Annotated in this window: 45 protein-coding genes, 1 tRNA gene and 2 pseudogenes (1 of these 48 only partly in view); 17 read left to right on the top strand and 31 right to left on the bottom strand. The window is 64.5% G+C overall.

The window, feature by feature from the left end; translation table 11 throughout:
• From GEV06_14860 to GEV06_14880, 5 genes and pseudogenes are all read right to left on the bottom strand, one after another.
• Positions 1-324: pseudogene (locus GEV06_14860) on the bottom strand (TIGR00268 family protein) (it extends 240 nt beyond the left edge of the window).
• Positions 314-1,183: a nickel pincer cofactor biosynthesis protein LarB gene (gene larB, locus GEV06_14865; protein MPZ19175.1), complete on the bottom strand. Its 870-nt coding sequence runs from the start codon at positions 1,181-1,183 to the stop codon at positions 314-316. The pseudogene GEV06_14860 and the gene larB overlap by 11 nt, the downstream one beginning before the upstream one ends.
• A gap of 102 nt (positions 1,184-1,285) precedes the next feature.
• Positions 1,286-2,479, bottom strand: a complete 1,194-nt coding sequence (gene larC / locus GEV06_14870) for a nickel pincer cofactor biosynthesis protein LarC (GenBank protein MPZ19176.1) — start codon at positions 2,477-2,479, stop codon at positions 1,286-1,288.
• A 38-nt stretch (positions 2,480-2,517) separates the two neighbouring features.
• Positions 2,518-3,180 carry a hypothetical protein gene (locus GEV06_14875; protein MPZ19177.1) on the bottom strand — a complete coding sequence of 221 codons (663 nt, stop codon included), beginning with the start codon at positions 3,178-3,180 and terminating at the stop codon, positions 2,518-2,520.
• 205 nt (positions 3,181-3,385) lie between these two features.
• Positions 3,386-4,072: an LppP/LprE family lipoprotein gene (locus GEV06_14880; GenBank protein MPZ19178.1), complete on the bottom strand. Its 687-nt coding sequence runs from the start codon at positions 4,070-4,072 to the stop codon at positions 3,386-3,388.
• A gap of 353 nt (positions 4,073-4,425) precedes the next feature.
• Between GEV06_14880 and GEV06_14885 the strand changes: the two are divergent.
• Positions 4,426-4,619, top strand: a pseudogene (locus GEV06_14885) (Na/Pi cotransporter family protein).
• Here GEV06_14885 and GEV06_14890 read toward each other — a convergent pair.
• Positions 4,595-5,689 (bottom strand): FAD-dependent oxidoreductase, encoded by a 1,095-nt coding sequence (locus GEV06_14890; GenBank protein ID MPZ19179.1) that lies wholly within the window; start codon positions 5,687-5,689, stop codon positions 4,595-4,597. The pseudogene GEV06_14885 and the gene GEV06_14890 sit on opposite strands and share 25 nt — an antisense overlap.
• A gap of 275 nt (positions 5,690-5,964) precedes the next feature.
• On the opposite strand from GEV06_14890, the gene GEV06_14895 reads away from it, so the two are divergent.
• Positions 5,965-6,417 carry a hypothetical protein gene (locus GEV06_14895; GenBank protein ID MPZ19180.1) on the top strand — a complete coding sequence of 151 codons (453 nt, stop codon included), beginning with the start codon at positions 5,965-5,967 and terminating at the stop codon, positions 6,415-6,417.
• A 233-nt stretch (positions 6,418-6,650) separates the two neighbouring features.
• Here GEV06_14895 and GEV06_14900 read toward each other — a convergent pair.
• Positions 6,651-6,727: transfer RNA gene (locus GEV06_14900), tRNA-Arg, on the bottom strand.
• Positions 6,728-6,948: 221 nt separating this feature from the next.
• Between GEV06_14900 and GEV06_14905 the strand changes: the two genes are divergently transcribed.
• Positions 6,949-9,504, top strand: a complete 2,556-nt coding sequence (locus GEV06_14905) for a hypothetical protein (protein MPZ19181.1) — start codon at positions 6,949-6,951, stop codon at positions 9,502-9,504.
• Here the strand turns inward: GEV06_14905 and GEV06_14910 are convergent.
• Both GEV06_14910 and ligD read right to left on the bottom strand, forming a co-directional pair.
• Complete coding sequence (locus GEV06_14910; GenBank protein MPZ19182.1) at positions 9,488-9,637, bottom strand: glycosyl transferase; 150 nt, start codon at positions 9,635-9,637, stop codon at positions 9,488-9,490. The genes GEV06_14905 and GEV06_14910 overlap by 17 nt on opposite strands.
• A 29-nt stretch (positions 9,638-9,666) precedes the next feature.
• Entirely contained in the window at positions 9,667-12,060 is a 2,394-nt protein-coding gene (gene ligD / locus GEV06_14915) for a DNA ligase D (GenBank protein ID MPZ19183.1), read from the bottom strand.
• Between ligD and GEV06_14920 the strand changes: the two genes are divergently transcribed.
• Both GEV06_14920 and GEV06_14925 read left to right on the top strand, forming a co-directional pair.
• Entirely contained in the window at positions 12,008-12,865 is an 858-nt protein-coding gene (locus GEV06_14920) for a Ku protein (GenBank protein ID MPZ19184.1), read from the top strand. The two genes, ligD and GEV06_14920, sit on opposite strands and share 53 nt — an antisense overlap.
• A gap of 96 nt (positions 12,866-12,961) precedes the next feature.
• A complete protein-coding gene (locus tag GEV06_14925) occupies positions 12,962-13,684 on the top strand; it encodes a TerC family protein (protein ID MPZ19185.1) in 723 nt (240 codons plus the stop codon).
• A gap of 30 nt (positions 13,685-13,714) precedes the next feature.
• Here the strand turns inward: GEV06_14925 and GEV06_14930 are convergent, their stop codons facing one another.
• Positions 13,715-14,653, bottom strand: coding sequence for a hypothetical protein (locus GEV06_14930; GenBank protein MPZ19186.1), 939 nt, complete (start codon positions 14,651-14,653; stop codon positions 13,715-13,717).
• 76 nt (positions 14,654-14,729) lie between these two features.
• On the opposite strand from GEV06_14930, the gene GEV06_14935 reads away from it, so the two are divergent.
• On the top strand, positions 14,730-16,253 hold the full coding sequence (locus GEV06_14935; protein ID MPZ19187.1) for a tetratricopeptide repeat protein: 1,524 nt from the start codon (positions 14,730-14,732) through the stop codon (positions 16,251-16,253).
• A 100-nt stretch (positions 16,254-16,353) separates the two neighbouring features.
• Here GEV06_14935 and GEV06_14940 read toward each other — a convergent pair whose 3' ends face one another.
• Positions 16,354-18,798, bottom strand: a complete 2,445-nt coding sequence (locus GEV06_14940; protein ID MPZ19188.1) for a DUF87 domain-containing protein — start codon at positions 18,796-18,798, stop codon at positions 16,354-16,356.
• Between the two features lie 46 nt (positions 18,799-18,844).
• On the opposite strand from GEV06_14940, the gene GEV06_14945 reads away from it, so the two are divergent.
• Positions 18,845-19,780: a metal-dependent hydrolase gene (locus tag GEV06_14945; GenBank protein MPZ19189.1), complete on the top strand. Its 936-nt coding sequence runs from the start codon at positions 18,845-18,847 to the stop codon at positions 19,778-19,780.
• Positions 19,781-19,825: 45 nt separating this feature from the next.
• Positions 19,826-21,757 (top strand): amidohydrolase family protein, encoded by a 1,932-nt coding sequence (locus GEV06_14950; protein MPZ19190.1) that lies wholly within the window; start codon positions 19,826-19,828, stop codon positions 21,755-21,757.
• A gap of 54 nt (positions 21,758-21,811) precedes the next feature.
• On the opposite strand, the gene GEV06_14955 is transcribed toward GEV06_14950, so the two are convergent.
• The 5 genes from GEV06_14955 to GEV06_14975 form a co-directional block, all read right to left on the bottom strand.
• Positions 21,812-23,281, bottom strand: coding sequence for a hypothetical protein (locus GEV06_14955; protein ID MPZ19191.1), 1,470 nt, complete (start codon positions 23,279-23,281; stop codon positions 21,812-21,814).
• A gap of 29 nt (positions 23,282-23,310) precedes the next feature.
• Positions 23,311-24,456 carry a tetratricopeptide repeat protein gene (locus GEV06_14960; GenBank protein MPZ19192.1) on the bottom strand — a complete coding sequence of 382 codons (1,146 nt, stop codon included), beginning with the start codon at positions 24,454-24,456 and terminating at the stop codon, positions 23,311-23,313.
• A 17-nt stretch (positions 24,457-24,473) separates the two neighbouring features.
• Positions 24,474-28,022, bottom strand: coding sequence for a hypothetical protein (locus GEV06_14965; GenBank protein ID MPZ19193.1), 3,549 nt, complete (start codon positions 28,020-28,022; stop codon positions 24,474-24,476).
• A 376-nt stretch (positions 28,023-28,398) separates the two neighbouring features.
• Complete coding sequence (locus tag GEV06_14970) at positions 28,399-29,637, bottom strand: 6-phosphofructokinase (protein ID MPZ19194.1); 1,239 nt, start codon at positions 29,635-29,637, stop codon at positions 28,399-28,401.
• Positions 29,638-29,747: 110 nt separating this feature from the next.
• Complete coding sequence (locus GEV06_14975; GenBank protein MPZ19195.1) at positions 29,748-31,016, bottom strand: 6-phosphofructokinase; 1,269 nt, start codon at positions 31,014-31,016, stop codon at positions 29,748-29,750.
• Here GEV06_14975 and GEV06_14980 point away from each other — a divergent pair.
• The gene (locus tag GEV06_14980; GenBank protein ID MPZ19196.1) at positions 30,925-32,685 is read left to right on the top strand and encodes a hypothetical protein; all 1,761 of its coding nucleotides are present in this window, start codon (positions 30,925-30,927) and stop codon (positions 32,683-32,685) included. The two genes, GEV06_14975 and GEV06_14980, sit on opposite strands and share 92 nt — an antisense overlap.
• A gap of 90 nt (positions 32,686-32,775) precedes the next feature.
• Here the strand turns inward: GEV06_14980 and GEV06_14985 are convergent, their stop codons facing one another.
• Positions 32,776-33,675, bottom strand: coding sequence for a serine hydrolase (locus tag GEV06_14985; protein ID MPZ19197.1), 900 nt, complete (start codon positions 33,673-33,675; stop codon positions 32,776-32,778).
• A gap of 86 nt (positions 33,676-33,761) precedes the next feature.
• Between GEV06_14985 and GEV06_14990 the strand changes: the two genes are divergently transcribed.
• Both GEV06_14990 and GEV06_14995 read left to right on the top strand, forming a co-directional pair.
• Positions 33,762-34,112 (top strand): PadR family transcriptional regulator, encoded by a 351-nt coding sequence (locus tag GEV06_14990; protein ID MPZ19198.1) that lies wholly within the window; start codon positions 33,762-33,764, stop codon positions 34,110-34,112.
• A 7-nt stretch (positions 34,113-34,119) separates the two neighbouring features.
• Entirely contained in the window at positions 34,120-35,835 is a 1,716-nt protein-coding gene (locus GEV06_14995) for an FtsX-like permease family protein (protein ID MPZ19199.1), read from the top strand.
• 37 nt (positions 35,836-35,872) lie between these two features.
• Here GEV06_14995 and GEV06_15000 read toward each other — a convergent pair whose 3' ends face one another.
• Positions 35,873-36,826, bottom strand: a complete 954-nt coding sequence (locus GEV06_15000; GenBank protein MPZ19200.1) for a transporter — start codon at positions 36,824-36,826, stop codon at positions 35,873-35,875.
• Between the two features lie 47 nt (positions 36,827-36,873).
• Positions 36,874-37,476 (bottom strand): hypothetical protein, encoded by a 603-nt coding sequence (locus GEV06_15005; GenBank protein MPZ19201.1) that lies wholly within the window; start codon positions 37,474-37,476, stop codon positions 36,874-36,876.
• Here GEV06_15005 and GEV06_15010 point away from each other — a divergent pair.
• Positions 37,356-39,044, top strand: coding sequence for an aminotransferase class I/II-fold pyridoxal phosphate-dependent enzyme (locus GEV06_15010; protein ID MPZ19202.1), 1,689 nt, complete (start codon positions 37,356-37,358; stop codon positions 39,042-39,044). The genes GEV06_15005 and GEV06_15010 overlap by 121 nt on opposite strands.
• A 19-nt stretch (positions 39,045-39,063) precedes the next feature.
• Here the strand turns inward: GEV06_15010 and GEV06_15015 are convergent, their stop codons facing one another.
• Both GEV06_15015 and GEV06_15020 read right to left on the bottom strand, forming a co-directional pair.
• The gene (locus GEV06_15015) at positions 39,064-39,513 is read right to left on the bottom strand and encodes a PIN domain-containing protein (protein ID MPZ19203.1); all 450 of its coding nucleotides are present in this window, start codon (positions 39,511-39,513) and stop codon (positions 39,064-39,066) included.
• A gap of 3 nt (positions 39,514-39,516) precedes the next feature.
• Positions 39,517-39,726, bottom strand: coding sequence for a type II toxin-antitoxin system VapB family antitoxin (locus tag GEV06_15020; GenBank protein ID MPZ19204.1), 210 nt, complete (start codon positions 39,724-39,726; stop codon positions 39,517-39,519).
• A gap of 291 nt (positions 39,727-40,017) precedes the next feature.
• Between GEV06_15020 and GEV06_15025 the strand changes: the two genes are divergently transcribed.
• Both GEV06_15025 and GEV06_15030 read left to right on the top strand, forming a co-directional pair.
• A complete protein-coding gene (locus tag GEV06_15025; protein ID MPZ19205.1) occupies positions 40,018-40,353 on the top strand; it encodes a type II toxin-antitoxin system prevent-host-death family antitoxin in 336 nt (111 codons plus the stop codon).
• The gene (locus tag GEV06_15030) at positions 40,350-40,829 is read left to right on the top strand and encodes a PIN domain-containing protein (GenBank protein MPZ19206.1); all 480 of its coding nucleotides are present in this window, start codon (positions 40,350-40,352) and stop codon (positions 40,827-40,829) included. The genes GEV06_15025 and GEV06_15030 overlap by 4 nt, the downstream gene beginning before the upstream one ends.
• 10 nt (positions 40,830-40,839) lie before the next feature.
• On the opposite strand, the gene GEV06_15035 is transcribed toward GEV06_15030, so the two are convergent.
• Positions 40,840-41,355: a hypothetical protein gene (locus tag GEV06_15035; GenBank protein MPZ19207.1), complete on the bottom strand. Its 516-nt coding sequence runs from the start codon at positions 41,353-41,355 to the stop codon at positions 40,840-40,842.
• A 200-nt stretch (positions 41,356-41,555) separates the two neighbouring features.
• Between GEV06_15035 and GEV06_15040 the strand changes: the two genes are divergently transcribed.
• Positions 41,556-42,596: a YihY family inner membrane protein gene (locus tag GEV06_15040; GenBank protein MPZ19208.1), complete on the top strand. Its 1,041-nt coding sequence runs from the start codon at positions 41,556-41,558 to the stop codon at positions 42,594-42,596.
• Positions 42,597-42,605: 9 nt separating this feature from the next.
• Here the strand turns inward: GEV06_15040 and GEV06_15045 are convergent, their stop codons facing one another.
• A complete protein-coding gene (locus GEV06_15045; GenBank protein ID MPZ19209.1) occupies positions 42,606-43,526 on the bottom strand; it encodes a glycosyltransferase in 921 nt (306 codons plus the stop codon).
• A gap of 197 nt (positions 43,527-43,723) precedes the next feature.
• Here GEV06_15045 and GEV06_15050 point away from each other — a divergent pair, with 197 nt between their 5' ends.
• Both GEV06_15050 and GEV06_15055 read left to right on the top strand, forming a co-directional pair.
• Positions 43,724-45,490 carry a right-handed parallel beta-helix repeat-containing protein gene (locus GEV06_15050; protein ID MPZ19210.1) on the top strand — a complete coding sequence of 589 codons (1,767 nt, stop codon included), beginning with the start codon at positions 43,724-43,726 and terminating at the stop codon, positions 45,488-45,490.
• A 14-nt stretch (positions 45,491-45,504) separates the two neighbouring features.
• On the top strand, positions 45,505-46,458 hold the full coding sequence (locus tag GEV06_15055) for a polysaccharide deacetylase family protein (GenBank protein ID MPZ19211.1): 954 nt from the start codon (positions 45,505-45,507) through the stop codon (positions 46,456-46,458).
• A gap of 28 nt (positions 46,459-46,486) precedes the next feature.
• On the opposite strand, the gene GEV06_15060 is transcribed toward GEV06_15055, so the two are convergent.
• The 8 genes from GEV06_15060 to GEV06_15095 form a co-directional block, all read right to left on the bottom strand.
• Positions 46,487-48,355: a glycosyltransferase gene (locus tag GEV06_15060; protein ID MPZ19212.1), complete on the bottom strand. Its 1,869-nt coding sequence runs from the start codon at positions 48,353-48,355 to the stop codon at positions 46,487-46,489.
• 448 nt (positions 48,356-48,803) lie between these two features.
• Positions 48,804-50,030 (bottom strand): glycosyltransferase, encoded by a 1,227-nt coding sequence (locus GEV06_15065; GenBank protein MPZ19213.1) that lies wholly within the window; start codon positions 50,028-50,030, stop codon positions 48,804-48,806.
• Positions 50,031-50,184: 154 nt separating this feature from the next.
• A complete protein-coding gene (locus tag GEV06_15070) occupies positions 50,185-51,390 on the bottom strand; it encodes a hypothetical protein (protein MPZ19214.1) in 1,206 nt (401 codons plus the stop codon).
• Positions 51,391-51,413: 23 nt separating this feature from the next.
• Positions 51,414-52,304, bottom strand: a complete 891-nt coding sequence (locus GEV06_15075) for a WecB/TagA/CpsF family glycosyltransferase (protein ID MPZ19215.1) — start codon at positions 52,302-52,304, stop codon at positions 51,414-51,416.
• Positions 52,291-53,301: an NAD-dependent epimerase/dehydratase family protein gene (locus GEV06_15080; GenBank protein ID MPZ19216.1), complete on the bottom strand. Its 1,011-nt coding sequence runs from the start codon at positions 53,299-53,301 to the stop codon at positions 52,291-52,293. Before GEV06_15080 ends, GEV06_15075 begins: the two co-directional genes overlap by 14 nt.
• 176 nt (positions 53,302-53,477) lie before the next feature.
• Positions 53,478-55,043, bottom strand: a complete 1,566-nt coding sequence (locus GEV06_15085; GenBank protein MPZ19217.1) for a hypothetical protein — start codon at positions 55,041-55,043, stop codon at positions 53,478-53,480.
• 214 nt (positions 55,044-55,257) lie between these two features.
• Positions 55,258-56,244 (bottom strand): nucleoside hydrolase, encoded by a 987-nt coding sequence (locus tag GEV06_15090; protein ID MPZ19218.1) that lies wholly within the window; start codon positions 56,242-56,244, stop codon positions 55,258-55,260.
• A 328-nt stretch (positions 56,245-56,572) separates the two neighbouring features.
• Complete coding sequence (locus GEV06_15095; GenBank protein ID MPZ19219.1) at positions 56,573-57,250, bottom strand: DUF222 domain-containing protein; 678 nt, start codon at positions 57,248-57,250, stop codon at positions 56,573-56,575.
• Between the last annotated feature and the right edge of the window lie 77 nt (positions 57,251-57,327).

Genomic DNA, 57,327 nt, shown 5'->3' on the forward strand with positions numbered 1-57,327 from the left:
CAGCTCGATGCGGCAATGATAGCAGCGGCGGGCGTCGTTTCGGACAAAGCTCGGATCGGCCATCTGCTCCGTGTTGACGATTTTGAGCGACACACCGAGCCGCTCGGCGATCTCGCAGGCGTCCGCGATCTCCGATGGCGGGTAGGCGGGCGAGGCGCCGATCACCGCCAGGGCTCTCGCGCCCAGCACCGCACGCGCGAGGTCCATGAGGAGGACGCTGTCAGCGCCACCGGAAAAAGCCACGACGACGGAGCCCAGCTCCCTGAGGATCTCAGTGAGACGTTCGAGCTTTCCTTCGGTGGCGAGAGGCAGCTCAGGATCCATCTCGGTCTCCACGATTCATCATCCCGGCCAAGCAGCCGGCGCCGAAGCCATTGTCGATGTTGACCACGGCGACTCCGGTGGCGCAGCTATTGAGCATCGTCAGCAGGGCCGCCAAGCCGCCAAAGCTCGCGCCGTAGCCGACGCTCGTGGGAACGGCAATCACCGGCACGGCCACCAGACCGCCAATCACGCTCGGCAGCGCGCCGTCCATGCCGGCAACGACCACGAGGACACGCGCACCGAGGAGCCGCGGCAGATGCTCGAAGAGACGATGCAGGCCGGCGACGCCCACATCCGTAATCCGGAGCACGTTGTTGCCCATGAGGCCAGCGGTAATCGCCGCTTCATCAGCCACGGGTAGATCGGCGGTTCCCGCGCTCACCACGACAATCCCCGTGCGGCCGGCCGGCGCGGCGCGTCGGTCGATCGTGATTGCCCGGGCGAGTGGATGGTAGACAGCGGCCGGTGTGGCCTCCTGAACCGACGGGAACGCCTCGGGCCCCACCCGCGTGATGAGGACGGTCTCCGATTGCTCGCTCAACCGGCTGGCGATCTGCGCAATCTGGTCCGTCGTCTTGCCCTGTCCCAACACGACCTCTGGAAAGCCCTGCCGCACGGAGCGGTGGTGGTCCAGCGTGGCGAAATCGAGGTCTTCGAACGGCAACAGGCGCAGCCGATCGAGCGCCTGCTCAACGGAGCACTGGCCGCTCTGCACCGCCCGGAGCAGCTCGACGAGGCGTTTGGAATCGATCGTTGCACCTCCTTGCGCGCCGACGTTTCTACATTTCCTTGCGCATAGCGAGGGGCCTTCAGAGTGTGAGAAATAATCGCCGTAGCGCAGGCCTTTAGGCCTGCCCATTCCGGCGCTTGCAGGCCTGAAGGGCCTGCGCTACGAGGAATTCTTCGCACCTCTTCCAGGCCCCTCGCTACGTCCGTGGAAGCAGCAATGTCGCGCTCGAGATCAAGCCGATGGCACGTCCGCCGCGGCGGCGTCGAACGCCGCAACGGCGGCCGTGCGCACGCGGGCGAGCGAGAGGTGCTGTTCGGCCGCAATCTGCCGGCAAGACTCGTACTCCGGAGCGAACCGCACCGAGCCATCCGGGAGCCGCGCGACCACACCGCGAATGGCCCCCCATTCCGTACTGACCTCGCTCGGCTGCCGCCGCAGTACGTGGCGGGTCAGCGCTTGCCGCCGCACACCGAGCGTCATCGTGTCGCGGAAGATTATCGCTTCCAGACGATCCGCATCGGCGGGCTTCGCCTGCACGGCCAACAACACGCCCGGACGCCCTTTCTTCATCTGAATCGGCGAGGCGCAAACATCGAGCGCGCCTGCTTCCCACAGCCGCTCGACGCAGTAGCCGATCGATTCGCCGTCCACGTCGTCGAGATTGGTCTCCAGCAGCACGATCGTATCGTGCTCGATCGGAGAGACGCCCGCGACCTCTTCGCCCACGAACAGTCGCAGGATGTTCGGGTGATCGAAGTCGCTCTGTCCCGGGCCGTAGCCGATCGACCGAATCGTCATCGCCGGCAGCGGACCGAACCGCTCTGCGAGCGTGGTGACGAGCGCCGCACCGGTGGGTGTTGTCAGCTCGCCTTCGACGCTGAAGCTCGAGAGCGGGACCCCGCGCAGGAGCTCGCCCGTCGCGGGCGCGGGAATGGAGCATCTGCCGTGGGCGATCGTCACAAACCCCGTGCCAGTGGGCACCGGCGCCGCGACGAGGCGCTCGATGCCGAGGAGGTCGTACGCAATCGCGGACCCGACGATATCGGCGATCGAGTCGACCGCGCCGACCTCGTGGAAGTGGACCTCCTTGATCGTCGTGCCGTGGACCTTGGCCTCCGCCTCGGCAAGTCGCGTGAAGACCGCGGTCGCCAGCTGAGACGCACGGGGTGTCAGGGCACCGCGCTCGATCATCTCCGTGATGTGATGCAGGTGGCGATGCACGTGCTCCGGAGCGTGCTCGACGGTGATCTGCGTTGCGCGGAAGCCTCGTTTCGTGACCGCCGACGCCACGAGCCGGCAGCTTGGCAGTCCGAGCGAGTCGATACCGGCTTGAACCGCTGCCAGATCCGCGCCGGCGTCAACCAGCGCGGCAAGGGTCATATCACCGCTCACGCCGCTCGCACAATCGAGGTAGGCGATGGACATCGTCTCGTCTCCAGCATAGGGGCGGTCGAGATCCGCGCTCAGACAATCAACCCGGTACGCAGCATCCAGACCAGGCCTAGCAGGCATGAGAAGCCGCCCAGAGCCGGCTGGACGAGGCGCAGTAGGTGCGCCTCGCGAACCCGCTGCAGCATTCCGCCCAGCACCATGCAGTAGGCTGCCATGGCGAGAATGACGCCGAGCCCGAACATGAACAAGGAGGCGGACAGTTCGAGCGCTGACCCGGCACCCGAGACGGGCACCAGTGCCAGCGCGGGAACGGCGCCCGCCAGTCCGTGAACCACGCCGGTGAGACCGACAACGCGTCTCCCGTAGCGGTTCCTTCGGTGGTCTGAGGTATGGAGGTGCGCATGGACCACGGTCCCCGTGGCACTGCCGTGACGGTGCGCGTTCCGCGAGAAGTAGTTCCTTCGCAAGGCCAGGAGGCCGACGTACACGAGAACGACACCGACGATGAGCTCCGCATAGGCGCTGAACCGATCAGGGACGGATCCCAGGAACGCGGCGAAGATCACTCCGGGAACCAGCACGCCCATCATATGGGCGATTCCCCATTCGAGGCTCACGCCGAGGGCGCCGCTCGGTCCGCGACGGTGGCTCAGGAACGTGCTCACCGCCGCCAGATGGTCGGGTCCGAATGCGTGCAGAATACCCAGGAACAACGCCGTGGTCGGAATCAGCATGAGTTCGGGTCGGGGACGTCTCCGGAATTGCGAAGCGGGCTGGCTCGGTCGGTCGCAAGCATCATATTCGAAGTGCGCCCCAATCCCCGGGTTCGACGGCATTCTCATCGGGCAGGGCGCATGGATCTATCCACGCAGGTCGCAAAATGTAGCACTCAGGTCGTGTCCGCTCGTGGTGCCCGTGCCGACCGGTGCCTGCAGGGACTCATGGCTGCGAGACCGGTGTGATCTCCTCAGGCGCGAGCACCGGGTGAGCTCCTTCGCGATCGATCCGGTACGACACGGATGTGCGACCCGACGGACAGCACAGCGGGTCGGTGTCTTTGTACCGGCTGAACTCCACGCTCAGGGTCTCGTCGCTGAAGAGCGAGACAGGTCCGGCGTCACCGTCCATGCGGGACGCCATCGGCTCTGGGGCGATCGTGCCGGCGAACTGGCCGCCGACGAAGATGAAGACCTGGTAGCCGAAAGGACGACACATGCCGTCGGCACCCGACATGCCGGAGACGAGCGTCACGTCGTTGTACGTCTGCCGCGATCCGAACAGCGACCATCCGGCCTGTGTGACCTGCGTATCTTCCGGCCCGTCGCCCTTCCTCAGTGAGTCCTTGCATTGCTCGTCGATTGTGGGCTCGTACTCGCCCTTGGTCGGCTTCGGAAGGGCGGCGCCTGGCCTGTTCCAGTTCCGGACCGGTCGGTCGAGCCAACTACCGGCCGAGGTCTCCGTCGCATCGACCGGCGGCTCGGTGGGCTCCTGCTGCTCGCGTGCAGGGGCTTCTGCATCACGTGCGTGCACCGCGGGAAGCTCGGACACGGTCGGAATCGGTGCCTGCTGCGCTTGCGCGGCGCCACCGAGCGACACCGAGAGCACGAGAGGAGCGATGTATTCCATTATCCGCATGTGATGTCCCATGGCAGTGCTCCTCAACAAATCGGATCAGTAACAGCTCACACGTTCTGAGGTATCTGCGCGGGAGTGTACCCGAAATGGCCCGCGGGCCGAGCAGGGGCTGGAAAACCACGGGGACGGCCTCGATCGCGGTGCCCTGAGGAATCCGCACGGCCACTGAGTTTCCCGGAAAGTCATCTGTTCGTCACGGGGGCGACATATCACGACGCTACCCTTCGACCTTCCCATCGTTGGGGGAGTGGAGCCAAGGAATGGTTCGGAGTGGAGCTGGGGCGACAGTCGCTCACGAAGGCGTGGCGAGCGAGAGCGAGGCTGGCAGCGGTAATGCGCTGAGCTGGCTGATGGTCTCGGGACTCGTGTACACGCTCATCAGCGCGGTCAGCGTCATAGGGACCGGCTTCAAGGTTGCCGCCGGCGAACAGGCAGAGCAACTGTTCTCGCCGTCCCTATGATCATGGGCTCCAATATCGGCACTACGGTCACCAACACTCTGGTGAGCCTCGGTCATGTGCGGGACCCGGAGGAATTCCCAGGAAATCCGATGACGTCGCCCGCTGCGCAAATATGTGGCACCGAGGTACGATACCGCTCGTCGACTTGCAGGCGTCCGCGCTGGTCGGCTTCCAGTCCGGCTGCCTCGAGTCTCAGGTCTGTGGTGGCCCCGAGCCGTCCGGTCGAGAACAGCACGACATCGGCCACGAGGTGCTTGCCGGATGCCAACCTCACGAGCCCCTGGCGCTCGGCACCGCCGGCAACCTCGATCTGCTCCACGGCGTCGCCGCAGCGAAAGACCACGTCGCTCTTGCGCATCTGGTGGATGAGCTCGTCGACGATCTCGTGATCGAGGAACTCGAGCGGTCGCGGCCGTTGGTCGATCACGGTGACGTGGACACCGAGCGCGGCGAACATCGAGGCGTATTCGATCCCGATCACACCGGCGCCCACAACCGCCATCGTGCGCGGGAGCTGATGGAGATTCAGCACAGTATCGGACGTGGTGATCGTCTGCCCATCCGCTTCGATATCGCGCGGCCTGCTCGGCACCGTGCCCACCGCAATGAGGATGTGGGCGGCTGTCAGTCGCCGACGGCCATTCCCCGCATCCACCACGAGCGTATGCGGATCTTCGAACGACGCCCGTCCGTACAGGAGGCGAATGTCATTGCGCGCCAGTACGTCGTGGACCATGCCAACTTCCCGCTGAATGACCCACGCGACATGACCGACCAGCTGCTGCATCGTGGGGCGCACACGTTCCCGGTACGACTTCTCGACACCTTCCAGGCCAGGGCGCGAGTAAACCCGGCGCACCGCTTCCCGAAAGGTCTTCGACGGTATGGTGCCGGTGTCGACGCAGACGCCGCCGGCAAGTCGCCGCTTCTCGAGGACCGCGACCCGTTTCCCGAGCTTCGCCGCTTGAATCGCCGCGCGCTGCCCTGCGGGCCCGCTGCCAATGCAGACGAGGTCGTATTCAATACGCTCTGTCACCGTGCTCGCTCCTACCGCTCCACCGTGTGCTCCGTTCGTATACCACAGCGGTGTGAACGCTCCGTGAACGCGGCACGCCGGCGGCCTGCGGAGGGAACGACGCTTCAGCATGCCCCTCGCTGGTCAGACGCGCGCAAGACCTTCCAGCGACCCCATGGGCCCTCCGCTCTGAAGGGCGAGCGACATGACGTTCACTCGCGGACAAGCTCTTCCGGGAGGAACAGGCTAGAATAGTCGAAGAAGTCACGCATGGATTGACATGGAACGAGTGGTACGCATGATCACGTTCGAAGAGCATGCCGTGGGGAAGCTGGACCTTGAGTACTGGTTGACGCGTCCTCCCATCGAACGTGTCGCCGCCGTTGAGGTGCTTCGTCGACAGCGTCATGGAACTGGCGTCCGACTTCAGCGAGTTCTGCGGGTCATTGAACGTGAATCGCGTTGAGTACCTCGTCGTGGGCGCCTACGCCATGGCGCTCCACGGCGTACCACGGTATACAGGCGATTTCGACGTCTACGTCAGGCCGACTTTCGCTAACGGCCTGCGTGTGATGGCAGCCATTCGCGAATTCGGCTTTCCCACCGATGCGCTGTCCGCAGAAGACGTGATCGATCCTCGCCGCGTCATTCAGATGGGCATGCCGCCACTCCAGATCCACATCATGAGCGAGATCAGCGGGCTCACCTGGGAACAAGCCTGGGCTGGCAGGGAAATCGGTCGCTTTGGAGAGCTCGATGTCGCCTTCCTCGGTCGAACCGAGCTCATCGAGAACAAGCGCGCTGCCGGGCGAACGAAAGATCTGGCCGATATCCAAGCGCTCACCCGTCAGGTCGACTGATATCAGAAGCGCCCGCCGCGACCGAGCCCATCTCAAATGCGTTGCCAACGGCGAAATAGACGAATGTGAGGATGTTGGGGGCAGAACCCCGAATTGCGGGCCGAAATATTGGCGCGCCCGGCCGCCTTCGCGGCCGTGCCGCTTCGGCGCCCAGGGAGGGATTCGGTCTGCGTGAGCGGAAGGCGAAGCAGACTCAACGAACGCGTCGGGCGAAGCCAGCTTGCGAAGCGAGATGGCGCGCCCGGAGGGATTCGAACCCCCGACCTGCGGCTTCGAAGGCCGACGCTCTATCCAACTGAGCTACGGGCGCGAACGAGCAACTACTAATCCTACCACGAGCGTAAGCCCGCGCCGTGGCGGCCAACACCTTCCTGTCCCCTCCATTCTGCAGCGCAGTTCGTTACGCGGTTGTCGCGCCGAGAGTAGTACCCTACGCCCGCAGCGCGTCGGTGGCTGCAATCATTTTAGAACCCTTGAGGCACGGAAACGGCCGCCTCGGCGCGGCGGCCCTACCTAGGACAAAGTGCGGAGATGCAGTTCCGTGGAACCGGCGCGTACTTCTTTCGGAACAAGCAGCTCAACGCCAACACGTGGGCGAACAATCGCAACGACGAGCCGCGTCCAGACGATGACCGCAAGAACACGTCGGTGAGCCTGGGTGGCCCGATTCGCCGCGACCAAACGTTCTTCTTCGGATCGTTCATGGACTTTCGCGACAACGATTCAGGTCAGCAGAACAGCACACGGTTTCCGACGGACGCAATGGCACGGGGCGACTTCTCCAGCGTACCGGTGCAACTGCTCGATCCGGATTCCGGGCAGCCGCTCGCGGGCAATCGGATTCCGAGCCGGCTGCTCGATCCGGTCGCGCTGCAACTGGTGGAGCTGATGCCGACGGTCGAGAGCTACGACGATCGGCTCTTCTGGAGCTTCGAGGGCCCGTCGCGAAACGACGAGCTGCTGGCCAAAATCGATCACCATCTCGGCGCTGCGCACACGCTGCAACTGACGTCCTTCACGACATGGGGGAGGCAGACGATACCAAATCCCGGCGGCCGCCCGTCAGCGACCACCAACATTCCCGCCTGGGGGCCGCAGCTCAACGAATCGCGACAATACACCTCCGCGTTGCGACACACGTGGATTCTGGGGCCGCGTCTGGTCATGGAGTCGCGTGTCAGCGTCGCCCGCCTGGATGCCGACCGCACCACCGAGAACATCGGCAGAAACCTTGCAGACTTTGGAGCCCAGAACTACCCGATCAGCCAAGATGGGGCGCGCCGATACCTTCCGCATATCACTATTGAAAACGGTCCGAATGGACGCAACGGCTTTCTGAGCCTCTTCAACCAAGGAAACTACCAGGCTGTGTCGAGCCTCTCGTGGAACACCGGCCGTCACAACCTGAAGTTCGGCGTGGAAGTGCAGCGACAGAACATCCGGCAATACGATGACACGGAGCGTATGTATTTCGAGTTCGACGGGCGGCACGCGGCGGGGCTCGACGCGCCACCGGAAAGCGATCAGTTCGCATTCGCGTTCGCGGACTTCATGATGGGGCAGACGACCCCGGCCGTGAGCTACTCGGCGTCGGGCATCCTCGACTACGACGTGGTCAACTGGAACATCTTCGGATATGTCCAGGACGAGTGGCGGCTCACGTCTCGTCTGACGCTGACGCCAGGCCTCCGGTACGAGATCTACCTGCAGCCGCACGAGCAAGATGACAAGCAGGTCGCCTTTCGGATGGGGCACGAGTCGAGCCGATTTCCCAACGCGCCCACGAATCTCGCCTTTGCCGGAGACGCCGGACTGGACGGTGGATTCTTCGAGCCAGACCGCAATAACTTTGCGCCGCGCCTCGGTCTCGCGTGGGACGTGCAAGGCGACGGCCGGACCGCCGTCCGGGCAGGCGTGGGTTGGTACTACTCCTATAACCCCAGTCAGTTCTTCATCTGGAGCGCCGAGAACAACCCGTGGCGGCCGGAAGTGTTCGGGAGTGGCGGCCGCCTGAGCGATCCGTGGCTCACCAGCCAGGAGCCGACGTACGCGTCACCACCCACGCCGCTGACGGGCGAGAACATCGCCAATTTCCCGTGGACACCTCCGTATACCGCCACCGGTTATGCGGAGGACTTCGAGACGCCGTACAGCCTTCAGTGGAACGTCTCGGTGGAACGACAGATGTTCGAAGGGGTGTCCGTCACGGCTGGATACGTCGGCAACCGCGGTCACAGGTTCACGCAGATCCTCCCGATCAACGTCGCCGAATACCGCGAAGGCGCCAACGACACAGCGGGGAACATCAACGAGCGCCGGCCCATCCCTGACTTTGCCAGCGTCATGGAGATCAGCTCCACGGCGCGCCTCTGGTACGACGCACTGCAGCTCAGCTCGACGTTGCGGGGCGGCGGCGTGACCGCGCGCGTGAGCTACGTGCTGGCGAAGGGCTACGACACGGCGGCTGCCGATCCAACGAGCCAGGGCAACCAACAGGCGGCCAACCCGCTGGACATCGCGGGGGAGCGCGGCGAGAACCAGCGGCGCCACACGTTTCGGGCCTTCTTCGCATGGGACCTGCCATTCTTCAGCAATCGCCACACGCTTGCATCCTCGCTGCTTGGCGGCTGGCAGATTTCCGGCAGCGTGCGCGCGCGGAGCGGCGCGCCGCGGAACGTCACGCTCGGGACCGATTGGAACTTCGATGGCGTGACGGGCGATAGGCCGGACCTGGTCGGTGACATCCAGTATCCGCAGGCGGAGCTCGAGGACGGCGGGTACCAGTGGTTCGATCCGGCAGCGTTTGCACTGCCGGGTGGCGGGACGAACCACAACCTGTTCGGGACGCTGCCGCGCAACGCCATCTTTGGTCCCGGTGACTGGAACGTGGATGCTGCACTGCTCAAGCAGTTCCGCTTTGTTGGCGATCGTCGCTTCGAGCTGCGGTTCGAAGCCTACAACCTCTTCAACCACCCGAATCTCCAGCTCGGTAGCGGTGAGCTCGATTTCAGCAACGCCGACTTCGGCCAGGTCGTCACGCGCGACGGCAACCGCAGGGTCCAGCTCGGGATCAAGGCGTATTTCTAAGGTTCGAGGTTCGAGGTTCGAGGTTCGAGGTCGGAGGTTCGAGGTTCGAGGTCGGAGGTTCGAGGTTCAAGGTCGGAGGTTCGAGGTTCGAGGTTCGAGGTTCAAGGTTCAAAGGTGGAAGAGACGAGGGCATGGTGGCTTGACAAGGGTTGTACCGTGCTTTCAGAGGCTTCCCAAGCGATCCAACACGGTGCGCATGTCGGGGGGCTTGGTCGTTCTGAGCGATGCCCACAGATCACCGACGCGGCGAAAACGCGCTTCCACGGTGGTCAGCGTGAAGTCCTCGGGCGCCACGCCGTCATCCAACTCGTCCCACGCGAGCGGCGTCGAGACGCCGGCAAACGCCGTCGCGCGCACGCTGTAAGCCGACGCCAGCGTCTTGCCGAGGATGTTCTGGAGATAGTCGACGTAGACCGTGCGACCCCGCGCGCTGACCTGTCGCTCGACCGTGGCCTGCTTCGGGTGCTTCGTCGCGACGAGCGTCGCAATGATCCGGCAGAGGAGCTGGCCAGTGTGATAGCTGGTTCCCGGCGGTAACGGCAGATAGATGTGCAGGCCGCGCGAGCCGGAGGTCTTGGGCACGCCAGGGACGCCGATGCTCTCCAGCTCCTCGTGCACCCAGCGCGCGACGTCGAGGACGTCAGCAAACGACGCGCCAGGCATGGGGTCGAGATCGATCGCGGCAAAATCCGCCGATTCGGGGGAGCTCACGCGCGAGAACCAGGGATCCTGCGAGATGGCTGCCAACTGCGCCATGTAGAGCAGCGTCTCGAGCGTGCCCCCCACCAATCTCGGCGTCCGCTCGACACCCTTGTCCGAGCGCTCCTCGAGCACGTCCACCCGCACGCCAGGCGGCGCCTCGTCTGGCGCCCGCTGCTGGTAGAACGCCTTGCCGTTCACGCCGTTGGGAAAGCGCTTCATGACGAGCGGCCGATCGTCCACCACCGGCAGCAACCACGGCGAGATCCGCACGTAGTATCGAAGGAGGTCGCCTTTGGTGAAATTGCCCTGCGGCCAGAACACTTTCGCGAGGTTCGTCACGTCCAGCGTCTGGCCGCCGGGCAAGGCGAGCGTGCCGTCGCGCCGCGACTCCTCGAGCGCCTGGAGGTGAGAGACGAGCGACTCTCGCGCGGGATCGACTCGGAAGGCGGGCGGTCGCTTCTGGCCGCGCGGCGTCCGCCGTGAGCCCGACGTCTTCTCGCCCGTGCGCCGGCCGCGTCGCGAGGCGGTGCGCTCGACGTTCGCGGTCTCGGGCATCTGGCGCTCTGTGGGTGTCGCGAGCGGCAGCGGCAGCGCCAGCAACGGCTCGATGCCGACCTCGTGCGGCGCCTTGTCGTCACGCACTCCAAGGTAGACCGGATGGCGCAGCTTACGATCGTCGGTCCATTCCGCGAACCGTACCTGCACGACCATCTCCGGCTTCACCCAGTGTGAGCCCGGCGGCGCGTCTTGCTCGTTGACGAACGGACAGTGTTCCGTCGCGCGGCTGGCGAGGAGACGTGAAAGCCGGCCGAGCTCCGTGTCGGAGAACCCTGTGCCCACCGCGCCGACGAAGAGCAGCGGCTGGTCCGCCCGCGCGCTGCTGCCGCGCACGCGGCGACGGTCGTCCACCCAGACGCCCATGAGCAAAGCGCCCATGTGCACGCGCGCGCCACGCGGCTCGGTCCACCCGCCGATCACGACTTCCTGCTGACGAAGAATCTTGATCTTGCGCCATGCGGTGCTTCGGCGACCGCTCTCGTACCGCGAGTCGGCGCGTTTGAGGATCAGACCTTCCAGGCCATGTTGTTCCGCCTCACGATAGAGTCGCCTGCCGTCGCCAGCCGTATACGAGCCGAGGCGCACCACGGGAGACGTCGCGGTGGCGAGCAGCCTGTCCAAGCGCGCACGCCGCGTCGTGAGCTGGAGCCCGCGAAGGTCGTCGCCGCCGTCGCGCAAGAGGTCGAACAACAGGAGGGCGGCTGGCTGTGCGCGCACGCGGGCGTCGATCTCGCGCGTCCCGGTGAGGTGCATCCGCCCTTGCAGCCGCTCGAATCCGGCCGGCTGGTCGCGCTCGTCCAGGGCGACGATCTCGCCGTCGAAGATGACCGGCTTGTCGAGGCGCTGGCCGAGCTGACGAAGCTCGCGCACCACCTCGGGGAACTGCGCGGTCTTCTCGTTGCCGTTGCGGGAATAGATCGCGACGCGCGGCGTGGGCGCAGCCGGCTCGACCATGACGATGGCGCGGATGCCATCGTACTTGGGCTCGAAGATGACTCTGTCGTCCAAGAGGTTTGCCTCGGAGGTGAGCTCACCCGCCACGGCCAACATGGGCCGCACTCGCGAAGGAGCCTCACGCCACGGTGTCGCTACGGGTGGCATTGGTATGGGAGTGTAAGGAAAAGGCGCCTGAAAAAGGAACCGGGTACCTTTTCGCCGGCGAAAAGGTACCCGGTTCCTTTTTCCGGTAAACCTTGAGCTAACATTGGCCGAGAGGAAGCGAGGGCCACTGGAGGGCCTCCGAATGGCTGCACGACCTACGTGGAAAGGGTTTCTCAAGGTGAGCCTGGTCAACATCCCGGTGCGGGTGTTCCCAGCCACGGACTCCGCCGGCACCGTCAGCTTCAACCAGCTCCATGACGAGTGCCAGACGCGCGTCCAGTACAAGAAATGGTGCCCTACCCACGACCGCGAAGTGTCGAAGGATGAGATCGTCCGCGGCTACGAGTTCGAAAAGGGCCGCTACGTGGTCATCAACGACGAGGACCTCGAGAAGGTCCGCCCGCCGTCCACGCGTGTGATCAACCTCGTGCAGTTTGCGGACCTCGGCGACATCGATCCCGTCTACCTCGAAAAGCCATACTACCTCGCACCGGATGGTCCCGTGGCGGCCGAAGCGTTTGGCGTCATGCGCGAGGGGATGAAGGGGAAGGTCGGCATCGGCAAGCTCGCACTCTATGGTCGAGAGTACCTCGTGGCCGTCGCGCCGCGCGAGCGTGGCCTCGTCATGTACACGCTCCGGCGCGCAGACGAGGTCCGTCAGATGGGTGCCATCGACGAGTTCGAAGGCATTCCCGGTAAGCCGAATCCGGCGGAGGTGAAGCTCGCCCAGCAAGTGATCAGCTCGTTCGAGTCCAAGCTGGATCTCGGAGAGTTCAAGGACGAGTACCAACAAGAGCTGCGGCGGATCATCGACGCAAAGGTCGCCGGCGAAGAAGTCATCGCACCGCCCGAGGAGGCTCCGCAGAAAGTCGTGAACCTCATGGATGCGCTACGCCGGAGCCTCAATCAAGTGAGCGATACGCGGAAGCGAACCGCCAAAGCGGAGCTCCCGAAGCCGGTGGCCGCACGCCCCACGGCCCGGAAGCGCGCACGGGGATAGAGACATACCGTGCTCGATCTCATTTGGTCGACAGGCACCATTGCGCTCGGGCTGACCGAGCAAGCCGCGACTCCGGCCAGTGCTGATCTCGTCAGTATGGCGAGCCTCATCACGCTGGTCACGCTCGTGGCGCTCGAGATCGTTCTCGGCATCGACAACATCATCTTCATTGCCATCCTCGCGGGCCGGTTACCAGCCGCGGAGCAGCCGCGCGCGCGGCGCCTCGGCATTGGGATGGCTGTCATCTCGCGCATCCTCCTCCTGTTCGGCATCTCGTGGGTCATGACACTGACCCGCCCGTTGTTCACCCTGGCGGGCGTGAGCCTATCGGGGAAGCAGCTCATCCTCGTCGGGGGCGGCCTGTTTCTCATTGGCAAGAGCACCTACGAGATCCACGACAAGCTCGAAGGCGGCGACGACCACGGGAGCACTGTTCGTGGTGGCTCCGCGCTGGCCGGCGTCGTCTTCCAGATCATGCTGATCGACATCGTGTTCTCGCTCGACTCCGTGATTACCGCCGTCGGGATGACGCCGCACGTGCCGCTCATGGTCATTGCCGTGCTCGCAGCGGCCGGTGTGATGCTCGCCTTTGCGGGTGCCGTCAGCGACTTCGTCCACCGGCACCCCACCATCAAGATGCTGGCGTTGGCATTCCTCCTGTTGATCGGCATGATGCTCGTGGTCGAAGGATTCGGGCAGCACGTCAGCAAGGGGTACATCTACTTCGCCATGGCTTTTTCGCTGTTGGTCGAGTTTCTGAACATGCGGCTGCGCGGGAAGGCGAAGCCGTTGCCGCTCCGACACTCGACGATGCGTTAGTGGAAGGCGTTTACCGCGCCCTCTCGGGTGTTATGGGTGATCGTCGTGGCCTCGCGGTGTCGCCACCCGCACGTCCGTTTCGACGGAGAACTTGCGATAGTCGGAATATTCGGTGGTCGTATGGAAGCCGAACTTCCTGAAAAGGAGCGTGCGGCCGGACATCTTCACGTGCATGAGTGAGGGAAGCCAGATCTCGTCGTTGACTTTCTTGCGCTGAAACGTGAGCTCGCTGCCCGCATGGAGGCGGCCGACGATCCCCCATCCGATCTTGACGTCATCGATGACCTCGATTGCCACCTGTGCGATCTCGAAGTCCTGCTCATTGACCCAGGCACGCCCGTGCATCTCCTTCATGGTCTTCCCGATGCGCGTCTTCGGGTCCGCGTCGGGCTTGGGGGTGAGCTCTGCGACGATCATCTGACGCCCGTCGAGGATGTCTCGGCCGATCAGTTGAACGTCGAACACCCGGAAGCCATCCTCGAGCCGCTCCTGCTCCTCTTGTCGCTCCTTGGCTCGTTTCTCGAGGCGCTCGGCACGCTCGTCCGGTGTCTCCTGTTCCAGCTTCTCACGGCGCTCGATCAGATCGTCGCGGTGCTCCTGATCCTGTTGCGCGACGACAGCAGGATCGAGTGGTTTCCCGTCGACGGCGACCAGCCGTTTGTAGGTCTCACCAGAGATTGGCGATGGATAGACCTCGAACTCGCGGAGGGGCCCCAGCGATACCTTGCCGAGCTTGCTCACCTTGATGTCGCGCCGCCGCTCGCGATACGTGTATTGCCGAAGGAGCTCCTCGTCTGTCTTGAGGCGGGCATGCACCTGCTCGCGTAACCACTCCGTGTCCGGCAGCGGTGCATCGACGTTGACCGGCCGGTCCAAGAGGTCGCTGGCGACCGGTTCTTGCGGGCGTGCGCTTGCCGCCGTCAGCAGGAGCAATAGCAGCGAAACCACAATGCGGGCAGATAGAACCACTAGTACGATTATAAAGATTAGAGACGTCAAAGGGGGCCCGCCGGCCTGACGCATCTTGCTGCTCTAGAATGACCCAATGTTCAGCGTGCTCCTGCTCGCATTGCTCCCATTGCTCGTGCTAGGACCTCCGCCGCACGCTGATGTTTTGCCTGGTCAGCAAGCGGTGCGAGAGGAACGGATCGTCGAGCTTGCCGGCCGTGCCAAGGAGGCGATGAGCTCGGGTCGGTTCGAAGAGGCCGCCAAGCTCTACGAGGAGATCCTGGTTGCGCATCCAGACGAGGCAGGACTCCACATGAACCTGGGCATGGCGCGAGCCATGGCGGGCCAGCCCCGGGCAGCGTTGCCCGCTCTCGAACGCGCGGCGCAACTGGATCCGTCGCTGCTCCCCGCGCAGCTCTTCCTCGGCACGGTCTACCTCGATCTCGGAGAGCCTGAGCGGGCAGTGGCCCCGCTCGAAAAGGTCGTCGCAGAACAGCACGACAACACGCAAGCTGCCCAAGCGCTCGGTGAGGCTCTACTGCAGATCGAGCGGTTCGACGAGGCGGCGGAACGGTTCGAGCGGCTCACAGAGGTGGCGCCGCAGTCTCCGAGCGGCTGGGCAGGGCTCGGCCGCAGCTACGAGGGCGGCGCGCGTCGCAGCTTCGGAGAGCTGCAGGAGATCGCACCAGGCTCACCCTACGTGTCGTTGATCGTTGCGGAGGTGATGGTCGCGACTCGCAAGCTGCCGCAGGCGTTCGCGCTCTACCGCGAGGCACAGAAGGCGTTGCCGGAGCTTCCCGGCGTCCATGAGGCGATCGCAGACATCTACGCAGCAAGCGGCCAGGCCGACTGGGCGGCCAGCGAGCGTGCCAACGCCCGCAAGATGGCGCCAGATTGCGGGCGCAAGCGTGCGGCCTGCGCGTTCCTGAAAGGGGAGCTGACACAGGCGGTACGGCTGACGAATGGGGAGCGGACGGCGGAGGCGTCGTATTGGCGGACGCGCGCGCTCAATCAACTGGCGACGCAGGCCTTTGCGCGGCTCGAGAGACTGCCGCCATCCGTCGAGCTCCATGCGGTCCGCGCTCGCATTGCCGCCGATCAAAATCGATCGCTGGACGCGGTCGAGGAGCTTCGCGCCGCGCTCGTGCTCGCGCCAGACGATCCGAGCCTCGAACGGGAGCTGGCGATGGCGCTCCACCTGGCGCGGGATCATGAAGCCGTGCTGCCCGTCGCTGAAAAACTGCTCGCCGTAGCGTCTGACGACCCCGAGCTAATATTCCTCTACGGCAGCGCGTTGCTCGACGCGCAACAGGTGGACCGCGCAATACCCTATCTCGAACGTGCCGTCGATGCCGTAGCGGCCCCCGTCGAGGCGCAGGCGGCGCTCGGCCGCGCGCTCATGCTGAAGGGAGAGGCGGCCGCCGCGATTCCACATCTCGAGGCGGCGCTCTCGACCGACGAGGATGGCAGTCTCTACTATCAGCTCGCGCAGGCGTATCAACGCAGCAAGAGGCCTACCGACGCACGCGCCGCGCTCGAGAAGTATCGCGACATCAAAGAGCGGATAGACGCACAGAAGACGGAGGCTGGGGCGTCACCGCCGAAGATCACGCCACCTTGATAATCCTCGAGTGTTTGTCGTGCGGGCCGCGGCGCGACAGCACCGAACGAGGGGTCTAAAGACCCCCCCTCGCTACTACGTGTTTGTGAGCACGACGACGTCAGGCGGACGTGGCGGGCACCCACGCGAGAGCGACCAAGGTGACCTCGATGTCCGCCTTGCGCGGACGCACCGCAAGCGTCTGGAGGTCGCCCGTGGCGCGTGCTCTCGCATCGAGCTTGGTGAGGTCCGCCTTCAACCGCCCCTCGAGATCGGCAATCTGCTGTCGAATGGCCTCCACATTCTCCGAGGCGCGCGCGACGTCGTCCCGTTCGCGCCGCACGCGGCCCGCTCCGCGCGCCGCGGTTGCCGCTCGGCCGAGGGTGCGCACGCTCAAACGTTTTCGACCGAGCATCGCACCCAGGATCGTCGCACCCACGGAGACTGCGGTCTGGATACCAGACTGGCTCACGTCCTGCTGCTCCTTGTCGAGCCGCTGCTCCGCGCGGCGCAGGCGCTCCTCAAGCGACGCCTGTTTGGGCGCGTACTTCTCCCGCAACTTCTCGACTAGCTCGTCCCGGGCTTCGCGTCCCGATTGGTCGACCCGCGCGCGGAAATCGCGTTCCGATTCACCGGGCTTCGACAGCTGACCCGTCTCTGGATGCTTGAACAGCTCGATCGTCTGACTGCTGTAGGCCCATCTTGCGAACGCTTTGCCCCACCTGCCGTAGCTTGCTGGTTTGCCCGCCGCCGACGGCAGATCGGCAAAGTGTGCACCATCCTGCGGTGATGACTCCAGCTCGCCGGTGCTGAGATCGACCAGCGTCGCACGCGCCCAATCGACCGGCACCGCTTCGGTGGTGATGGGCGTCAGGGCCACGACGGGTCGTGTGACGTCGACACCTTTTCGCGCGTCGACGAAGTGGAGGTTGGCAGCGCCAAGCACCATGGGCTGATATGTCATCGGTCCTGTCGTCGGCGTGTCGCTTTGGGACTCACCAGCGAGCGTCTCCGTGGGCAAGAAGTGTTGAACGATTTCGGGCGGCAACACTGGACCAACCGGCTGCGCGCTCGTGGCTGGTGCACGGGGCACGCCCGGCGCCGCTCTCGAAACAGGCGACGCTTCCGGCCCACCCTTGGTGGGCGCATCGGACCCGGAGCCGGGCGTCAGCCGTTTGATCTGCGCGCGTGTCAGTGGCCCGCACAGATACGAGAGGGCCCACCGCGACTCGAAGATCACGAGCTCATCGTCGTGCACGTTGTGCAGGAGAAAGAGACGTTTTCCCAGCCCCGCGATCAGCTGTTCCATGGCCTGCCGATCGAAGGCGCCGCCGGCCGTCGCGGAGACGCCCTCGAGGCCATCCATCACGCGTGCCTTGTCGCGCTCGGTTTGCAAGCGTCCAATGAGCCAGGTGCCGGTGTTGGCGAGCCCTTTGTAATCCAGATCAACTGGATTCTGCGTCGCCAAGACCACGCCCAATCCGTAGGCGCGTGCCTGCTTCAGCAGCAGGAGGAGCGGCTCCTTGCTTGGCGGATTGGCCACGGGCGGAAAGAATCCAAAGATCTCATCCATGTAGAGCAGCGCCCGCAGGCTCGTCGTGCCCGACTGGCTGCGCGCCCAGGCCAGCACTTCGTTCAACAGCAGCGACACGAAGAACATCCGCTCGCTGTCGTTCAGATGCGCGATGGAAAAGATGGCGCAGCGTGCCTTGCCAGACGAGGATCGCAGGAGGGCGCTCACGTCGAGCGGATCGCCCGAGAGCCAGGCGTCGAATCCGGGCGCCGCGAGGAGATTGTTCAAGACGGTCGCGAGCGCGAAGCGATCGTTCTCGGGATAGAAGTCGTCCACGCGGAGCGCACCAACGCGATCGAATGGCGGCTTTTGCACGTGCTGGATAAGGACCGGGAGGCTCGCGTCCACGGCGTCCGACCAGAGCGCCTCGAGGATCTTCGCCACGAGGATGTGCTCGCGACTCTTCAACGGATCGACGGCCAGCCCCACGAGCCCCAGCACGCTGGTTGCCGTCGTCGTGACCCGCTCCTGGAAGAGGTCGCTATCATCTCGGATTTCCTGTGGGGGCGCGCCAAAGGACTGGAGGATGTTCACCGGTAAGCCGGCCGTGCTGCCGGGCGTGTAGAGCGCGATCTCCGTCGCATCGCGGAGGCGCTTGATCCGAGAGGCGCTCTGCCCCCATTCGGCCAGGCCCGTCTTCCAGCGCTCGGCCTCGCGCGCCGCGAGCTCCTCGGCCGACACCCCTAGCTTGCGTGCCTCGTCTTCGTTCACCCAAGGTTGGAAGCTCTCGGGCGCGAGGTCGGGGAACGATAGGAGGAGGTTGCCGAGGTCACCTTTCGGATCGATCACGATTGCTGGCACACCATCGATGAGGGCCTCTTCGATTAAGACGGTGCATAGGCCGGTCTTGCCGCTGCCGGTCATGCCGACACAGACCGCATGCGTGACGAGGTCCCGGGAGTCGTACAGCAGCGGAGCCTCCTCCCGCTTCTTGGCAGACAGGTCATAAGGGCGGCCAAGATAGAACGCGCCGAGCTTCTCGAAATCCTCCATATGTCCTCCGTTCCATCATCGCTCCGTCGCGAGCCATGACGATCATATGTCCGACTGTGGCAGAATCAGGCACACTGGGAAGGAGGAGAGCATGTGGCAAGCGAGAGCGATAACGGCAGTCGTTTCATCGGCGGTGCTCATGGCAGCGGTCCTTCAGGCGCAGCCGGAGCGCCACCGGCGCGAGCGTGGCCTCGCCGTCGCGACCTACAATATCCATCACGGCAGCGGAAACGAGGACTGCACGACGCCGCCGGCCGAGCCGGGACAGCCTCCGAACGCGGACTGCAACCTCAACCTGGGGCGCATCGCGCACGTGATTCGGTCGCTCGATGCGAACATCGTGGGCTTGCAGGAGGTGGATCGCTTCTGGGCGCGCAGCGGCGACGTCGACCAGCCACGTGCGCTGGCCCACATGCTGCGCATGCATTCGTGCTACGGCGCCAACCTCGATCACCCCGCGGATGGTCACGCGAACGTGCCGCACCAATATGGCACCGCCATCCTGAGCGTGTGGCCGATTCAAGGGTGCCAGAACACACTGCTGCCACGCACGGACCCGGCCAACGAGCAGCGCGGCCTTCTCGAGGCGCGCATCAATGTGGGACACGTGCCACTCCATTTCTATGGCACACACCTGCAGCACAACAGTCTCGACGATCGGATCGTACAGGTCGAAACCATTGCTGACCGTGTCGCGATGGCAGAGCAGCCGGTGGTGGTCGTCGGCGACCTGAACGCCGTTCCGACCGAGCCGTCACTGCCGCCGCTCCTCGCACTGCTCACGGACGTATGGGTCGCGGCGGGCGAGGGGGACGGCTTCACGATCCCGGCGCGGCCAGACGCTCCGCCAGATCGCCGCATCGACTATGTGCTCGTGTCCCCGGACCTGACGGTTCGCTCGGCCAGCGTGGCCGTCAACAACGTGACGGCGATGGCTTCGGATCACTATCCGGTCGCTGCCACCCTGGCGATCCGCAAATAGAGCGGCAACGGGCAACGGGCAAGGGCCAAGGGACAAAGGAACCAAATGCGAAACACACGGCCGTCAGCCCGACAACGATCGTGCAGTGCTGTGAGTCTGTTGGCGCTGCTTGTCGGGCTGAGCGGGTCACCCTTGGCCCAGCCGTCCGCCACGTTCGCGATTGTCGGCGCCCAGATCGTCGACGGGTCGGGTAACGAGCCGTTCGAGGGCACGATTCTCGTGCGCGACGGGCGCATCGCGCAGGCCAGTCCCGACGTGGAAGTGCCGGACGGCGTCCGCGTGATCGACGGGCGCGGCAAGACGGTGCTCCCTGGCCTGTTCGACTTGCACGTGCATCTCTTCGGGCGCGGCGTGGGTCGGCTGACGACGGATCTGAGCAAGCACTTGGCAGCGTATCTCTACTGCGGCGTGACCACGATCGCAGAGCTGGGCACGAGCCCGACACACTTTGCGGCGGTGCGAGACCTTCTGGCATCAGCCGATGTCCACGGTCCGCGCGTCGCGTTGGCGGCCCGTTTGGCGGTGCCGGGCGGACACGGCACCGAGGGCGGATGGCCATCCGCGCACACACAGCGCGTGTCCACGCCGGAGGAAGCACAGGCCGCGGTCGACCGCGTTGCACGGTTCCGGCCGGACCTCCTCAAGGTGTTTGCCGACGGCTGGCGTTACGGGACGAATCCGGATCTCGCGAGCATGGATCTCGACACCCTCGAAGCACTGACCTACCAAGGGCGCAAACATGGCTTGCGCGTGCTCACGCATACGGTCACGGCTCAAGGTGCGCGTGTTGCGGCCGATGCGGGCGTGGCGGTAATTGGCCACGGCATTGGAGACGAGGTGGCGGACACGCGGCTGGCGAACGGTCTTCGCCAGCGCAATATGACCTACGCCCCCACGCTCAGCGTGTACGAGCTGCGCAGCCGCGATCGCTGGACGCAGTTGTTGTGGCATCTGGTAGAGCCGGCCACCCGGGAACGACTCGAATCGACCGCCACCAACCTAGCGTCTGGTCAAGGCAACGGTGCGCCGTCGCCTGCGGGTAACGCTGCCGAGCTCGCGCCACGCGAGAAGCGATGGCAGGTGCTCATCGACAACGTTGCCAAGCTTCGCGAGCAGGGCGTTCGCTTTGCTGTTGGGACGGACGCCGGCGTCGGGGGAACCCCGCACGGCTGGTCGACGCTTCATGAGGTGCAGCTGCTCGTCGAAGGCGGGCTGACCCCGCTCGAGGCGCTCACGGCTGCGACGGGGAATAGCGCCTGGGCGCTTGGCGTCGAGCATGACCGCGGGTTCATTTCGTCGGGCAAGCGTGCGGATCTCCTGCTCGTCGATGGTGACCCAGTGGCCGACATCACGGCCATCGAGCAGATCGCGCAGGTCTTTCTCGACGGGCAAGCCGTAGATCGTGGCGCGCTCGAGCGGCTGATGACGAGTGAGGCGCCCACGCCGCTGCCCGTCGTCTCGATCACGAGTCCGCTCATCGACGACTTCGAGGGGCGCGACGGTCAGACGTCGCGCGGCACGTACTGGATTGACGAGACAGAGTCTGGCGCGCACGCGACTCGCGTGGACATGACGCACGTGGCGAGAGGGGGAGGCCGGGCGCTTCGTGTCACGGCGACCATGAGCGACACGAAGGAGCCGTTTGCCACGGTGTCGGTGCCGCTCAGCGCGGCCGGCCTCTGGCCGGTGGATGTGAGCCGATTCCGCGGCATTCGCTTCGAGGCACGTGGTGAGGGACGCTATCGCGTGCTGCTCGAGACGCGCAACGTCCGCGACGAGGTGTACCACGAATCCAGCTTCGCTGCGTCCTCGAAGTGGATACCGGTGGCGATTCATTTCGCCTCCGTCTCCCAGCCGCGCTCTGGCGTGCGTGTGCCTTGGACCGGGAAGGATCTCACGGCGATTACGTTCGAGCTTGCTCGACAGCCCGGCTCATCGGCCTGGATTGAGATCGACAATCTCCAGTTGTATCGCTGAACGGCCGCCTCGCGAGGCGGCCCCTACCGTCGTCCGTGGCCTCGGCGAGGCGACCTATCGTCGTCCGTGGTAGGGCGCGTTCGCCGAACGCGCCGTGCTCGCGAGCCCCTTGCGTGTCGAACGCTGGTGGATCCAGATGCGGTCGTAGAGGGGCTCGGCGCTGGACGTGGGTTGCGTGAAGACGACCGTGCGCGTGTGAACGATGGGGAGGCCGATCTGATCGGCAACCTCGATCAACGTCTCACGTGTCTCGTTGTGCACGAAGTGGCCGCCCGGCGCGACTATTCCCGCCACATTCGCCAGTCCCAACAGCAATTCCACTTCGTCGAAGTACGTCAGGAGGTTGGTGGCGATGACGAGCTCATATGGTGGCCCCTCCAGACGGTCCGTGATGATATTGCCGCGCGCCGCATGGACGCGGGCACGGGCGTCCGGCGAGAGCCGGATGGATCGATGGAGATGCGCAGGCAGCCGCTTCAGTGGTGGCGTGGACGCGCGCACTGGCGAGCCTATGGCGCGACCCCACCGACCGAAGTAGGTGCGGTATTCAGGCGTCAGCGGCGCGCTCGACTGATCGGGAACGGCCGATAGCAGCTCGAGTGCGGGCGCCTGCTGGGTGGTCCGTAGCCGCTCGATGTGCGACACGACGCGCGGGTTGATGTCGACGCAGTCGATTGTGACCTCAGACACAGTGGCGAGATCGAGCGAGAGCAGGTCGTCGAGCACTCCGTAAGGTTGATAGCTCTGGGGCGGAATCTCATCGACCAGTCCAGTGCGGGATGCGAGTGTCAGACCCGGTCCCACGACCAGGACCCGTCGAAGGCGTGCGGATGGATTGAGCGACTGGATCACGCCAAGCGCCTGACGGACGGCGTAACCTGCCTCGACTCCCGTGTCGGTGCTGTATCCCCGTTGCTGGTAGAGCGAGGCGCCGGCATCGGTCGCGACGTCTCTCTTCTCGCGCGCGGCGGCAAACTCCTTGTCGTACAGGAACCGCATCACGCGCTCGTACTCTGCGGCCAGCACGGGAGCAAGACCTCGTACGCTGACGCGTGGGTCGCCGGCGACCAGATCGCGGAAATATTCAAGGCGCTCGTCAGGAGAAACGGGGACAGCCCTCGTTTTCACTTCCTGACGATGAGAAAACGAGGGCAGTCCCCGTTTCTCCCGCAGCACGTCCGCGAGGGCGTCGAGGCGCGCTTGTGCGTCCGCCGGCACGGCGCGCTGCTCATGGTGCATCTTCGCGCTCAGCGCAGGCTCGATCGCGGGCAGTGAGGTGAAGCTCCGGGCCTGGAGCGCGTAGTAAACGAGCGCTTCCCAATCTCCGTCACGCAGACGGTTAACCGTTTCTTTCTCGATGCGCTCGAGAGTCGATGAAAAGTCCGAGGTCTCGATCCCCTGGGCGGCCAGGTGTCGTTGTACTGCCGTCGGCAGATCGCTCCAAACGGCACGCCGGGTCGTGCCGTGAACCGCAGGGGCGGTCAGCAGTACCGACGCCAGAACCGCGACTGTGTGCGGACGCATGGCAATCGGTACGATCCTATCAGCACTCTCTATCGTGAATCCGGAAGATGCTGCAGGTCCGGGTTTAGCCGCCGTGCGCGAGCAAGGGCGGCACGGGACTCTTCGAGCAAGCCAAGGCGCTCGAGGGCCCGACCCATGTGGTAGTGGGCGAGGGCATGGTCGGCGGACACCTGTGTCGCGCGCCGGAGGTGTTCGAGTGCACCCATCGCATCACCGCTCTCGAGCTGGCGAACACCGATGTAGGTGAGCACGGAGGCTTCGTGCTGCAGCCTCGCGCGTTGCCGCAGACGCTCCGACTCGGTCAGGTTCGTGCGCGCGGCAGCGTCGTCTCCTGCCTGTCGAAGGACCTGCGCGAGCGTATAGTACGCGCCCGGCTCCTCTGGACGCAGCGTGATCGCGCGACGGAGCGACGTGGCAGCCGCGACCCACTTGCGCTGAGCCATCAGGACCGCGCCCAAGCTGTAATGTGCATCGGCGTACTCCGGCTCCGCCGCAACCGCGGCGCCGAGCGTTCTCGCAGCGCGCTCCAGGTCGCCCTGCTGCCAGTAAATGACTCCCAGGGTGTAGTACGCCTCGGGGCGCGACTCGGTTTCGAGCAAACGCTCGAGCGCGACGATGGCTTCCGGCAGCCGATCGGCGCGCTTGAGGGCAAGTGCCAGGTTGTAGCGCGCGAGCCCGTGGGCCGGTCTGAGCGCCAGCGCACGACGGAAGCTCTCGATCGCCGCCGCGAGGTCTTGCTCGGACTGCGCCAGTCCCAGTATGAAGTGCCGATCCGGATCGTTGGGGGCTGCCGCCAGTGAGGTGCGCGCCAGCCCCACGGCCTCACGTGCCTGCCCTGTCTTGACCAGGGCCAGTACCAGATTGCTGGTGGCCTTCGGAAACGTCGGGCGCCGCGCGATGGCCCGGCGGTAAGCCTCGATGGCGGCCTCGATCAGCCCCGCCCGCTCGAGTGCCAGCCCCAGGTGGTGCTGCACGTCGGCTTCGCCCGGCGCGAGCTCCGCCGCCTCCCAGAGCAGCGGAAGCGCTGCAGCATGATTGCCGTTCGCTTCGAGCTCCACCGCGCGCGCGTACACTGCCTTCGCACGCGCGGGCTCCCCCTGCGCGGCGGCGGTTGCCTGTACAGCGGGCAACACCGCCAAGACGAGCACTATGAACGGCCGGCCTCGAGCGGGCATGGCCGATGTGGCGATCGTCAGAAGAGCAGCTTGACGCCGAGCTGAATCTGACGAGGAAAGCCGGACTGGCGCTGGTTGTTCTTGTCAATTGTGCCGAACAACGGGCTGTCCAAATCCGTGTTGTAGTTAACCTCGTCGTAGTTTGCGACGTTGAACAGATTGAACACCTCGACGCGGATCTGCAAGCGGACGTCGCCAGCGAGGCGTGTCGTCTTGGCGAAGTTGATGTCGAACTGTCGATAAGGCGGCCGGCGAATGTCCTCCGAGCGGAACGCCAGGACACGGGACGAGAATGGCGGCCGGCTGGTGAACCACGGCTCGCTGCAGCCTGCGGGGCCGTAGGGGCTCCTCGGGATGAGCGTGCCGCTGTCATCGTATCGCGCCGTACATGGCGCCGAGATGGCCCGAATAATGTCCGCGCCGTAGTCGGTGTCCTCATTGATGGCTGCCGGATTCAGCGTTGTCCGCTCACCATTCGGATCCAGATACACATCGGGTATGTCCCACGGCCGCCCGGTGTTGTAGACGAATAGACCAGCCACCTCCCAGCCGCCGAACAGGGCGTTCAATAAGCCGCTGGACTCACCCAGAATTGCACGGCCCTCACCAATCGGGAGCTCATAAACGGTGGAGAACGTCAGCCGATGCGGCCGGTCCGACCAGTAATAGCCCTCCTGCGGAATCATGCGCTGAACGTCGAGCCAGCCCCAGCGCTCGATCATGCGCGAGAAGGTATAGGTGGCGTTGATCGTGATGCCATCGGAGAACCGCTTGTTCACGACAGCCTGGAACGAGTTGTAGTTCACGAGGCCATCGTTTCGCTCGAACTCTTCGATGCCGTCGAACTGTGGGTACGGCCGATTGAGATCCCAGCGTTCGATCGTTGCACCCTCGAAACGATCAGTCCCTTCGAATCCCGAGACCCCTTGAAACGGATTTTGCAGCCGGTCGCGGCAGAAGTCGGCGTTTCCGCCGAGCAGCGGGTTACAGCTATCGCGGAACTCGGCTGAGGGCTCGTTAATCCCGTTCCACTGCGTCTGCAGCTTACGCGTCCGGCTGCCAACGTAGGACAGCTCGACGGACGTGCCCCAAGGGAGCACGCGCTGAACACCGATGTGGAACTGGTGAACTTTCGGAATCTCGAAGTTCGGGTTCGAATAGTTCGGGCTTCGTCCGAGGTTGGTCTCCAGGCCGAGCGAGGAGCCCGGCGGTTGCGCGACACCCTGCGGGAACGGGTTGTCAAGCGTCACGCTCGGCGTCCGGTTACCGTCGAGCGTGGAGACCAGCGGCGTCGTGATGCTGTAGCCGGTCGTGAAGGTCGTGCCGGTCGGGTTCATGTAGTAGAGCCCGTAGCCGCCTTTCACGATGGTTCGGTCGTTCAGCATGTAGGCAAAGCCAGCGCGCGGCTGGAAGTTGTTCAGATCCCAATCGTACGGATACTTCTCCGGGGCATCGGGGCCACCAATGAATCGCAGACCGCCCATGATGTCGCCTGGGAACACCGAATGGTCGATCCGGTCGTTGGCGGGGTTGACCGCGCCTGGATCGAACGCATAAGCCATCCGTCTCTCTGCCTCCCAGACCGGTGAGTTGAGGTCCCAGCGGAGACCAAAGTTGAGCGTCAGCCGGTTGGAGATCTTCCAGTCGTCCTGAATCCAAGGGGCCCAGTAATTCCAGCGGTACTCGGGGAACAGGTTGTTGTTGATGTCGCCGTGGGTCGGAAGGCCGAGCAGGAACGACGCAAACGCGCTTCCATTGAGCGGATCGCCCTGATTCCAGTCCCGCCGCGTGAACCGGTCGTCATGTTGGATGCGCATGCCTCCCGCAGCTCCGCTGTTCTTTTGCGTGAGCCAGGTCATGCGCATGTCGAGGCCGCCTCGAATGCTGTGGCTCCCTTTGAGCCACGAGAAGTTCGGCTGAAAGCTGTAGACCGTTGTGGTGCCCCGGCCGAAGCCGTTTCGGCCGAGGTTCGTGAAGTCGTTGATGTTGATCCGCGGGAACATCTGATGTGGTATTTGGCCGACCAGGTCGGCTGAAAATCCGAGCTCAGTGGCGTCGAAGCCGAGGGCGGCATCGGTCCGCGACGCCTCGACGTACTGACTCAACCCTGACCGCAGGTTCAGGACGAACGACGGGCTCACGGTCCGCACCCAGTCCCACACACCCGTGTAATTGATGCGCTCGAGCGGCCCCTGTGAGTCCTCGGCCGGGCCAGTGATGCCGTTGAAGCTGCGGATCTCCTCGCGATAGTTCTGCGCGTAGCGGACGAACATCTTGGTCTTCTCGCTGAAGACGTGGTCGACCTTGGTCGCGAGATTGTAGAAATCGTCCGTTGCGAGGTTCGGCGACAGAAAGAAGTTGCAGCGATACGAGGCACACCCCTCGTCTGGAGCCTGGTTCGGCAACGGCCAGAAGTGCAGGAGGTTTGTGGCAATGGGGTTAATGCGATCCTGCGGAATGATGTTGTTCGGAAACGGAGCGCGCACCCAGTTTCCGTTCGCGTCGAGGCGCCCGGTCGCCGGATCGTAGATAGTGATCAGGTTGCCGCTCGCATCGCGATAGTTGCTGAAGTCGCCACGGCGCAGAGCTTCGTCCGGGTAGTGCTCGGTCTCGATGTTGGGATTGCTCTCCTTGTAGCCTTCCCAATTCACCATGAAGAAGGTCTTGTTCCGGACGATTGGACCGTCGACCTCGAAGCCGTACTGATCGAGCTTGTGATCAGGCCTTTCCTCCCCTTGCAGCTTCAAGAGGTCCCAGTTCGTGTCGAGCCATTTGCGCCGGTAGAACTCGTAGGCGGTGCCGTGGAAGTCGTTCGTACCAGACTTCAGCGACACGTTGATTGCACCGCCCGCGGACCGGCCGTGCTGCGCGTCGTAGCTGTTGGTGACGATCTTGAACTCCTGGACGGCGTCGACCGGCGGCACGTACGCGATGTTGTTGCCGCCCGCAATCGAGTTGTTGGGCGCGCCGTCGAGCGTGAACTCGTTGTTGCGGTTCCAGCCGCCATTGATCGACCAGTCGGCAATGGCACCGTTGTCGAACGGCCGGTGGTAAATCGCCGGCCCGTTGAACGTGATGCCGGATGACAGAATCGACAGCATGAACGGATTGCGCGTATTGAGCGGAATCTCCGTCACGCGCTTGCTGTCGATCACCGTGCCGCGGTCCGCCCGGCTTGCCTCGAGCGTGTCAGCCGTGACCGTGACGGTCTCGGTGAGTGCGCCCACCTCCATCGAGATGTTCAACGTGGCGGTCTGGCCCACCTGGAGCTGCAGGCTTTCCTGCGTGTAGCGCTTGAATCCATCGAGCTCGGCCGTCAGCGTGTAGAGGCCCGGTCTGAGGAACGGGAGTGTGTACACGCCTTCGGCGTTGGTGACTGCCGTCGCCGTTTCATTCGTGGCAGTGCTGGTGATGACGACGGTGACCCCCGGCATCGCAGCTGCCGACTGATCGGTCACACGTCCCGTGACGGTCGCGCGGAACTCTTGCGCCGCGGCCGTGCCAAGGGCCGACGCCCCGAGCACGATTGCCAAGGCGGCAATCCAGGCAGTTCGCGTGTACTGCATATCCACCCTCCTCAACGGAACAATCGCGGTCAACCCCGGGCGGTTCGACACACTGAGTTGAGTGGTCGTCCGAGGTCGCAACGAATGGTCTAACAAGTTGAAGCGAGCTGACTCTAACCCAACTCTCAGTGGAGGTCAACAGCGGTCGATTACGGTTGGCGAATCTCGACTATTGACACGCTGGCCTGTACGTCTCTCGAGGTGAAACCATCTATGACTGAGTCATCTCGACTCATTGGTATGACCATAGAAGCGCCATCGGCACGCGCGAGCTGACAGCCTCGCGTGGGGGTCCTGCTACTACGGGGGTATCTGGGCAGGCGCAAAGGACGAGGCAACAACCGTCAATTGGACAAGCGTCGATTGGAAAACGATCTCACGCGGCGAGCTTACCGAAGCGCGCGCGGAACTCTTCGACCGACAGCTTGCCGGCGTCGGCCAGCCGCGCCACCCAGTCGGGATCCTCGAAGTCGCGCGGACCGAGGCGGACCATGTAGTGGCGGGCAACCTGGTATCCCTCGGTGTCGATGTCGACGGCGCGCAGTCGTCCGCGGCCGGTGGCCGGATCGAGGATGTCGCGGAACGGGATCGGCTGCATCTCACCACCCTGAATCGTGATGAGGGCGCCGGAGCCGCCGGCGATGAGATATTCGACGGCAGCATAGCCGAGATCGCGAGCGTACTCCGCGTCGAGGGGGATCGGCGGTGCAGAACGGAGCTCGTACCCAATCGTCTTGTCGACGAGAGTCACCTTCACGCTGCGGCGCTCGAGCCGTCGCTCGACCTCCGCCTTGACCTTGCGCCCGAGGGCCACTTCGGTCACGCGAATGTTGCCTTGCGCATCGCGGTCGACATCCTGGAGCTCCTGCACCTCGTGCGGGTCGAAGCGCTCGACCAACGCTTCCGAGAGCAACACGACGCCGTGTGATCGGCCAAGGGCGCGCCGCTTGATGATGGCTCCCTCGACAATGTCGGCAACGTCGCCCAGGCAGATCCGCCCGTCCGGGAACTCTTCGGGAATGATCGTGCAGGTCACGCTCGCAGCTTTGCCGATGCCGAGCGTCAGGTGGCCGGTCGGTCGGCCCATGGTGACGCCGAGATACCAGCGCCCGGTCGTTCGCGCGTCTTCCATCAGCGCCTTCACGAGCTCGACGCCTACGTGGCGCGCCGTCTGGTACCCGAGCGTCGGCACGGGCAGCGGCATCCACAGATCGTTGTCGATGCTCTTGGGCACTTGCACGACGCGCAAGCTGCTACCAGCGCGGGCCTCGAGCGCCACCACGCTCCGGACGAGATCGTCACCGCCGATAGCGATGAGGGCGTCGATGTGTAACTTCTTGAGCGCCGCGATCGTGTTCTCCAGTGCCTCTGGATCACGCGTGAGGTCGGTGCGCGATGCGCCGAGCAATACGCCGCCGTCCAGGTGCACACGCGAGATCTCGTCGATCGAGAGCTCGTGCTGCTCGTCGGTGTACCGCTGCGCCAACCAAGTGAAGCCCTCGTGGAAGCCGATTGGCACCACGCCCGCATTCAACGCTTCGATAGCAGCGGCAGAGATGACGCCGTTGGTGCCCGGCGCCGGCCCACCACCGACGACAATGCCGATTCGTTTGATGTCCAATGCAGAGTCCTCGCCGTCGTCGCTGGTAGGGCGCGTTCGCCGAACGCGCCGTGATCGTGAACCCCGAGGGGGCGCCGCCTGGGCGAGGCAGCCCTACCGTTTTATCATCGGGCACTGACCACTGACCACTGACCCAGAGGCTCGAATCGCTCTCGGAACGTTCCCACGGAGAGATTCGCCGCTTCGGCAAGCTTGGTCACCCATGCGTTGTGCGCGAAATCGTCGCGCTCGAGCCGAATCATGTACGCGCGCGCGACGCGATACCCCTCTGCTGCCGTGTCGACCAGGCGCACCCGCGTCTTGCCCGTCTCGGGATCGCGGAGGTCGGCAAACGGGATGGGCACCAGCCGCCCTCCCTGGATGCTCACCATGGCGCTGCTGCCGCCGGCCATGAGAAACCGAATCGCGCCGTTGCCGAGATCGCGGCAGTACTCCGCGTCGTATGGGATTGGATCGCAGCACCTCAGCTCGTACCCGAGGTTCTTGTTCGTCACCGTGAGCTTGATATCCCGCTGGCTGAGTCGTCCTTGCACTTCCGCCTTGACCTTGCGCGCGAGGTCGATCTCCGCAAAGCGAATGTGCCCGTGCTCGTCGCGCTCGACGTCCTCCAGCTCCGCGAGCTCCTCCGGATCCAGCTTCTCGATCACGCCTTCGGCGAGCACGGCGACGCCGTGGCCCCGGCCGAGCGCGCGCTGCTTGATAATCGCGCCTTCGACGATGTCGCAGATGTGCGAGAAGGGGAGACGCGGCTCCGAGAACTCCTCGGCGATGACGGTCAAGGTGGCACCTGCCGCCTTGCCGATACCGAGCGCGAGGTGACCCGCCGTCCGGCCCATGGCCACGACGATGTACCAGCGACGCGTCGAGCGCGCATCCTCCATGAGGTTGCGCACCAGCTCGACGCCCACGTGCCGCGCGGTTTGAAAGCCGAAGGTGGGGATGTGCGGAGGCAGCGGGAGATCGTTGTCGATGGTCTTCGGCACGTGCACCGTCCGAATGCGTCCATTGGAGCGCTCCGCCACCGTCCGTGAGGACAGCGCCGTATCGTCGCCACCGATCGTGACGAGCGAGGTGACGCCAGCCTGCTCCAACGTCTCGACCACGGCCCGCATCGACTCTTCGGCCTTGGTCGGATTCTCACGCGCCGTGCCGAGCACCGATCCCCCAAGCAAGTGCACCCGCGATACATCGTCAATGGTCAGCGGGCGGACCTGCGAGGTGTCGCGACGAACGAGATGTTTGAACCCATCGCGCACGCCAACCACAGAGAATCCTTGATTGATGGCCTCGATGGTGGCCGACGAGATGACAGCGTTGATCCCAGGCGCAGGACCGCCGCCGACGAGAATCGCGAGTGTGCCTCGAGCCGACATACGTATTCGATTCTATAGCATCATGCGAGATAGTATTGAGTACGCCACGCCGACTGTGACAGCAGGTCGTGGTTTGAGGGTGATGCGTCGCTGGCAGACCGTGCTGGTCGTGAGCGGGCTGGTGCTCCTCGTCTTGATCGGGGGAGCCGCATGGCTGCTGATCCGCGCGACGAGCCAAGCCCGCGAGAGGGTTGTCGCCTACCTCGAGGAGCGCCTCGACAGCGAGGTCGAGCTCGCTGCGCTGGAGATCGATCTCTGGCCCCTTCCCTCGATTGCCGGCCGTGGTCTCGTCGTGCGACACCACGGACGGAGCGACGTGCCTCCGCTCGTCAGCATCCGCGAGTTTTCCGCAGATGCCACGTTCCGCGGCTTGCTGTGGCGGCCGCTGCGCGTGCGGCGCGTCCGCCTGGACGGCTTACGGCTCCACGTCCCACCAGGGGGAAGGGCCGAGGGGCGAGCGGGTGTGGAGGTTCGGCCGGCGAGCGTAGCGAGCGCTGCGTTTACCCAGGAGCCGGCGGCACCGCAGGAACAGCGCCAGCCAGCCGTCGTGGTCGATGAGATTCTCGCCGACCAGGCGCGGCTCGAGATCGGAACGAGCCGGACTGACCGGCCGCCACGCCTGTTCGAGCTGCACCGCATGCGGCTGCAGGAGTTCGCGATCGAGCACGCGAGTCGCTTCGACGCCCTCCTCACCAATCCACAGCCGCCCGGGCAAGTCACGACGTCCGGCACGTTCGGCCCCTGGAACGGCCAAGAGCCGAGCGCGACGCCGCTTGCCGGCAGGTATACCTTCGAACGGGCTGACCTCGGCGTCTTCAAGGGCATCGATGGCACGCTCGTCTCGCGTGGTGAGTTCGGCGGCCGGCTGGAGCGCATCGACGTTCGGGGTAAGGCGGACGTGACCGACTTCGAGGTCAAGGTGGCGGGCAATCGCGTGCGTCTCGTCTCGGAGTTCGTGACCGTCGTCGATGGGACCAATGGCAACACCGAGCTCACGGATGTGCACGCCACCTGGCTGGACTCTGCGCTCGACGCGCAGGGGGCGGTGACCGGTGAAAGAGGGAAGCGCGGCCGCACCGTCGCGCTCGACGTCACCATGCAGCAGGCTGCGCTGCGCGACGTGCTGCAGTTCGCCATCAGTGATGAAAAGGTGCCGCTCGAAGGCCTCCTCGATCTGAAGACGCGGTTCGTGTTGCCGCCCGGTGAGGCGGATGTGATCGAGCGTCTCGAGCTCGACGGCGACTTCGAGATCGAGCGGGCGAAGTTCCTCAGTCTGAACGTGCAGAAGGCGATCGCGGAGCTGAGCCGACGTGGACAGGGTGAGATCGACGCGGAAACTGGCGAGAGCGTCGTCTCGAACCTGCGTGGCCATATCGCGCTCAGCGACGGCCAAGCGCGCTTCTCCAAATTGACCTTCGAGGTGCCGGGCGCCGAGGTTCGGCTGACCGGCGTCTACGCCATCCCGCGTGAATGGCTGGATTTCCGCGGCGAGCTGCGCTTGGATGCCACAGTTTCACAGACACAGGAGGGCTGGAAGCGCCAGGTGCTCAGGCCGTTCGATTCACTGCTTCGCCGCGATGGTGCCGGCACCATCGTTCCCATCAAGATCACCGGACCGCGCGCCAAGCCAAAGTTCGGCGTGGAGGTGAAGCGCATCTTTCGACGATAGCGTCTCCGCACACACTGTTCTACGACACACGTAGACACATGTAGCGCGCGGCCTTCAGGCCCCTCGCCCGCGCGGCCTGAAGGCCGCGCGCTACAAAGGTGCCGACAGGCCCTCGACGAGCAGCTCCGTCAGCTGCCAGATCAGCTTCTCTCCCACGTTGTCCGGGGAATAGTCCGTTTCCGGCATGTCTTCGACCGTGATGGCCAGCGCCACCGGGTCCGCGTGGCTGTAGATGATGCCCACGTCGCTGCGGAGCGCGTTGAGCGAGCCGCTCTTGCTGGCGACCGTCCAATCCTGTGGGGCATGCCGGCCCATCGAGGCGGTGACCTGCTGCTTCTTCAGGATGTCGACGACGTCTTTCGAGGCGGCGGCGCTCACGATCTTGCCCTGGTGCAGCTGCTCGAGCAGCGTCACCATCTCACGCGGTGTCGACACGCCGAGACCGAAGCGCCTGTTCTCCTCGACCATCCCAGCGTTGCTCCAGCCGGTGGGCGGCTCATCACCGCCGATGATTTTGCGATTCAACCGTGTTTGGGTGAGGCCAATCGTATCGAGATATTCGTTGACGGTGTCTGCACCGATGCGGTCGATGAGCAGATTCGTGGCCGTGTTGTCGCTGACGATGATCATGAGGATGGCGAGGTTTCGGACCGTGAGGTCGGTGCCGTCGGCCAGGCTCTGGAGAACGCCGGAGCCGGAGACCTTGTCCTCGGGCTTCAGGACCAGCGGCTCGTCCCATTTCACCTTGCCCTGAGCCACGAGCGATTGCAGCGCGCAAAGAATGGGCAGCTTGATCGTGCTCGCCGTCCGTACGCGGTCGTCTGGGTTGGACGCAACCTCCCGGCCGGTTCTCAGGTTCTTGGCGTAGAGGACCACCGTCCCCTTGAACCCCTTCGTGATCTCGGCGATTCGGTCGGCCAGTGGATCGGCGGCGGCCGGCGACGCGAGCCGTGCGAGCAAGACGAACGCGACGAGCAGTAGGCGGCGCATGCGCCATCTTGTCCCGTGGGCGTGGCACACGCAAGTGGTGCGGAGAGGTAGACATCTCCATTCAGGTAGATTATCTTCTGAAGAGGATGCCGAAACGAGGCAGTGTGCCGATGCAGGGAGAGTTGCTCCAGGGAACCCTCGACCTGCTGATCCTCAAAACCCTCGCACTCGGGCCAGCCCACGGACACACGATCGCCCACGCGATCGAGCACCGGTCCGAGGAGGTGCTACAAGTGGAGCACGGGTCGCTGTATCCCGCGCTCCACAGGCTCGAGGATCGCGGCTGGATAGCCTCCTTCTGGGGAACGTCGGCGAACAATCGCCGCGCCCGCTATTACCGTCTCACACACAAGGGACGTGCACAGCTGGCGGCACAGACCTCGCGGTGGGACGAGATCGTCCGCGCGGTCAATCGGATTCTCCGTCCAGCCGAGTGAGACGCGTATGAGCTTGTTCCGCTTCTTGCGACGCGCGCAGTGGGATGTCGAGCGCGCCAAAGAGCTCGACGATTACCTGGCCCACGAAATCGACGACAACGTCGCACGCGGGAAGAGCTCGGACGAAGCCAGGCATGCCGCGCGCCGGAAGCTGGGGAGCCCTCTGCGGATCCGTGAGGAGATCTACGAGATGAACACCATTCCATTGCTGGAAATGATCGGACAGGACCTCCGCTACGGTATACGAATTCTTCAACGGAACCGGTTGTTCTCGCTCGTGGTGATCCTGACGCTCGCGCTCGGCATCGGCGCCAACACCGCCATCTTCAGCATCGTCAACGCGGTGCTGCTGCGCCCGCTCCCGTACAACGATGCCGATCGGTTGGTGCGGATCGTTCAGAATCGCACGGGTGCGCCGGCCGGCATGCCGGAGCGCCTTTCCGGTATGTCCACGGACGATTTTCAGATCTGGCGTGAGCGCACGCAGACGCTGTCGCACATGGCCTTGTACGGACCGGACTCGATGACACTCACCGACCGGCCGCGCGGGTTGCTCGCCGCCGGGGAGATCGCGCTGGCCACCGTGCTGCTGATCGGTGCCGGCCTTCTGATTGGCAGCTTCGCGAAGCTCGCCAGCGTGGATCCCGGCTACGAGGCGCGCAACGTGCTCACGTTCCAGGTGGCGCTGCCGCAGACGCGGTACCCCGATACGGCACGACAGACCTTCTACGATCAGCTGCTGACCCGTCTGCAATCTACGCCTGGCGTGCAAGTGGCAGGCCTCGCAAACACCCTGCCCCTTCAGAGTGGCATCATGCGGTTGTCGCTGAACATTCAGGGACAGCCTACGCCGGCGCGCCCCGAGGAGATCCCCTTTGCCGACAGTCGCGTGGTGAGCGCCAGTTACGTGCCGGCCATGGGGCTCGAGGTGGTGGCCGGCCGCGCGTTCACCGAGGCCGACCGAGACGGCCAGCCACAAGTGATGATGATCAATGAGACGCTCGCGCGCCGCTATTTCCCCGACCAGAACCCTCTGGGGGAGCTCGTCCGCCTCGGGAGCGAGACGCCCTTTCGTGTCGTCGGCGTGGTTGGTGACGTCCGCCACGCTGGGCTCGACGCCGAGCCGCAGCCCGAGATCTACCTGGAGTACCGTCAGGCGACTGGGACCATGCCGGGCGGCCCCGGGATGGTGTTCTTCGCGGTACGGACGGCCGGCGATCCGACGGCGATGGCCGCCATGGTGCATAGTCTCGTGAGGCAGCTCGATCCACAGCTGACCGTCGACAACGTCGCCAGCCTGGAGCAGCAGGTGTGGGACTCGGTGGCGCAGCCGCGCTTCTACGCGGCCGTGCTAGGGCTGTTTGCCGCAGTGGCCCTCGCGCTGGCGAGCATCGGCATTTACGGCGTGATGGCGTACTCGGTCAGCCAGCGGACCCGGGAGATCGGTATTCGGATGGCGCTTGGCGCGCGCGGCCCGGAGGTGCTGCGCCTCGTGCTCGGCCAGGGCATCGCGCTCGCAGGCGTCGGGATGGTGGTCGGCCTCACGGGCTCGGCGCTCCTCTCGCGATATCTCGAGGGTCTGCTCTTTGGCCTGACGCCTCTCGATCCCTCGACGTTTCTTCTCGTTTCGGTGGTGCTCCTCGCGGTGGCCGCGCTTGCCTGCTACATTCCCGCCAGCCGCGCCATGCGCGTGGACCCGGCGACGGCGCTACGAGCAGAGTAGCGCCGGCTGGCTCGCCTATCGCTCTGACTTGGATCGGTCAATGCACAAAGTTGATCGCCAGCGCCGGGGTGATCGTCGTAGCCGTATTGCGCCCTGCAGCAATCACGCGGGCCCCAAGGAGTACGCCAATGTTGTTCCTCCAACTGTATTCGATTGCCGGCGCCAGGCCGAACGCGACGCTGGAGCCAGAGTCGCGCTGGTCGCTGGCCGAAGTCGGGTGCAGGATGCTGTGTCCAATCACGCGAGTATTGCCACTGCGGTGGTAGGTCGCGTCGAGCGCGAGCACCCAACGTCGAGTCACGCTGTATTCCCAGGATGCGTCGACGAAGAAAGAGTTGCCGGGCTTCGCGTGCCCGCGAAAGCCCGCTTCCGTGCCGTAGACACTCACATCTTCGATGCTCGCGCGGCTCGAGAACGCTTGCGACACGTTGACGCGCATCCGTAGGATGCGGCCATTCGGCAGCCAGAAGTAGGTCTGGGAGTAGATCGCCAACGTGGTGGTGCAGGCGCCACTACCGAGGCCGTCGCTCGGTCGGTCGCCCAGCTGATCGTACTTCCCGGTCGGAAACGTTTCCTGCACGGCGATGGAGGTCGTCGGCATCCATCGGCCCTCGCGAAACTGCGTGAGCCGGTACTGCGCCTGCACGGTGACGTCGCCCAGGCCGACCCCCGAGCTGCTCAGCCCGTCGCTCACGTCGTTGTAGCCCACCGTCGGGATCATGCCAATCGTGAGTCGGTCTGCGAGCCCGTAGAGCACGTACGCCAGCGACCCGAAGCCGTGCGAACGGCTGACGCTGCGCCGGACGCCGTCGCCGTCGAAGCGGCCCTGCGTCGTGACGTCATACAGGTACGGCTCGATCAGGAAATGTCCGCGCGGTAGCGTCGCGGCCGAGGGCGCCAGCATCGGGCCGGTCCACCACGCATCGTCCAGCGACTGGCGGACGACACTAGGAGATGACGAGACCTGCTGGGCATTGGCAAGGCTGGTCATCAACGTCAGCGCGCCGAGCGTTCCCTGAATCGCTCTCCCAATGGGGCTCATGGGTTGTGCCGGCTGAAGGTGGCAATCCAGTTCGGCTCCCACGTCTTTCCGCCGTCGGCAGAAAACGACTGCTCGAACCGAAATGAGGTTGGCGTGATATCGGAGAAGATGAATCGGACGAAGATCGCCCTGCCCTGAAACATCTCCTGGTTGAAGAACTCGCCACGGCCATTCGTGAACTCGCCGATCATCGGTGGCCCCAAGCTCCCATCGCGGCTGTTGGCCCAAGAGATGCTCCACTGGCGCGACTGCGGGTTGTACAGGCGTAAGCTCAGGCCTTCGATGCGGGTCGTCGAGCTCTCGACCTGGAGCTCCCCCAAATTGGCGCGGCCGTTCCACACGCGTCGCACGACGGAAGTGCCCTCGAGATCGATCCAGGTATCGGAACCCGTCAGTGGCTCGACCAAAAGCCTGATATGAGCCTTCCAGCGTCCGAACTCGAAGTCGAAATCGTGTTGTCCATCTCGTTCCGCGCCGGATGTTCGCGCTTCGGGCGTCGCCTCACCCGAGTCCGTCTGGGCCGCCACGTGTGGCGAGCACAACGCGACAATCAGCGCACACAGCAAGGAGGACGTCCGAACACGCTGCAATACCTGCATCTTCCTTCTCCGTTCCCTGTTGGCGTTCGTGTTCTCTCGACCCGGATGGCCATTGCCGAAAGACAGGCGTCCGGAAGACACCGACTAGTTTGGAGTGTGCGCCAGCATGTGGTATTTCTAAAGATCCACTTTCCGTGAAACTAGCGATACCATTTTCGGAACACGGCGGGCCGCTCTTCCGGCAGGTCTATCTCCGCGTGCGTGCGGCGATTCTGTCGGGCGCTCTCCAGAGCGGTGAGAAGCTTCCGTCGACCCGACAGATGGCGGAGCAACTTGGCATCTCGAGAACGGTCGTGTTGCTGGCCTACGATCAGTTGCTGGCCGAGGGGTTCGCGGTGGGTCGCATCGGATCGGGAACCTATGTCTCCGCTCCGGTGCGCGTTAGCCGGTCGGCTCGGTCCGAAGGGGCAGTCGCGGTGCGCCTGTCGCGCTTTGGATCTGCCGCCGCAGCGGCATGGGCGAGGGTGAACGTCCCGGAGCGGCGGAGCCGCTCGCTCCTTTATGACTTCGCGTACGGGCGGAGCGACCTGGAAACGTTTCCCTTCGAGATGTGGCGGCGCATCCTCCTGCGATGTGCCCGGAAAGCGCGGATCTCAGAGCTGGACTACGGTCCAGCCGCGGGAAACGTTGCGTTGCGAGAAGCGATCTGCGTCCACTTACGACGGTCGCGCGCCGTCATTTGTGATCCGGCGCAGGTGGTGGTGGTGAACGGCTCACAGCAAGCACTGGACCTGGTTGCTCGAGTGTTGATCGAACGGGGCGATCGAGTTGCCATTGAAGACCCAAGCTATCAGGGCACGCGTGAGGCTGTTCGCGCGGCTGGCGCTGATGTGCTGCCGATCGCGGTTGATCGCGATGGTCTGAACCCGGCCCAGCTCCCGCCGAGCGCTCGGATGGCGTTCGTCACGCCGTCGCACCAGTTTCCAACCGGCGCGATTCTCCCGCTGGCGCGACGACTGGCGCTCCTCGAATGGGCCAAGCGCAGACAGGCGGTCATCGTCGAGGACGACTACGACGGAGAGTTTCGCTACGAAGGACAGCCTGTGGAGCCGCTCTATGGCTTGGACGATGGCGCGCACGTCGTCTACATTGGCACCTTCTCGCGTACGGTCTTTTCGGCGCTCCGGATCGGCTACCTCGTTGCGCCACAATCGCTCGTCGCCGCGCTGACCTCGGCCAAATGGCTGTCGGACCGGCACACGACGACTCTAGAGCAGGAAACGCTCGCAGAATTCATGTCCTGCGGCATGTACGAGCGTTACCTCCGTCGCGTGCGTCGCAGAAATGCGCAGCGCCGGCGAGTGCTCCTCGAGAACATTCACGCGTACCTCGGTGATCGGGTCCAGGTGACCGGTGAAGGCGCTGGGGCCCACGTCGTCTTGTGGCCAAGCCGTCGCGTATCCGAAGAGGCGGTGATCGCGGGCGCTGCGGCGCGCGGCGTCGGCGTTTATGGCATCTCTCCGTACTTTCTGAAACGGCGCGTCCGAACGGGAATCATGCTCGGATACTCACGCATGAAGGAAACGGAGATTCGGGAAGGCATCCGACGCCTTGCTGACGCGTTGTGATCGCGTCGACCTGCTGCAGTCAGTTGACCTCGTCAGGTGATTCTTCGTCGGGCGGCGTGTCCGTCAATGAGATTTCGGGATGCACGACTTGGAGCCCCAAGTCCGTTTCGAACGGATCGAAGTCGCGGTCGTGGTGGAGCAACGCATGATCGCCTAGCAGGCAGAACGTGGCGATAAGGCAGTCGATGGTCTTGCGCACTGTGATACCGCGAGCCCGTAACAGCCGATAGTTGCGGGCAGCAGCCGTCGCCAAGTCAACACCGCCGGTCTCGAATACTTCGTAATGAAGGAGCTCTCTGAGGACTTCGGCCGCCTTGGCCTCCGACGTCACGCCCTGGAGCACCTCGCAGAGAATGAGATCCGCCAGCCCTAGCCGTTGTAGCGCCAGCTCGCGATCGAGCCATTCCGCTTCCGGCGTCGGGAGCCCCTTGAAATAGTCGACCCACACAGTTGTGTCGACAATCACCATCGACTATCGGCGCTCCGAGACACGATCCAGTCGGCTGGCGTCGAGATCGCCCTGCCAGGCGACACGCCCGCGCAATCGCCGGACGCCTACCTGCGCCTTTGTTTGGACGAGCAGGCGCAAGGCGGCGTCAACGACGGCGCGCTTGGTCTTGCTACCGCTGGCCCGCATCGCCTGCTTCATCAAACGATCGTCAATCTCGATGTTTGTCCGCATCGTATGCCTTCTATGTGTAAGGATCAGCGATTATGGTGTATCCGGTCAAGTGCGCGGGTGATAAGCGGTGCTGCCGGCAAGCGTGATCGCGGGGGCGCGCGGCACCCGTCAGCACGACACGCCGGCGGCTCCGCCCACCAGCGCGTAACCGATCCTGTCCACCGACTCCACACAGGCCGGCACTCAGATGTTTGGGAGGCCGGACAAAAACTGGGGGGCGGCAAGCGCGGGTGATCGCGTCGAGAGCCGCGGTCCGGACGGAACCCCGTGGCCAGAACGCCCGAGGACCGCATGCCCTCAATTGACGCCATTGCCGAATGTGGTCACAATGACTACATGAGTCGATCGGTAACGGTGGGCACTCGAGAACTAAAGACTCGCCTCGGGACGTACCTCCGACGCGTGCGGTCGGGGCAGACCCTCCTTGTCACGGATCGTGGAAGGCCCATCGCTGAAGTCCGGCCTTTTGCGGCCGGTTCGACGCCGGAAGATGCCGGGCTGGCCCGACTGAAGGCAACCGGAGCGGTAACCCAGCTGGTCGATCGACCGCTGGCCACGTTCCGCCCGATGCGAAGCCGCAAATCGCTGTCGGATGCGGTCATCGAGGACCGTGCTGATCGCGTATGACGCGCTATCTCGATGCGAGTGCGCTAGCGAAGCGTTACAGTCGCGAACGCGGCAGCAGCGCGGTGCGCCGGTTGCTGGCCACCGGAAGGGCCGCTACGAGCCGGCTGTCGGAAGTGGAGGTGGCATCGGCGCTCGTGCGCCGTGAGCGCGAGGGCGCACTCACGATTCGCCAACGTGACCGCGGCCTGGCGCGGCTGCGTGCGGACGCAGCCGCGTTGATTGTTGTCGAGCTCACGCCGGAGGTCACGGCAACGGCCAAGCAGCTGCTTCTACGTCACCACCTGCGCGCTAGCGATGCCATTCAACTTGCCAGCGCGCTCTACCTTCATCGTGAGCTGGACGTCGAGGTTCCGTTCGTGGCGTTCGACGACCGCTTGGTCGATGCGGCGCGCGGCGAAGGTTTGACGGTCGAGCGGGTCAGAAGTCCTTCTCGTCGCAGAACCGCCTCTCGGGAACGGAACGACACATCTTTGTAACGCCGAAATGCTACTTGAACACGCCGCTGAGAAGGCTCGCCGCCTGGCTCGCGCCCTTGTCTTGCACGAACTTGGTCAGGATCGGCGCCATCTTGCCCGCCATGTCCGGAGAGAGCCCAAGCTTGTCGAAGTTGCCGGCGAGGCTAGCCAGACCCATCGCGCCACCGCCGATGCCCGCCAACCCGGCCGCGCCCTGCATCGCCGGCGCCGCGCCGAGGAGCGCGTCGGTGCCAGGCACCGCCGAGGCCACCTCGGAGAATTCGTCTGGTTTGAGCTGCGACTTGGCGAGACCAAGGAGCGCGCCCGCGCCGCCTTGCGCCTGCTGCGGGGTGACGCCGAGCTCATTCGTGATGGCGCCGACGAGCTCAGGATTTGCCGAGTCCTCGACCGAGAGCTCTTCCTGCGATGCCGCGGCGCCGGGCTGCGGCACGCTGGGCGAGCTCTCCTGCGCCAGGGCTGTGCCCTGGACGATGCCGAGCGTAAACAGACCGCACAGGGTTAGTACTCTTGCCTTTGAGATTCGCATGGCGTATGTCTCCGTTTTGCGACGTGTGTCGGGCTACTCGGCGCCGATATGTGCTGGCGAACAAGTGTAGCCCCTCGATACCCGAATGCGAGCTCATGCGTATCATGTCTGTCGCGCAAATGCGCGGCTGCCGACCTCCGATGAGCTTGCGTTTCACGCCCCCATCGCGCGCATGATGATTCACAACACGGAGGTGTCCCGTGGGCGAGCACAAAGAGGAAAGGCAAGAGGCCACAGTCCAGGCCGGTGGCTCAGATCGTGACGAGCCTTCTCGCGGAGGTGACAAGCGGCAGTACGGCATCGCACGGCAGTTCGGCGCCCTCTTGACGCTCGGACCCCGTCGTTTGGCGTTGCTGTTCTACGAGGCGTACAACGAGTGGTCGACCGACGGCGCCGCCCGGCTCGGCGCGGCCTTGTCCTACTACACGCTCTTTTCGATCGGCCCGCTGTTGATCGTCATCGTCGGCACGGTAGGTCTCATCTTCGGCGACAGGGCTGCACGGGGGGAGCTCCAACCCCTGCTCACAGGGCTCGCGGGGCAAGAGGCTGCGACGGCGATTGAGGAAATCCTGAAGCAAGGGATGACGAAGTCTGGGGGCGTGATTGCCAGCGTGACAGGCGCCGTGACGCTGTTTTGGAGCGCATCGTTCCTCGTGAACGAGCTTAGGCAGCAGCTCGATATCGTGTGGAAGGTTCAGCCTGCCGCCCAAGCGGCAACCATGATGGGCGTCATTGCCGAGTTCCTCATCCAGCGGGTCTACGCCTTCTGCCTGGTCATCGCCGCCGGCCTCCTGCTGGTGATGTCCGTCCTCGTCAACACGGCGGTCGCGGCGGCCGGCACCTACTTCAGCGCGTGGCTGCCGATGTCCGAGGTGGCGCTCCAGGCGATCAGCCTGAGCGTGGCGTTTGCGATGTCCACCGGCGTCTTCGCGCTGATTTACAAGGCGCTGCCAGACGCGGAGGTGGCGTGGGGCGACGTGTTCGTTGGCGGCGCGGTGACTGCGCTGCTCTTCGGTCTTGGCAGCTTCCTGATCGCGACGTTCGTGGGGAAGGCCGCCGCAGGCTCCGTCTACGGCGTCGCCGGTAGCGTGTTGGCGCTCCTATTGTGGGTCTACTATTCCTCGCAGGTATTCCTCTTCGGCGCCGAGCTGACACGCGTATTCGCGAACCGCTACGGTGGCTCGGTTCTGCCCCGGCGCCAAGGAGGCGTCCGCTTCATCCCTGGCGTGGCTCGTTCGTGAGTCACGCTCCTATTCCTGGACGGCCGAGCGCTGCCCGCGGCTCGAGTGGACTGCGGCTCGAATCCGGAGGTCACGAACGTAAGCCAACGTCGTGAACTTGACGAACTTGAGCAGCTCTATCGAGTAATCGATTGCATAGCCCTGCCAACGCCGCGAGAAGCTGTCGAAGCTCATCACCGGAGCCGAGGAGCACACGCTCGCACTATACAAGTAGTTTGCATAGCGGTGACATCGACTGTTCTCTACCCATTTCCACCAAGGTCGTCGCGTTACTTCGTGTCGGTACAAGAGCAGGACCTCGGGCAGCGTGTGGAAGCGGCAGAAGCGGTGAATACGGCGAAAGTACTCGAAATCCTCGGCCCGAACGAGCTCCTCGCGGTAGCGACCGAACGCGCTGAAACAGCGCGCGCGGAGCATGCTCGCCCCGTGGACCACGCCCATCCTCCCCCGTTGAAACCGCCGACTGATTGCGGCCGGCTCTTCGGGAAATCGGATGCTCCTCCGCGGCGCGGACCCGTTCCAGAACACCAGCATGTGGCCCGAGACCACATCGACCTCGGGATGCGCCTCGAGAAACGCCACCTGTCGCGCAAACCGGTGTGGCAGAGAGATGTCGTCGCTATCACACACGGCGATATAGCGTCCGGTTGCGACCGCGAGGCCGGCGTTGCGGGCAGCGCCGCGCCCGGAGTTCTTGGGCAAGCGGAGCACCCGGATGCGGGGGTCCCGGTACGCGGCAAGGACGGTCGGCGTGTCATCTTGTGATCCGTCGTCGATGACAATCAGCTCCCAGTTCTCGAAGGTTTGTGAGATCACGCTGTCGACGGCATCCTTCAGGTAGGGAGCGGCGTTGTAGGCCGGCATTACCGCTGACACCGTGATGGGCGCCGCCGGCCCGTGCGCCACCGTGCCTCGTTGCACCGTCGTCATACCCGCCTACGTCTCCTCGAGGAAGCTGCAACATCGGGCGGAAGGGGTGACCAAAAACAGAAACCGGGTACCTTTTCGCCCTCGTCGCCCATCGAAAAGGAACCCGGTTCCTTTTTTTCGCGCCTGAGAAATTGATCCCGCATGATACCCGATCTACACTACTGCAGTGCCCTAGTTCTCTGGTATCGCGATTTCCCATGACGAAGCGGGTCCATTGGCCGCGCGTTCTCTTGCCCGCGAGTGCTCTCGCGCTTGCAATCGCCGCACCCTCGTCTGTGTTCGCACAGGCCCCGGCGCCGCCGGGCAGCCTGCGCATTATTGCGAGCCCAGACCCACAGGAGCCAGTAGTCGTCATCTGGTCCGACGAGGCCTCCCTTCAGCCGGGGAGCACGCGGCGGTTCACAGCCGTGGTGACCGGGACGTCGGAGCAGGAGGTGACATGGACGGCCACCGGCGGGAACATCGCGTCTGACGGAACGTATACCGCCGGCGAGACGCAGGGTAGCTATCGAGTGACCGCCACAACGTCGGAGGGCTCGATTTCTGCCTCTGCTCCGGTGACGATCGGCGTCGGGTCTGCCGTCGAGATCTCCCCCGGGCATGACATCCAGGCGATCGTGGCCGACAATCCTTCCGGTGCGACGTTTCTGTTGAATGCCGGCGTGCATCGCCTCCAAGCCGTCATCCCGAAGGACCGTCAGACCTTCATCGGCGAGCCGGGTACGATCCTCTCCGGCGCGCAAGTCCTGACAGGGTGGGTACGATCCGGTTCGACCTGGTATGTGATAGGTCAGACGCAGCAGGGATCGCAGCGCGGCGAATGTCTTCCGGAGCACCCACGTTGTGCCTATCCGGAGGACCTCTTCGTCGACAACGAAGCGCTGGTCCATACGGACAGTCTGTCGAATGGCGGGCCAGGCAAGTGGTTCTTCGATTATGCCGCGGAGCGTATTTACGTGTGGGATGATCCAACGGGACATGTGGTGGAGACGAGCGTCACTCCCTATGCGTTCGACGGCGCGGCGTCTGGCGTGACGATCACCAACCTCGTCGTGGAGAAATACGCGAACCGTGCCGAGGATGGCGCCATTCAGGCCTGGGATGCGCCGGGCTGGACGATTCTGGACAACGAGGTGCGATGGAACCACGGGATCGGCATCCACATGGCGGATGATCGCAGGGTGCTCAACAATCATGTCCACCACAACGGACAGATGGGCATCGGCGGAAAGGGCGACAACAGCTACGTGGTTGGAAACGAGATCGCGTACAACAATGCGGTTGGGTTCGATCCCTACTGGTCCGCAGGCGGCACGAAGTTCACGTTTTCCGACGGCCTGACGATCAGCGGCAACTTCTCCCATCACAACGGCGGGCCCGGCCTGTGGACCGACACGGACAACATCAACGTGGTGTTCGAGTACAATCGGTGCGAGGACAACACCCATTCGGGAATCTCTCATGAGATTGGGTACAAGGCGATCATCCGCCACAATACGCTTCGCCGGAACGGCACGAAGCACCCATATCCCTACTGGGTGGACGGCGGTGGCATCGTCGTCTCCACGTCGAGTGATGTGGAGGTGTACGGCAACACGCTCGAGGAGAATTGGCAGGGCATTACGGGACTCGATGAGGATCGAGGGAAGGGCCGACATGGCGTCTACACGCTGACGAACTTCCACGCGTACGACAACGTCGTGAAGTCGGTGAGACCACTCGGCGAGGGATCGGGCCGTACCGGCATCACGGGAGAGACGGAGGCGACCTTTACCCGCAAAGGCAACCTGTTCACGAACAACACGTATGAGCTCGGTCCTTATCGGGCGTACTTCTTTTGGTTGGCTGGTGAGCACGGCGAGGCTGCCTGGAAGGGTTTTGGTCAGGACGTCAGCGGGAGGTTCACTCGCACCGTGGCTCGCCTGGGCACCCGCGGGGATGCGAGTGTGGCATCCGCGAGATAGAACCGTTCTGTTCCATGAGTACGACGGTCGACCTGGCGAAACGGCTGGGCACGACCGTCCTTCGTCGCGGCCCGGCGCGGCAGGCGGCGCTGCGGCTGGCGCGTGCCTCTCACCGCTCACTCGTCCTGGTCTATCATCGGGTCGCCCCCGATGGGCCAGCCGCACACGAAGTGGTCCCTTCGCTCCCGACGGCTCTGTTTGCGGCGCAGCTCGACATGCTCCAACAGATTGGGCAGGTCGTCGCTCTGGAACGTCTCCTCGAGTCACACGCAACCAACCAGGGTCCGCGATTCGCGATTACATTCGACGATGATCACGTGTCTCATCGGCTCCACGCGTTGCCGGTGCTGAAGGCGCGCGGTTTGCACGCGACTTTCTTCCTCTCCGGGCGCAGCCTGCATGGCTTGGGCCCCTATTGGTGGAACATCCTCGAGCACAGCATCCATGTGAGAGGTTTGGAGTCCACACGTCGCGTGCTCGCACTCGACGGGAACGGGCCCCCAGAGCTGGCGGCTGCGCTGGAGGATTCACCGCTCACCGAACGACTCTCTCGGCTACTACCTTGCCCGGAAGACTCACCCATGCCTGCCGGCGACATCGACGCCCTGGCGCGGGCCGGGATGACCATTGGTTTCCACACGCTCCGCCACCCGATCATGACCGACGTCCCGTGCGCCGCATTGGACGCGGCCCTCGCGGAAGGTCGGTCGGCCCTTGCGGCAGCGGCCGGGACGTCGGTGGACCTTTTCGCGTACCCGCACGGACGTGCGGACGCGACGGCCGCTATTGCCGCTGAACGGGCCGGCTTCCGCGCGGCATTCGCTTCGGGGGGACGGCCCATCAGCCCTCGCAGCGACCCGTTTCTGCTCGGACGATGGGACCCCGGATTCCTGGTGCAGGATGAGTTCGCTGCAGCCGTGACGCTTCGACTCCTTCGCCCGCCCACGCCGCCGTGCTCGAGAAGGTGACGGGAGTTCTGAGTTTGAGTCTCACAACTCACCCCGACGGCTTGGCATACGGCGAGCGGCCCCTCACGTTCCGCCGGGATGCGATTCGTAGCCAGAGATCGCGAACATACGCCGTGACCGTGAACTTGACGAACTTGAGCAGCTCGATGGAGTACTCGGCCGCGTAGCTTTGCCAGCGCTTGGAGAACGCCTCGAGACTGACCACTGAGGTCGCGGAGCGATCACCCGCACGATGCAGGTAATTCGCATACCGGTGACATCGACTGTTCTCCACCCATTTCCGCCACGGCAGTCCCGCTGCCTCGTGCCGGTAGAGGAGCAGCACCTCCGGAAGGTTACGGAACCGGCAGAACCGATGAATGCGGTGAAAGAGCTCGAAATCCTGGGCGCGAACGAGCTCCTCGCGATAGCAGCCGAACCGCTGGAAACATCGCGCGCGGATCATGCTCGCTGGATGCGCCACGCCCATCTTGCCGCGTCGAAAGCGCTGATCGATCTTCGCTGGATCCTCGGGGAATCTCGTACCAGGTCGCGGGGCGTGTCCGCTCCAAAACACCAGCACGTGTCCTGAAACGATATCGATCTCGGGATGCGCGTCGAGAAACGCCACCTGCTCGGCGAAGCGGTGTGGCAGAGAGATGTCGTCGCTATCGCAAATCGCGACATACCGTCCGGTGGCCATCGCGAGACCGGCGTTTCTGGCGGCGCCCCGCCCGCGATTCTTTGGTAGCCGGAGCACGCGGATCCGGGGATCGTCGTACGCGGCGAGGATTGCCGGCGTGTTGTCCTGTGATCCGTCGTCGACGACGATCAGCTCCCAGTGTGTGAAGGTCTGCGCGAGCACGCTGTCGATGGCGTCGTTCAAGTAACCGGCGGCATTGTAGGTGGGCATCACCGCTGACACGGTGACATGCTCGAGGTTGGGCGTCTCCGTACTACGCTGCCCCACAGTCATGCTCGTTCTCTTCCCGCCTCCGACGACTCCATGCGTCGCTGGGCCAGGTGGTGCGACGTCGCGAGCCATGGGCGCGCGAGCCGGTGTCTGATGATCATCGAGAGCGCGTACGTGACGATGAAGCTCAACGCCGCACCGTAGATGCCCCACGCCTGGATGCTCAACACGGCCACGACCAATGCGAGCGGGCCGCTGACGGCGCTGCTGATCAGCAGGAGCCGAGGCTGTTGCACGGCGCTCAAGACGATGCCGTAGCTCGTTGCCGCGCCATCGAACAGCGCAGCAATGCCGAACAAGGGGATGAGCGCGGACGCGGATGAAAACTTCCCCAGGTACAGCAGCCGTTCCAGACTTCCATGGAAGAGCACGAGAATGATCTCGACGGTTAGGGCCAATGCCACCAACAGGGATGTGATCAGGCGGCTCTTTTGTCTGAGCGAGTCCAGTTTCCCTGCGCCGAAGTCTCGCGCCAGCGTCGGCAGTGCCAGATTCGACAACGCCGTCATCGTGTGGCTGATCGGCACCATGAAGACCTGCATCGCGCGCAGCGTGCCGGCCGCGGCCAGTCCAAGAGTCGCCGTCACGATGAACGTCACTGCGGGGGCATGTGCCGTCTCCAGGCACACCTTCGCCAGCAGCCACCGGCCGTACCGCCATCGCTCCGAGATGAGCGTGCGCATCGTGAACGGTACGGCGTCTTCGGTGACACGAGGGGCCTGATGAGCGATCAGCAACAACATGAAGGCTGCGGCGAGCGCACCGCCCGCCCCCATGATGAGGAATCCGACGACCGGGCTCAGGTCGTAGAGCTGGATCCCGACCGCGATGCCGGCACAAATACTGGCGAGATACAGCGCGCTGCCGGTCATTGCCGCCATGGGGCGCGTCAAGAGGTACATGAAGCGTCGCGTCAGCCAGAACAGCAGGATCGCGGGGCAGCATGCGCCCGCCGAGATCAGTGCGCTCCCCACGCTACTTGCCAGGCCGACACTCGACACCGCGATTCCGGCGGCGACCAGAATGGCCCCAAGGCAGGCCGTGAACACCGCATGCAGCACCAACTGCGCACGACAATACGCTCTGAGGTGTGACGCGTATCGTGAAGTCTCGAGCACCGTTGCGGGCTCGAGAATGAACGCGTTGTGCACCGCGGTCAGCGTGATCAGAATCGTGTAGGTGAACGCGAATGCTCCGTAGTCGGCTGCAGGGAGCGAGCGGGCCAGGGCGACATTCATCACGAAGTTGCCGCCCGCAAACAGTGCCTGCTCGGTCACGGCAGCGCCGCCCTTGAGGATCCATGAGCGGACCCGTTCAACCGGTGGCGCGATACCCGTGAAGCTCAGGACCTGCGAGAAGAGCATCGGTGTGGTCCACGAATGCCGCCGCGCGGTCAAGCCATCGTCCGCGGGAGGGCGCTGGGGTTCGCCCGGCCGGCAGACGTCCGCTGTGCGGCGCTCGCGATGAATCGATCTCGGGTCGCTTGATATGTGGCAGCAAGCATGGCGTAGTTCTGTTCAGCGGTGTATTTCGAGAGGAATAGCGCTCGGCCGCGAGATCCCATCCGCGCCAACTCCAGACGATGCGCGAGCGCCCAGCGGATCGTGGCCGCAAGACCAAAGGCGTCGCCGGGACGGACGTGGAGCCCCGCAACGCCGTCGGGAACGATCTCGGCCAGGGAGCCATGCCCGCTCACGATCACCGGTAACCCAGTGGCAAGCGCCTCCAGGAGGGTCATTGGGAATCCCTCATAGACTGTCGAGGGAAAGACCAAGAACGTCGCCTGTCGCATCAGCTCCAGCACGCGTGCGCGCGGCACGTGCCCGAGCCACTCGACATTTGCCGGCGACCCTTGGGCCAGCGCGTCGAGTGGCCCGCTGCCGACGATCACGAGCTTCAACGAGCTCCGCAACTGTCGCCAGGCGGACAACAGCACATCCAGACCCTTCTCGGTCGAGAGACGGCCGATGAACAACGCGAACTCGCCCGCGTGGTCGCCCGGCAACGGGTCCTCACTCACGGCATTCGGCTTGACGACGATTCGATCCGTGGGCAGGCCGCCAGCGACGAACTGCTGCTTGGCGAACTCGGTGAGCGCGATGTAGGTGGTGACCGCCTCGCGCCATGTCCCAAGCATCCGGTGGAGCGCGAGCATGGCGGTCGTCACGGCGGTGGCCGGTCGGCTCGCGCGATAGCAGGCGTGGACAACCGCTGGCCAGGCGACGCGCCGGCCGACACAATCGTGGCAGACATGGCCATCCCGATACAGCAGGGCATTTGGGCACATCAGCCGATAGTTGTGGAGCGTTTGGACGACCGGCACGCCTTCCGCCCGCGCCGCATAGTACGCGGCCGGGGAGATCAACGGGAACGTATTGTGAAAATGGGCGATCTCCGGCGATTCCTCCCTGAACAGCGCGCGCAGACGAGCGTAGCTGTCGCGGTTCCAGAGCGTTGCCCGAGCGACCGCCAACCGCCGCATGTCATCGATCGCGTCGTTGTGCACCGAATGCCGGCGGACCTCGTGACCATGCGCTTCGAGGAGCGTTGCCTCTGTGGAGAACACGTTGTCCTCGCCGCCCGCCTGCTGGTAATGATTGTGGAGCAGCACGATCTTCACGAATTCTCCCTTGGACACGGGCCTGACCATGTAGCGCAGGCCCTCTAGAGCGTGAGAAACAATCCCCGTAGCGCGGGCCGTTTCGGTCTGCCAGCCGCGCGCCCGGCAGGCCTAAAGGCCTGCGCTACGGCTGTCAATTCACGGCCCCGACCCCCTAGGTCGGGCGCAGGAATGTCGAAGCTCCAGGCACCGCCGCACCGGTGACCGGCGCCCCAAGGCCGGCTCCCACCATCACGCCCAGCGGACCCATGACGAAGGGATAGATGATCGCGTTGTCGGTGATCGCGACAATCAGCAATCCCAAGAGACTCAATGTTGCCGCCAGCTTCATTGGCGCCAGGGGATCAGCGCGGCGCTCAGCCGACGTCCATCGCGCGCAGAGCATACCAAGCCACATGGTGAGGCTCCCGACGAACAGGAGCAACCCGATGGCGCCCAGGTCGTGCCACAGACGCAGATAGTCGTTGTGAGGATGGTCGATATCATCGAGCTCATCGACAACGGCGCGCTGGCTGGACCCGAGCCCTTGTCCGATGACCGGGCTGGTCGTCGCCGACTCGGTGACCACAGCCCACATCCTCGCCCGTCCCGACACGTTGATGTCCACGCCGCCCACCTCGAATCCGACGTCCCCAGTGGTCAGCCGGTTGCGGAGCGGCGTGACGTAGGTGAAGAGCGCTCCTACCACAGCGAGCGTCACCAAAACTACGGGTACGCGCACCGCAAAGGCTCTTGGACTGAACCGTAGCCGCGCCAGCGTCGCCAGGAGTACACAGAGCAGGCCGGCAGCGAGGGCAGTTCTCGACAGGCTCAACAGAATGGCGGACAGCCACAACCAGGCCTTGACACCCGCCCTCGGCACCTGCGACCAGTGCGCGAGGTGCCAGCTCAGCGGTAGCAGTGCCAAGATCGCCACGGAGCGGGCTCCGACGAACCAGCGCGTTTCGTCGGCCATGGGAAGACCGAGTGTCACCAGCCCCACGACGATAGTTGTGAGTGTGATCCGGTCGATCCAGCCCACGCCACGGCGAATGACCTCGTACATCCGTCGAGGCTCGGACGCGGCGAGCGTGCCTGACAGCAGCAGTGCCACGCCGAACAGCGCATAGACGACCCCATTCTGCACGCCTGCCGTCTGCGGCGGCGCCCAGAACACGCTGAGCCCGACCCATCCCATGAAGAGCCCATAGGGGATCATCCGGTGGACCAGCGGTTTCGGGTACGCGCCAACGGCAATCAGGCCACCCACGGCAAGCGCGAGCTGCGCGACCGTCAGCATGCCCATGCTGCTCACCCCGCCCACGTCCACGAGGTGTTGCGGCATATCGACGAGCGCCGCGATGAAAAGGAGCAGCGCCACGATCCAACGTGCGCGGGATGCCCTCACTTGCGAGCCCCGAAGCTCGACTCAAACGCGTCAAGCTTCGGATCCTCGAGCGTGCTGTCTGGTTGCGTGTCGTTTGCCCTGGAGTGATCGGCCTGCCGCCCGCTCGCAGGAGCCGCCCGTCTCTGCCACGTCTCGAGCAGCGTCAGCCAGATGAACTGCGGATTGTTCACGAGATACCGCCGCCACAGCCTGCGCGGCTCGCTCGCCAAGCGAAAGAGCCACTCGAGCCCACTCTGCTGCATCCACTTGGGCGCTTGACGTTTCAAGCCCGCATGGAAGTCGAACGCCGCACCCACGCCGATCAGCACAGAGGGACTGAGCTCGTGGACGTGCGTTGCCATCCAGCGCTCTTGCTTGGGAGTTCCCAGACCGACCCACACGATGTCTGGCTTCGCGTCGTTGATGCGACGGATGACTTGCGCTTCTTCCTCCGGCGTCATGGCCTTGAAGGGCGGTGAATACGTGCCCGCGATCGCCAGCCCTGGATAGCGCTTCTCCAACCGGCGGGCCAGTCGTTCGGGCACACCCTCGCGCCCGCCGAAGAAGAAATGTCGGTATCCGGTTGCCAGGGAGCGCTCGCAAATCGCCAGCATGAGGTCGGGCCCGTAGACGCGGGCCGTGTTGCGCCATCCTCGCCATCTGCTGAGCCACACCAGCGGCATCCCATCCGGGGTCACGAGCCCCGCGGCGTTGTGGATGTCGCGCAGTCGGGCATCGCGTTGGCTCTCCATGACACCGTGCACACCGGTGACGCAGACGTACTGGCCGGCGCCCGACGTGATCCATCGATCAATGACATCGAGCGCGCCATCCATGTCGATGGCGTTGACGCGGACGCCGAGAATGTCGACCTCAGGGATGGAACCGCCCGCCTCAGGCGACACCATGCGCCACCTCGGTGCTCCTGAGGGAGTGTGCCACTTGCTCTTCGATCCACGGGTAGGTGCGCGCCACTCCCTCTTCGAGCGAGATCTGCGGTGCCCAGCCGAGCACCTGACGAAGTCGGGAGTTGTCCGAGTTGCGTCCGCGGACCCCCTGTGGCCCCGCCACGTGGCGCTTCGTCACCGTGATCCCTGCCGTGGCGGCGACCAGGTCGGCCAGCGCGTTGATACTAATGAGCCGATCCTGCCCCAGGTTCAACGGTTCGCTGTAGTCCGAGTCCATCAGCCCTCGGATCCCAGCCACGCAGTCGTCGATGTAGCAGAACGATCGCGTTTGCTCGCCGTCGCCCCAGATCTCGATCTCGTGACGCCCCGAGAGCTTCGCGACGGCCACCTTGCGACACATGGCCGCAGGGGCCTTCTCGCGCCCGCCGTCCCACGTGCCGAGCGGACCGAAGATGTTGTGAAACCGTACGACGCGGGTCTCCATCTCGAACTCTTCCGCGTAGTGTCGGCAGAGGCGCTCGGTGAGCAGCTTCTCCCATCCATAGGCATCTTGTGGTTGCGCAGGATACGCTTCTTCTTCGCGTAGCGGTTGCACGTCAGCCTCGGTCTGCCGGTACTCGGGATAAATGCACGCCGATGAGGTATACAGGTAACGCTGAACGTCATTGCGCCGGGCGGCCTCGAGCGTCTGCGTGCTGATCAACAGGTTGTTGCGCAGGATCCGTGCGTGGTTCGTGGAAATGTAGCCCATCCCGCCCATGTCGGCGGCGAGCGCGTAGACGTGATCGATTCCTTTGGTACTTTCGAGGCAGTCCTCCCACTTGCACAGATCGCGAATGCAGAACTCGTCTGCAGCCGTTGGTGCGTATTCGGGATGCTTCAGATCGACGCCGCGCACCCACGCCCCCTCACGCTTGAGCCGTGCCACGAGATGATGCCCGATGAAGCCACCGGCGCCGGTGACCAGTATCCGCTTCCCTGTTAGAGCTCGTGCCATGATTGTCCTCCTGGATGTTCGCTCGATCCATAGGTAGGGCCGCCTCGCCGAGGCGGCCGTGACGGCGCGTTCACGCCTTCGCGCTCCGCGCTCCCGCCTTCGCTAAAGCTTCGGCGGGTTCGACGTAGCCTTGGCGAAGTCGAAACGGGCGGACGAGTCGGCGAACGCGCCCCACCTCAGCGCGTCAGCGCGCTCCACACGGCCGCCACGGTTACCAAGAAGAGCAGCGCTGTTGCCGCCGACGCCGCGAGGCCGCGCATCCGGTGCCCACGACGATCGTCACCCGTCGCCATTACCGGAACGACGGCGAGGACTGGAAGCGACAATGCAGTCAAGACATCTGCCCTGGTTCGCAGGCTGCGGTCGCGGATCTCGAGCAGCACGATGAGGCCAACCCCGAGTCCTAGCCCGGCCACCGCGCCGAGCCCAACGATGATCGCGCGCGGGGGGCTGACCGGCCGGTGCGAGACCTGGGCTTCCTCGACGAGCCTGAACTGCTCCCCGCCGCGGCGCCGCTCCAGGTCCTCCGCCATTTCGGCCGCCTGGCTGTTGGCCAGAATCTGCTTGTATTGCTCGGAGACGGTCTCGTAGTCGCGCATCAGCGCTTTCATCTCGGACTCGCGCGCAGGCGCGGCATCCAACCGGCGTTGATACTCCGCAGCGATGCCCTGCAGCTTTTGCTCTTCCTCCTGCTTGCTCTCGACGTTCCGGTCCACGGCGGCCAGCTCTGCCTCGAGGTCACGTAGCCGCCTGCGTTGCGCCAGGTTTGCGGGCGTCCGCGGGAGCTTCTCTGCTGATGCCGCAGCTGGCCGCTCCAACTCCGCTCGCGCTTCCGCCTCGAGCTCGGAGACCACTCGTCGCGCTCGGATCACGTCCGGGTGCTCCGGCTTCAGGCGGCGCTCGAGTGACGCGAGCTCCGCCGACGCGTAGAGCAGCCGGTCTGCCGCGGATCCCCCTACGGCCGGCTCGTCGTTGTCTTTTTGATCAGTACGAGTCGGGTCGATGACCTGCGGGTCGGTCACGTCCGCGATTTGCCGCTCCATCAGCAGCCGTCGATCCTTGTCTCGATTGATGGATTCGCGAAGCTGCTGCAGCTGCATCTGCGCGTTGGCGACCGCCTGCATGTTGGTCTCCATCTGGTCCGGCAGCGCTCCCGCGTACCTGCGTCGATAGGTCTCGAGCCGGCTTTCCGTCGTCTCGAGGTGAGCCTTGACCTGTTCGAGCTGCCGCTTGAGAAACTCGCTCGATCCTTGGGCCAGCTCGGTGCGCTCCTTGATGTTCTCGTCGATGAAGAGGCTGGCCAGTCGCGCCGCAACCCGCTGCGCGAGTGCTGGGTCGCCAGCATAGAAGCTCACTTCGAAGGCGTCGTCCTTGGCCGGCGCCATCGTCACGTCCTTGTCCCGCATCCGGTTGACGGCGTCGGCCATGGCGCCCGCTTGGCGGTCCGGATACACATTGAGCTCGCGGATGATCCGCTCGAGGCGCGGCCGGCTGAGGATCCTGCGCCGGATGGATTCGAGCCGGTCCTGCGGACCGATGGTGACGGTCGAGCGCACGTAGGACTCGGGCACACTCTGAGGCACGATGGAGATGACCGCCGTGGAGACCCAACGGGACGGAAGCTTGGCAACCACGAGTGCGGTACCGGCGGCGACCACGAGAAAAGGCACTACAAGCAGCCACCGTCGTCGCCACGCGACCGCGAGCATGTCTTCGGGTGTGTATTTCTTACCTGGAATCATCGTGTGTCCAATTCGCGCGACAAGCAGGGACTACTAGATGCAACGTTGCCGCCAAGCTGAGGTAGGCAACGGCTTCCTCTGGAAAGGTGCCAATTTTTCTACCTGTTCTGCTCCGGCGGGTCGGGGCGAAGGGACGAACGATGGAGCCAGAAGTCTCCCTTTCGGCAGAGTAACGTCCGCGGCGACGCGGTAGAAAAGGGAGCCGGGGTAGCTTTCAGTCTCTCGCTACGGTCTCGTAGAAGTCTTTGATGATGCTGCCGCGATCGAAGTGCTCCCACAGCACGATCGTGCGGCGGTTCTTCGGTCGGTCGACCCACGAGCCATCCTTCAGGAGCGGCGCCGGTATTGTGACCCTGCTGGCCCAGGCGGGATTCTTCACGATGGCGGCGGCTGCCATGTCGTAGAGGGCACGAGACGGGGGAGTGCCGGCAAGCTCGATGTGCTCGAATAGGTTCACCGAATAATCACCAAAGTTGCTGAACGCGCCCCCATGACGCCCGCGGACCGGAGGATCCACGCGCGGCCCTTTGCCTGGCATGTTCCGCTGGATCTCGGCTAGCGTGACGCGAACAGCATCGGTGCCGGAGGGTTGGTCGTAGCGGACAACCGCGATCTCGAAGTCCGCGCGTGTATCGAGAATGTACTGTAACGAGGGTTCGTCGTTGAGCTGATTGTACTCGCCCGGCTCGGGATAGTTCGAGCCAAGCCACACAATGCGGACCCGTGGCGCGATGTCCGGGGCCTTGGCCAGCGCCAGCGCCACGTTGGTCAGCTTGCCCACGGCCAACAAGACCAAGCGTCGATCGTCGCGCGCTCGCGCCCGCTCGATGATGAACCGAACGGCGTCCGCTCCGTCGAAGTCCGGTCGTCCGACACGGCTCTTGATGTCGTTGAACGCCTTGTCGGCGCCACGATAGACCTTCACCTCCGGGTGACGCGCGCAGAGGTTCACCATCCGCACCGCCTCACCGTAGTGCTCGTCGATACCGCCTCCACTTTGGGTGCGGTTGACCGTGATCCCTTCGACGTCGAACACATCGGCGTTGAGGAGGAGATAGGCGATTGCATGCTGATCGTCGAGCTCGTTGTTGGCGTCGGTGTCCAGGATTACCCGGATCTTGCCGGAGCGTGGCGCCGCGAGGCCGATGTGGGCGGTCGTTGCGGCAAGAACGAGGACGGTCACGAAGGTGAGGGCTCTCATGGCTTGGGCTTTCGAGTCACGCCTTTCTGTCTGCGTCAAGACGCCGCGAGCGTTCCTGTGACGTAAGCGTCGGTATCGCCAGCTATTCGTCTATGCGAATATATAATGTATCCGATGAGCCTGCGGACGCGCTTCTCGAGGTGACCTCGAGTTGCCTTGATGAACCGGCAGCCAGCCTCCGTGCCCCCTTCTGGCGACTGGCGTGGCGCCGGCGTCTCTCTCGCGGCAGTCGAACTCGCCCCGGCGCTGCTTTGTCAGATCCGATAGTTCATTGCAAAACCAAGGAGAGCCGAATGTTGCCCGTATCTCTTTGGACGTCTTCCACGAGCTACATGGCGACCGACCTTTCATCGGAAACGCCCCCGACTAGGGGGACGACCACTGGGCGATCTCGTAGCACGTCGAGCGCCCAGCGTAGATCGAATCGCTCGCCGAGCCACTCTGGCGTGGCCGTGTCCGGCCCGATGCGGATCGCGGCCGCGGCCAGCCGCGCGGTGCTTGGCGCGAGCGGGTCCCCAACATCGCCGCCCTCGGTGTCCCATCTGGGCGCGGGTGGTGCGGCCGGCAGCAGTCGGCCGTCGGGTCGGCACACGGCGATCGTTCCATCCGGGGCTCGCGTGAGCGTGAAGCCTTCTTCATGCACCGCTCGATGATGTCGACGGCAGAGCAAGGAGAGATTAGTCAGCCGCGTCGCACCTCCGTCGGACCAGTGGACAATATGGTGGACGTCACAGTGCCGCGCCGTACAGCCGGGAAACTGGCAATGGCGATCGCGGGCGGTGAGCGCCCGGCGGATCGCGGGCGGAATCGTCCGCCGCTTCCGTCCGACATCGAGCACCGTGCCATCTGGCGCATGCCGCATCACCACGGTCGCCGCATCGCAGGCGATGCGGCGCGACGTTTCAGCTGAAACGTGCGTCCCGTCCGCATCCTCCAGCACCGCCTGGCCCGCGTCGGACGCAACCGCCTCCCCGTCGGCCGTTCCGGCGTCTGCTTGGACCAACATAACCTTGCGGAGTCTGAGTATTTTACGACGATGTAGTATAATGGCCTGAACTTGCAGCCGCGCACACAGGGGAGGCG

The sequence above is a fragment of the Luteitalea sp. genome, assembly GCA_009377605.1.
Classification (GTDB): Bacteria; Acidobacteriota; Vicinamibacteria; order Vicinamibacterales; family Vicinamibacteraceae; genus WHTT01.

Excerpts from the sequence above, each read along its gene's own strand:
- larB (MPZ19175.1), bottom strand. The coding sequence starts at position 1,183 with ATGGGCAGGCCTAAAGGCCTGCGCTACGGCGATTATTTCTCACACTCT.
- larC (MPZ19176.1), bottom strand. The coding sequence starts at position 2,479 with ATGTCCATCGCCTACCTCGATTGTGCGAGCGGCGTGAGCGGTGATATG.
- GEV06_14875 (MPZ19177.1), bottom strand. The coding sequence starts at position 3,180 with ATGCTGATTCCGACCACGGCGTTGTTCCTGGGTATTCTGCACGCATTC.
- GEV06_14880 (MPZ19178.1), bottom strand. The coding sequence starts at position 4,072 with ATGGAATACATCGCTCCTCTCGTGCTCTCGGTGTCGCTCGGTGGCGCC.
- GEV06_14890 (MPZ19179.1), bottom strand. The coding sequence starts at position 5,689 with ATGCTGAAGCGTCGTTCCCTCCGCAGGCCGCCGGCGTGCCGCGTTCAC.
- GEV06_14895 (MPZ19180.1), top strand. The coding sequence starts at position 5,965 with ATGGAACTGGCGTCCGACTTCAGCGAGTTCTGCGGGTCATTGAACGTG.
- GEV06_14905 (MPZ19181.1), top strand. The coding sequence starts at position 6,949 with ATGCAGTTCCGTGGAACCGGCGCGTACTTCTTTCGGAACAAGCAGCTC.
- GEV06_14910 (MPZ19182.1), bottom strand. The coding sequence starts at position 9,637 with ATGCCCTCGTCTCTTCCACCTTTGAACCTTGAACCTCGAACCTCGAAC.
- GEV06_14920 (MPZ19184.1), top strand. The coding sequence starts at position 12,008 with ATGGCTGCACGACCTACGTGGAAAGGGTTTCTCAAGGTGAGCCTGGTC.
- ligD (MPZ19183.1), bottom strand. The coding sequence starts at position 12,060 with ATGTTGACCAGGCTCACCTTGAGAAACCCTTTCCACGTAGGTCGTGCA.
- GEV06_14925 (MPZ19185.1), top strand. The coding sequence starts at position 12,962 with ATGGCGAGCCTCATCACGCTGGTCACGCTCGTGGCGCTCGAGATCGTT.
- GEV06_14935 (MPZ19187.1), top strand. The coding sequence starts at position 14,730 with ATGTTCAGCGTGCTCCTGCTCGCATTGCTCCCATTGCTCGTGCTAGGA.
- GEV06_14940 (MPZ19188.1), bottom strand. The coding sequence starts at position 18,798 with ATGGAGGATTTCGAGAAGCTCGGCGCGTTCTATCTTGGCCGCCCTTAT.
- GEV06_14945 (MPZ19189.1), top strand. The coding sequence starts at position 18,845 with ATGTCCGACTGTGGCAGAATCAGGCACACTGGGAAGGAGGAGAGCATG.
- GEV06_14950 (MPZ19190.1), top strand. The coding sequence starts at position 19,826 with ATGCGAAACACACGGCCGTCAGCCCGACAACGATCGTGCAGTGCTGTG.
- GEV06_14955 (MPZ19191.1), bottom strand. The coding sequence starts at position 23,281 with ATGCGTCCGCACACAGTCGCGGTTCTGGCGTCGGTACTGCTGACCGCC.
- GEV06_14960 (MPZ19192.1), bottom strand. The coding sequence starts at position 24,456 with ATGCCCGCTCGAGGCCGGCCGTTCATAGTGCTCGTCTTGGCGGTGTTG.
- GEV06_14965 (MPZ19193.1), bottom strand. The coding sequence starts at position 28,022 with ATGCAGTACACGCGAACTGCCTGGATTGCCGCCTTGGCAATCGTGCTC.
- GEV06_14980 (MPZ19196.1), top strand. The coding sequence starts at position 30,925 with ATGGCCTCGATGGTGGCCGACGAGATGACAGCGTTGATCCCAGGCGCA.
- GEV06_14975 (MPZ19195.1), bottom strand. The coding sequence starts at position 31,016 with ATGTCGGCTCGAGGCACACTCGCGATTCTCGTCGGCGGCGGTCCTGCG.
- GEV06_14985 (MPZ19197.1), bottom strand. The coding sequence starts at position 33,675 with ATGCGCCGCCTACTGCTCGTCGCGTTCGTCTTGCTCGCACGGCTCGCG.
- GEV06_14990 (MPZ19198.1), top strand. The coding sequence starts at position 33,762 with ATGCCGAAACGAGGCAGTGTGCCGATGCAGGGAGAGTTGCTCCAGGGA.
- GEV06_14995 (MPZ19199.1), top strand. The coding sequence starts at position 34,120 with ATGAGCTTGTTCCGCTTCTTGCGACGCGCGCAGTGGGATGTCGAGCGC.
- GEV06_15000 (MPZ19200.1), bottom strand. The coding sequence starts at position 36,826 with ATGACCAGCCTTGCCAATGCCCAGCAGGTCTCGTCATCTCCTAGTGTC.
- GEV06_15010 (MPZ19202.1), top strand. The coding sequence starts at position 37,356 with ATGTTCGCGCTTCGGGCGTCGCCTCACCCGAGTCCGTCTGGGCCGCCA.
- GEV06_15005 (MPZ19201.1), bottom strand. The coding sequence starts at position 37,476 with ATGCAGGTATTGCAGCGTGTTCGGACGTCCTCCTTGCTGTGTGCGCTG.
- GEV06_15015 (MPZ19203.1), bottom strand. The coding sequence starts at position 39,513 with ATGGTGATTGTCGACACAACTGTGTGGGTCGACTATTTCAAGGGGCTC.
- GEV06_15020 (MPZ19204.1), bottom strand. The coding sequence starts at position 39,726 with ATGCGGACAAACATCGAGATTGACGATCGTTTGATGAAGCAGGCGATG.
- GEV06_15025 (MPZ19205.1), top strand. The coding sequence starts at position 40,018 with ATGCCCTCAATTGACGCCATTGCCGAATGTGGTCACAATGACTACATG.
- GEV06_15030 (MPZ19206.1), top strand. The coding sequence starts at position 40,350 with ATGACGCGCTATCTCGATGCGAGTGCGCTAGCGAAGCGTTACAGTCGC.
- GEV06_15035 (MPZ19207.1), bottom strand. The coding sequence starts at position 41,355 with ATGCGAATCTCAAAGGCAAGAGTACTAACCCTGTGCGGTCTGTTTACG.
- GEV06_15045 (MPZ19209.1), bottom strand. The coding sequence starts at position 43,526 with ATGACGACGGTGCAACGAGGCACGGTGGCGCACGGGCCGGCGGCGCCC.
- GEV06_15050 (MPZ19210.1), top strand. The coding sequence starts at position 43,724 with ATGACGAAGCGGGTCCATTGGCCGCGCGTTCTCTTGCCCGCGAGTGCT.
- GEV06_15055 (MPZ19211.1), top strand. The coding sequence starts at position 45,505 with ATGAGTACGACGGTCGACCTGGCGAAACGGCTGGGCACGACCGTCCTT.
- GEV06_15060 (MPZ19212.1), bottom strand. The coding sequence starts at position 48,355 with ATGCTGCCCCGCGATCCTGCTGTTCTGGCTGACGCGACGCTTCATGTA.
- GEV06_15075 (MPZ19215.1), bottom strand. The coding sequence starts at position 52,304 with ATGGTGTCGCCTGAGGCGGGCGGTTCCATCCCTGAGGTCGACATTCTC.
- GEV06_15080 (MPZ19216.1), bottom strand. The coding sequence starts at position 53,301 with ATGGCACGAGCTCTAACAGGGAAGCGGATACTGGTCACCGGCGCCGGT.
- GEV06_15085 (MPZ19217.1), bottom strand. The coding sequence starts at position 55,043 with ATGATTCCAGGTAAGAAATACACACCCGAAGACATGCTCGCGGTCGCG.
- GEV06_15090 (MPZ19218.1), bottom strand. The coding sequence starts at position 56,244 with ATGAGAGCCCTCACCTTCGTGACCGTCCTCGTTCTTGCCGCAACGACC.
- GEV06_15095 (MPZ19219.1), bottom strand. The coding sequence starts at position 57,250 with ATGTTGGTCCAAGCAGACGCCGGAACGGCCGACGGGGAGGCGGTTGCG.